Annotated in this window: 32 protein-coding genes; 12 read left to right on the forward strand and 20 right to left on the reverse strand. The window is 56.1% G+C overall.

Annotated features, from left to right (window positions below; all coding sequences use genetic code 11):
• The first annotated feature begins 404 nt into the window (after positions 1-404).
• Positions 405-923: a GNAT family N-acetyltransferase gene (locus NHH03_RS05545; protein ID WP_253154761.1), complete on the forward strand. Its 519-nt coding sequence runs from the start codon at positions 405-407 to the stop codon at positions 921-923.
• Here NHH03_RS05545 and NHH03_RS05550 read toward each other — a convergent pair.
• The 4 genes from NHH03_RS05550 to NHH03_RS05565 all read right to left on the reverse strand — a co-directional run bounded on the left by NHH03_RS05550 (position 904) and on the right by NHH03_RS05565 (position 9,630).
• A complete protein-coding gene (locus NHH03_RS05550; RefSeq protein ID WP_253154762.1) occupies positions 904-3,657 on the reverse strand; it encodes a WD40 repeat domain-containing protein in 2,754 nt (917 codons plus the stop codon). The genes NHH03_RS05545 and NHH03_RS05550 overlap by 20 nt on opposite strands.
• A 101-nt stretch (positions 3,658-3,758) precedes the next feature.
• A complete protein-coding gene (locus tag NHH03_RS05555) occupies positions 3,759-5,831 on the reverse strand; it encodes a hypothetical protein (protein ID WP_253154763.1) in 2,073 nt (690 codons plus the stop codon).
• Entirely contained in the window at positions 5,831-8,317 is a 2,487-nt protein-coding gene (locus NHH03_RS05560; protein WP_253154764.1) for a DUF1549 domain-containing protein, read from the reverse strand. The genes NHH03_RS05555 and NHH03_RS05560 overlap by 1 nt, the downstream gene beginning before the upstream one ends.
• A complete protein-coding gene (locus tag NHH03_RS05565) occupies positions 8,314-9,630 on the reverse strand; it encodes a DUF1501 domain-containing protein (RefSeq protein WP_253154765.1) in 1,317 nt (438 codons plus the stop codon). The genes NHH03_RS05560 and NHH03_RS05565 overlap by 4 nt, the downstream gene beginning before the upstream one ends.
• Before the next feature lie 306 nt (positions 9,631-9,936).
• On the opposite strand from NHH03_RS05565, the gene dapF reads away from it, so the two are divergent.
• The 5 genes from dapF (at position 9,937) to NHH03_RS05590 (ending at position 15,532) form a co-directional block, all read left to right on the forward strand.
• Positions 9,937-10,788, forward strand: coding sequence for a diaminopimelate epimerase (dapF, locus tag NHH03_RS05570; RefSeq protein WP_253154766.1), 852 nt, complete (start codon positions 9,937-9,939; stop codon positions 10,786-10,788).
• Positions 10,789-10,851: 63 nt separating this feature from the next.
• Positions 10,852-12,081: an exodeoxyribonuclease VII large subunit gene (xseA, locus tag NHH03_RS05575; RefSeq protein ID WP_253154767.1), complete on the forward strand. Its 1,230-nt coding sequence runs from the start codon at positions 10,852-10,854 to the stop codon at positions 12,079-12,081.
• A 12-nt stretch (positions 12,082-12,093) separates the two neighbouring features.
• Positions 12,094-12,258: a hypothetical protein gene (locus NHH03_RS05580; protein ID WP_253154768.1), complete on the forward strand. Its 165-nt coding sequence runs from the start codon at positions 12,094-12,096 to the stop codon at positions 12,256-12,258.
• A gap of 343 nt (positions 12,259-12,601) precedes the next feature.
• The gene (locus NHH03_RS05585; RefSeq protein ID WP_253154769.1) at positions 12,602-14,164 is read left to right on the forward strand and encodes an outer membrane protein assembly factor BamB family protein; all 1,563 of its coding nucleotides are present in this window, start codon (positions 12,602-12,604) and stop codon (positions 14,162-14,164) included.
• Between the two features lie 159 nt (positions 14,165-14,323).
• Positions 14,324-15,532 (forward strand): HD-GYP domain-containing protein, encoded by a 1,209-nt coding sequence (locus tag NHH03_RS05590; RefSeq protein ID WP_253154770.1) that lies wholly within the window; start codon positions 14,324-14,326, stop codon positions 15,530-15,532.
• A gap of 9 nt (positions 15,533-15,541) precedes the next feature.
• On the opposite strand, the gene NHH03_RS05595 is transcribed toward NHH03_RS05590, so the two are convergent.
• The 8 genes from NHH03_RS05595 to NHH03_RS05630 all read right to left on the reverse strand — a co-directional run bounded on the left by NHH03_RS05595 (position 15,542) and on the right by NHH03_RS05630 (position 25,318).
• The gene (locus NHH03_RS05595) at positions 15,542-15,988 is read right to left on the reverse strand and encodes an ExbD/TolR family protein (protein WP_261364103.1); all 447 of its coding nucleotides are present in this window, start codon (positions 15,986-15,988) and stop codon (positions 15,542-15,544) included.
• Between the two features lie 11 nt (positions 15,989-15,999).
• A complete protein-coding gene (locus tag NHH03_RS05600; RefSeq protein WP_253154772.1) occupies positions 16,000-16,410 on the reverse strand; it encodes an ExbD/TolR family protein in 411 nt (136 codons plus the stop codon).
• 62 nt (positions 16,411-16,472) lie between these two features.
• Positions 16,473-18,518, reverse strand: a complete 2,046-nt coding sequence (gene tkt, locus NHH03_RS05605) for a transketolase (protein WP_253154773.1) — start codon at positions 18,516-18,518, stop codon at positions 16,473-16,475.
• A 201-nt stretch (positions 18,519-18,719) separates the two neighbouring features.
• Positions 18,720-20,594: a phosphatidylethanolamine N-methyltransferase family protein gene (locus tag NHH03_RS05610; RefSeq protein ID WP_253154774.1), complete on the reverse strand. Its 1,875-nt coding sequence runs from the start codon at positions 20,592-20,594 to the stop codon at positions 18,720-18,722.
• 38 nt (positions 20,595-20,632) lie between these two features.
• Positions 20,633-21,397, reverse strand: a complete 765-nt coding sequence (locus tag NHH03_RS05615) for a class I SAM-dependent methyltransferase (protein ID WP_253154775.1) — start codon at positions 21,395-21,397, stop codon at positions 20,633-20,635.
• Positions 21,394-22,596, reverse strand: a complete 1,203-nt coding sequence (locus NHH03_RS05620; RefSeq protein WP_253154776.1) for a DUF3419 family protein — start codon at positions 22,594-22,596, stop codon at positions 21,394-21,396. The genes NHH03_RS05615 and NHH03_RS05620 overlap by 4 nt, the downstream gene beginning before the upstream one ends.
• 47 nt (positions 22,597-22,643) lie before the next feature.
• Positions 22,644-23,510, reverse strand: coding sequence for a UDP-2,3-diacylglucosamine diphosphatase (locus NHH03_RS05625; RefSeq protein WP_253154777.1), 867 nt, complete (start codon positions 23,508-23,510; stop codon positions 22,644-22,646).
• A 167-nt stretch (positions 23,511-23,677) separates the two neighbouring features.
• Entirely contained in the window at positions 23,678-25,318 is a 1,641-nt protein-coding gene (locus NHH03_RS05630) for a serine/threonine-protein kinase (RefSeq protein WP_253154778.1), read from the reverse strand.
• A 198-nt stretch (positions 25,319-25,516) separates the two neighbouring features.
• On the opposite strand from NHH03_RS05630, the gene NHH03_RS05635 reads away from it, so the two are divergent.
• On the forward strand, positions 25,517-26,620 hold the full coding sequence (locus NHH03_RS05635; RefSeq protein ID WP_253154779.1) for a cytochrome c family protein: 1,104 nt from the start codon (positions 25,517-25,519) through the stop codon (positions 26,618-26,620).
• Positions 26,621-26,891: 271 nt separating this feature from the next.
• Here NHH03_RS05635 and NHH03_RS05640 read toward each other — a convergent pair whose 3' ends face one another.
• From NHH03_RS05640 to NHH03_RS05670, 7 genes are all read right to left on the reverse strand, one after another.
• Entirely contained in the window at positions 26,892-28,157 is a 1,266-nt protein-coding gene (locus NHH03_RS05640) for a glycosyltransferase family 4 protein (protein WP_253154780.1), read from the reverse strand.
• A 49-nt stretch (positions 28,158-28,206) separates the two neighbouring features.
• Positions 28,207-29,121 (reverse strand): HAD family hydrolase, encoded by a 915-nt coding sequence (locus NHH03_RS05645; protein WP_253154781.1) that lies wholly within the window; start codon positions 29,119-29,121, stop codon positions 28,207-28,209.
• Positions 29,118-30,719: a hypothetical protein gene (locus tag NHH03_RS05650; RefSeq protein ID WP_253154782.1), complete on the reverse strand. Its 1,602-nt coding sequence runs from the start codon at positions 30,717-30,719 to the stop codon at positions 29,118-29,120. Before NHH03_RS05650 ends, NHH03_RS05645 begins: the two co-directional genes overlap by 4 nt.
• A gap of 22 nt (positions 30,720-30,741) precedes the next feature.
• Positions 30,742-31,551, reverse strand: coding sequence for a segregation and condensation protein A (locus NHH03_RS05655; protein ID WP_253154783.1), 810 nt, complete (start codon positions 31,549-31,551; stop codon positions 30,742-30,744).
• A 119-nt stretch (positions 31,552-31,670) separates the two neighbouring features.
• Entirely contained in the window at positions 31,671-32,804 is a 1,134-nt protein-coding gene (gene mqnC, locus NHH03_RS05660; protein ID WP_253154784.1) for a cyclic dehypoxanthinyl futalosine synthase, read from the reverse strand.
• 9 nt (positions 32,805-32,813) lie between these two features.
• Positions 32,814-33,587, reverse strand: a complete 774-nt coding sequence (locus NHH03_RS05665; RefSeq protein WP_253154785.1) for a menaquinone biosynthetic enzyme MqnA/MqnD family protein — start codon at positions 33,585-33,587, stop codon at positions 32,814-32,816.
• A gap of 85 nt (positions 33,588-33,672) precedes the next feature.
• Positions 33,673-34,557, reverse strand: a complete 885-nt coding sequence (locus NHH03_RS05670; RefSeq protein WP_253154786.1) for an RluA family pseudouridine synthase — start codon at positions 34,555-34,557, stop codon at positions 33,673-33,675.
• Between the two features lie 237 nt (positions 34,558-34,794).
• Between NHH03_RS05670 and NHH03_RS05675 the strand changes: the two genes are divergently transcribed.
• The 5 genes from NHH03_RS05675 to NHH03_RS05695 all read left to right on the forward strand — a co-directional run bounded on the left by NHH03_RS05675 (position 34,795) and on the right by NHH03_RS05695 (position 41,484).
• Complete coding sequence (locus NHH03_RS05675) at positions 34,795-36,213, forward strand: DUF6513 domain-containing protein (RefSeq protein WP_253154787.1); 1,419 nt, start codon at positions 34,795-34,797, stop codon at positions 36,211-36,213.
• A gap of 355 nt (positions 36,214-36,568) precedes the next feature.
• Positions 36,569-38,422 (forward strand): sulfatase family protein, encoded by a 1,854-nt coding sequence (locus NHH03_RS05680; protein WP_253154788.1) that lies wholly within the window; start codon positions 36,569-36,571, stop codon positions 38,420-38,422.
• 35 nt (positions 38,423-38,457) lie between these two features.
• The gene (locus tag NHH03_RS05685) at positions 38,458-39,870 is read left to right on the forward strand and encodes a sulfatase-like hydrolase/transferase (RefSeq protein ID WP_253154789.1); all 1,413 of its coding nucleotides are present in this window, start codon (positions 38,458-38,460) and stop codon (positions 39,868-39,870) included.
• Positions 39,871-40,089: 219 nt separating this feature from the next.
• Positions 40,090-40,779 (forward strand): PEP-CTERM sorting domain-containing protein, encoded by a 690-nt coding sequence (locus NHH03_RS05690; protein ID WP_253154790.1) that lies wholly within the window; start codon positions 40,090-40,092, stop codon positions 40,777-40,779.
• Positions 40,780-40,860: 81 nt separating this feature from the next.
• Positions 40,861-41,484 carry a 3-keto-disaccharide hydrolase gene (locus NHH03_RS05695; RefSeq protein ID WP_253154791.1) on the forward strand — a complete coding sequence of 208 codons (624 nt, stop codon included), beginning with the start codon at positions 40,861-40,863 and terminating at the stop codon, positions 41,482-41,484.
• Here NHH03_RS05695 and NHH03_RS05700 read toward each other — a convergent pair.
• Positions 41,462-42,343, reverse strand: a complete 882-nt coding sequence (locus NHH03_RS05700; RefSeq protein ID WP_253154792.1) for an ABC transporter ATP-binding protein — start codon at positions 42,341-42,343, stop codon at positions 41,462-41,464. The genes NHH03_RS05695 and NHH03_RS05700 overlap by 23 nt on opposite strands.
• Between the last annotated feature and the right edge of the window lie 191 nt (positions 42,344-42,534).

The raw sequence follows: 42,534 nt of genomic DNA on the forward strand, positions 1-42,534 counted from the left end.
GGTGGCACGCGAAGCTGCACGACCTCCCCGCGGGAGAGTGAGTGATGAGCATTCGCCCGGATGATTCTTGACCTGGATATCGATCGACGCAAATTCATCGTTGCTAAACTGTTACGAGAATCTGTGAGTCCGGTTCCCCGGACGTTGCAATGCGAGTAACAAAGTAACCGTGAGCTCGCGCTCAACGGCTGATAAATTATCCGTGCCAATGCAGCAATTTGCCGATTGACTCAAGTTCGCATCGCGGGTTGGCGAGGGATGAAGAGTGTTAACGGGATCCCTCGCTGACGCATCGGGTTACCAAAAAATAATCACATTCGCGAAGGTGCCACTGCAAAACACACGGCACTGGCTCTCTCTCGATTTGCTGGACAACCTGAATTCGAAGGAGGTATTGAGTTCAAGTGACTGACTTTCAATTGCGGCTTGCGACTGCGGCCGACGCCCAAGCCATCTGTGACATCTACAATCACTATGTGGACACATCGACCTGCACCTTTCAAATCCGTCGCGACACGCTCCCGGAGCGACTGCGGTGGTTGGCCGAGCATGACGCCGATTTTCCAGCAACGGTTTGCTGTGTCGATGCAACGGTAGTCGGTTGGGCTTCGATTAGCCGCTGGAATACCCGCGGTGGCTGGGCACGCACCGGCGAAGTTTCGGTCTACATTGACGCGAACTGGCATCGTCGGGGAATCGGCCGTGCGCTGTACAACGACCTGATGGAGCGTGCGAAAAAACTGAGATTCCACGTCCTGCTGAGCGGTATCTGCAGCGAACAAGAACCGAGCATCGGGATTCACCGGGCATTTGGATTCACCGAAGTCGCTCGATTCCGAGAGGTCGGTTACAAATTTGATCGCTGGTTGGACGTGATCTACATGCAGTTGACGTTGGACGGGCCTACTTCGAAACCTCGATAGGTTTCAGGTTGTCGGCCTGCCAACGATACAGCGTGCCCTGCTGTCCTGCAGCTAAAATTTGTGTGCCGTTGTCGGCAACATCCATCGTGAACAAATAATCGCCCGCGGCAGAGGCAGCTCGCAATTGCCGTCGGTCATCACTCTTGTGAACTCGAACTTGGCCATCGGAACAGACACTGGCGATCTGTGGCGTATCAGCTAGAAATCGAATCGCGGTGACTTCGTCGGGAAACCCAGTGATCGTTTGTTGCTGTTGCCGCGACTGGAAATCCCAGGTTTTGATGGTTTGATCGGCGCTGCCACTCGCCAGCACCCGGCCGTCATGATTCCAGGCAACCGACAACACGTGATGCGTGTGACCGTCGAGCGACCCGACGACTTGATTCGCGACGAGATCGATCAGACGAATGGTCTTGTCCGCAGATGCAGTTGCCAAGATTTTGTTGTCCGGTGAAAACGCAACTGACAAGACGGTGTCACTGTGCAATGAATCGAACCGTCGCAACGGACTTCCGCTGTCGACCGCCACCACCAAAACCTGCCCACTGCGACTGGGGCTTCCGCTGCCGATGGCCAGCATCGATCCATCGCCTTGAAAATCGAGTGCCGTCACACGGTCGTTGATCAAGTCCGATTGAACGCCGCCGATGGTGCGCTCCAACACCCACTGTGATTGGGCATCAATCATCACCGAATCTGTGTCACGCCCGCCAATCAACAATCGATGCTCACTTAGAAAGAAGCCCTGTACGGTGCTCGTCAATGATTCTTGCGTCTCGAAACGCTCGGTGGGATCACCGGTCGCAGAATCATAAATCCGCAGTCGTCCGTGGGCGTCCAAACAGGCAACTGACGCATCGCTGGGGCTCAGAGCGATGAACCTCACTGCGGCGCCGGCCTGCTGCTGCGCGTCCAATGTCTGCAGACGCTGTTGAATTTCGCTCAAGTGGTTCTGTCGCCGGCGAATGTGATCTTGGTGCGCCGGCAGATCGGATGCGGCTTGATCGCGAGTCGCTGTGGCGGTCAGTAACACCTGCTGGCGCTGCTGCAGTTCTGCCTGCTTGGCCTGAGTTTCCTTTTCCAACGCGGCAAGCGATTCACGCTGTTTCTTGAGCGTCTCGGTTTGCTTGGCAATCTCTTTTTCGGCCTCTTCCGCAGCCGACTCGGCCTTGGCCAATGCCGCGACGGTGGTTTCAATTTGTTCTGCAGCGGCCTGTTGCTTCTTGGTCGATTCAGCAACCTGTTGTTCCGCTTGGTCACGTGACTTGACGACCGCTGCCAACGCAGTGTCCTCAGCTTCAATACGCTTGGTCAATGTCTCGGTTTGTTCGGCCAGGTGGGTCAGCCACGATTGCTCGGCCGCGGCAACACGTTGTTCTTGTTGACGTCGCAATCGGGATGACGAATCGCCGGCAAACGCTTGAATCAGTGCACCGTCAGCAGCGTTCCACAATTTACACTTGCCATCGGCCCCGCCGGTTAAGAAACGGTTCGATGCCTGGTCGACAGCCAATGACACGACCGATGCCCCGTGATCCACCCGCCGAATTTCGTCACCGGACTGACGCGAAAACAGAACTGCCACACCGGATTCCAATCCGACAACCAACTGGTCGTCGCCACAAAAGACGATCGCGTTGGCATCGTCCAATTCAGCAAGCTTTGACTGGTCGGCTTCCACCAGGTTTTGAAACAATCGAACCGCACCGCCTGAGCCCAGGACGGCTAGGGTGCCACCATCGCTCGTTTCAGCAAGTCCGGCAATGGACTGGGTGAGATGCAACTCACCGACCAATGCGTCACCGGTCGTCGTCTCAGCAGCGTTATAAATCCGCACGTTGCCCGCTTGATCGCCGACCAATAGACGACCGGAATGACTCCAGTGAATGGTTGTCGCAGTCCCGCCGCCTGGAATGGTGCTGCGAAGCTGAGCAGCATCCAGATCCCAAATCTGAATGTCGCCCACCGTGTTGACCACAGCAAGTTCCGACCGATCGGGGCTGAGGGCAATCAACGAACCGCGATTGATCGGAAACGGCAACTGCAATTGTTTTGCCGCCTGGCGTTTCCAAATGCGAACCGTGCGGTACCCGCCGGTCGCAATCCGGTCGCCCGACGGAGAAAAGGCGATCGCTTGGACGACATCCAAATCCGTCACTCCGTCTTGCGGCAGATCAGGATCGACCAATGATCCGCTGACAGCATCCGACCGCACATCGACCAACTCGACTCGATTGGCCCGCGCCACCGCGACGGTGCGCTGGTTCGGTGAAACGGCCAAGGCGTAACTGCTGCGAACGGATTCCGGGATCGGCTGCCATTGGAGCGTCGGGTCCGTGGCCGGTTTCCCAATCTGGGCGCCCTGATCGATCCAATTTTTGAGCATCCGCTGCTGGTGTTCGGTCAGTGGCATTGCGCCGACTGAATTCTGTTCCGGTGGCATCAGTGGTTCTTCCGCGCCGCTGATACGCGCGAACAACAGACTCTGATCGGGATGACCGGCGACCACCGCGAGACCACTGTCACCACCTCGCATCAAAGATTCATTTGACTCCAGCGACAAACCGCCCTCGGCTTGATTTTCGCGGTGACAGGCCAAACAGTTGCGTTTCAATAGCGGCATGATGTCTTGCCAATAATCGACGCGTTGTTCCTCTGGCACCGATTGTCCCGTTGCCGACGGAGCTGCGATCCATGTTATCGCCAAGACCAAGAGAGTGAGTGAACGCATCATGAACATCGAAACGGCAGGAGGAACGAAGGTGGGAGCGTAGAAGAGTAGTCGGGATTGCACCGTGGGATCGGTGTCCACCCAGGATCGATGGAACAATCTTTTTAGTTGACGCCCAACGTAATCAACGGGGTGGGGACGTAAGCCGTCAGTTCCTGCTTCATCGAACTCAGTTTGACCTTGGCTTCCCCCTGCCCCCAGAAACTATAGGTTCCGGGTTTTGCATTGGCGGTGACGGTGATCGACCACTCGGCTTCGGTTTGGTCCGCTGCGATGGTCAAATCGGCGGCAGTGCATCCGGGCGGCAAGTGCTGTGGTCGGAGGACAATGCTGCGTCCTTGTCCGCCTTCACGACGCACAATCTTCATTGGAATGGTGACTTGACTATCGACGGCAACCGATACCGCATCCGTTTTAACCGGAGACAGACTTAGCGGCGCGGCTTCCCCTGCTGAGGTGGCGATCGTCAAACGGTCGACCAGTTTGGTCCGCGGGGTCGGGTTCTGATCATCTTTTTCCCAAATCAATGACGCGTACTTGGCATGCCGTGCTGCCGAAGCGTCTTGCCCTTCCACTTGGCCCATCACATCCAAATCAAAGTCATGTTCGGCGACATCCTCTGCGGCCGAAAGCGTCAAATCCGTGTGGTTCTGACCGCTGGCAATCCAACCGCTCTGGCAGGACACACCCTCCGGTAGGCCACCGACGGTGATTTGGATCGGTTGTTGCATCCCGTCACGAACGACAAAGACGCGGATCGTCTCGGTCCCGCCCCGCCGCAAACAGACTCCCGCAGGCATGGCCGATTGAAGGGTCTTTTCAGGATAAACAGGGTAGGCCAGAAGCTGCCAATCTTGTCGCGGCGGCTGGACCGCCAACACATAACGCTGCACCGCGCCGAGCGAACGTCCCGTGTCCAGGTCCGACACACTGATTCGGTACAGCCCATCGGCCGGCGGTTGGTAGTGCAACACAGGATCTTTTGTCCCCAGGTGCAACAAACCGTCACTGATGTCCTGGCTATCATCGGCTGTGGCCACCTGACGCCAGCGACGCTGACCAGAATCATCTTCGACCGCTTGATCAACAACAATTCGCGGATCCGATGGCTGGCCCAGTCGAGCGGAATAGACGCTGATTTCAATCGGCTGGTCTTTCTTCAGCTCGCACAAGTAACCGTCGTGATCATCGGCCGAATCAAACCGCGCCTCGACCATGCCGGGCACTTCTAACGCGACCAACGAATCATCTTCCGCACGAAAGGGAGCCGCTTCGAGATTGGCCGAGATCGCCGATGGCAACCGATCGGCCGACAGTGAAACCCGCGTGGAATCGGTGTTCGGCGCGCTGACCAGCAAACCATACGGATAGGAAGCACCGCCTCGAAACAACGCATCATGAACGGCAATCGTTAGCGTCTCGTTTCGATCCGCCGTGGCGACCAAACTCGCGTCAGTACGATTGCTGCCCATGGCACTCGCCATTGTTTTTCCATGGGCATCCAAGACGCTAATCACGCCAATGATTCGTGAATCAACGGCTTGGCCGATCAATCGCACCTCGATCGATTGCCCAGCGCTGACGGGTAATGCGTAACAGTCGATCATTCGCGCGGTCGTCTGCCCGGCATAGATGACCTGCTGCTCGATCGGTGTTGCGGCTTGAACACTGTGCCCCACGGTATCCGTCTGTCGGACCGCTGCACCGACCACAATCGACCGTGGATTCGAGATTCCGAATTCCCCCAACACACGGGCTTCGTAGCGTCCCGGCGGCGTGTCAGCGGCAACACTCAGCTGAAAGCAAGCCTTTTCCGGCGACTTGGTTGCAGCTGCATCATTCGCAGCAAAATTTTCCGGCGGCGCTTTCAACTGTGCCGTGATCCCGGGTTGCGAAAACAGTAACTCCGCAGCGCCGCCGTCGTTTACAGCCTCGGCAATCGAAACATCGGCCTGTTCACCGGCAGCGAAAAACGATTGCGACAGCGCACGCAACTGAATCACAGGCAACTGCGCCGGTGCGTCCGCCGGATACCCTGCGATCACAATCGCCATTAGCAATCCGAACGTCGCACGAATTCCTGTCGCAAGAATGGGTGGGGCATTGGCCGCGACAGTGCAACGGCAACTCGTATCGGATGATCCGATTCGTTGTGGAGTGGTCAGTCGATTATGCATCAGTGATTGAAAATAAACTCTTTTGCGTTCACCAATGCCCAAATCAAATCTTCCCAGGGCTCTCGCTGCGCCGTTGAGTCTCCCAAGTAATCCAGGGCAGATCGCAATTCAGACTCCGTCGGCAACCGGCTGAACGCCACCTGATACAGCTCGCGGACCTTGGCATCGGCCGGACGCGAGGTATCAGCGGCTAGCTTGGCCGCGCGACCTTGATCCGCTGTCAATTTTTGCTGCATCTGTTCGGAATTCAACAGGTGCAGACTTTGTGCCAGGTTTGCTTCGGTCGAACGCTCACATTCACATGCGGTCATGGATTCGGGGCGTCCGAACACCGACAGAAAGTAGGAATCGAATCCCGTGTCGGGCAATTCGATCGCACGTGTCCCCGTCGGCATTCCGGCAAATTCCGTCGCTGCTCCCGTGACCACATCGATCGCGTCCAACAGGGTTTCGGCGTGTAATCGTTTGGGGTAGTAGCGCGAATGGCTTCGTCGATCGATGACATTTTCTGCGGTGGCGTCCGATGACGCGGCGTAGGTCTGCGAGAGACAAATGACGCGGATCAGCGACTGTAGATCGTATTCCGATTGGACAAATGCTTCGGCCAAGGCATCCATCAATTCGGGATTCGATGGTGGGTTGGTCACCCGCAGGTCATCCTCGGGTTCAACCAACCCACGCCCCATGAAATGTTTCCAGTATCGATTCACCAATGCTTTGGCAAAGAACGGATTATCGGCAGCGGTGATCCATTGGCCCAACGTTTGACGGGGATCGCCAACCGATTCAATCACCGACTCCTGCGCATCCAACCCGGCCGGTTTCAACGACTGTCCAGTGCGGGGATGCTTTGCCGACGGCGCAGCGACACGTGAGATGAAGGTGATCTCGCTGGCCTGAGGCTTCTTGGAGACAGTCGAGAAAAATGCTGAGAGTCGGGCATAGTCCTCTTGGCTCCATTTTTCATAGGGATGATGGTGACAGCGTGCGCATTGAATCCGCTGCCCCAAGAACAGCTGGCTGATGTCTTCGACACGTTGATTTTGGTCACTGACCTGTTCTAACCAAGCCACAGCCGGATTGCTGTAAACCGATCCACTGGCCGTTAAGAGTTCGTTGACAAGTTGGTCATAGGGTTTGTTGGTGCGGAACGACTCGGTCAACCAATGGTGGAACAACATGTTTGCCACCTGCAACGAATCGCCCGATCGTCGGTTACGCAAAATGACGCCCCATTTTTTGGCAAAGAACGTCGCGTAATGATCGCTTTCCAACAACCGATCCAACAACTGCCTACGGCGATCCGCTGCAGTATCCGAGAGGAAGTCGTTGGTTTCTTGCAAGGTTGGAATGCGTCCGGTCAGATCCAGCGTCACACGCCGCAGAAACGTCGCGTCGTCACAGGCCGGTGATGGAGGGATTCCCAGCGAGTCCAATTTTTTGCCGACATAGCGATCGACGATATTGTCGGATTGCGCAACCCGTGTCGGCTGTGTGCCGGTTCGCAGCGGCAGTTCTGCGCGGAACACCGAGACGTGTTCCTGATAGCGTGCCATCACGGCCACATCACCGACCAGCGGAGCGGTGGTGACTAGACCGGTTGGCGAGACATCCGCCATCTGTTTGTCGTTGGATTCAAAGATCGCCGCGCGAGTCACGTCCTCGATCGTCCCGTCGCTATAGGTCGCCAGAACGGACAATTGCTGTGATTCCCCGCCATGCAATCGACGCAGACGTGGAAAGACGCTGATCGATGTCACCGTCGCTCGCTGGTCCGTGTCGTAGGGCATTCCCTGTGCAATCCAACGACGCAACAATCGGTATTCATGGGAGTTTGAATCGGTGCGTGCACCGCCGCCATGAGGCACTGCGCCGGTCGTTTTGGTCAACAACAAACTGCGATCGGGAGCAGCCAAAGAGACTCGCCGCCCGCGAGATTCGGCGACCAAGCGTTTGTAATCCTCGCGTGGCTCGAATCCCAGCAGTGACAATCGAAACCCGTTTTGGCCGGCCATCTTGCCATGGCAACCGCCACCATTGCAGCCCAGCTTTGAAAAAATCGGGACGACTTGGCCGGCAAAACTGACCGCCTGGGTTTGCCCGCTACCGGAAACGGTCAGCGTCGCAGAAGCCGTCGTTCCGTCGTCGGTCGCAGCGTCGATTTGAACCTGGCCGTCGGCCAATGGTGTGACCAGCCCGCTGGAATCGATCGACACGATGCCCGTCGGTGTGGCATGAAACTGGACGCGACGTGTCCAATCCGACTCGGTCCCATCATCGTCGGCACGGGTGACCAACAACTGCAGACGCGCATCGGAACCTTGCAAATGGTGGGCTTGCAATTGATGTCCGTTTTCAATTCGCAGCGCGTCGTCAGCCGAGCTGGCACCGGCAAACATGATGCACTGCGACAAGCACAGCAACAGCGCGATCAATCGTTTGTGACGCGAATTTTGATTCACCACAACCAATTTTAATTCACTCATCCGACCAACTCGGCAATCGGCGATTGGTCGACCAGGAACTGCGGCCGACCGGTCGGATCGGTGATGGTCGTGTTTTGCGTGTCGATTCCTAAACAGTGATACAAGGTTGCGACGACCTCTTGCATTTGAACGGGTCGTTCGGTGGCTTCCTCGCCCAACCGATTGGTCGCTCCGATGACTTGCCCCGTTTTCAATCCGCCGCCGGCCAACCAGGCACAACTGACTTTGGTCCAATGATCACGCCCCGCAGCGGCGTTGATTTTGGGGGTTCTGCCGAACTCGCCCCAAACCGCGATCGCCACATCATCCAACATCCCGCGTTCATCCAGATCCGTCACCAGGGCGCTCAAACACTGATCCAGTTTGCTGCCGTGATCGCGAACCAAATCAAAGTTCTTGGAGTGGCTATCCCAACGACCGTAGCTAAGGCTGACCACCCGCACACCGGCTTCGACCAATCGACGTGCGATCAACAGTTGTTCGTTGCAGGTCGGGGCGCCGTCGTATTGGTACTGGTACGGTTTACCATCGCCGTAGCGTGCCACCAAACGTGGATCCTCTTTGCTCAGATCCAGGGCGTCGACCAGTTTGCTGCTGGTCAATACATCCAACGCCCGTTTGCCAAACGCATCCATTCCCTCCATCGCGCCGCTGATGTCAATGTCACGGCGCATCGTATCGATTTCGGTCAACAGTCTTCGGCGGTCTGCCAAGCGGTCCAGGGTGATTCCTTTCAAGGTCATGTTCTCCATGCCTGGCCCATCGGGTTTGAACGACGAATACGCCGATCCAAGAAATCCGGTCTGCCCGGAATCCGACCAGGGCAGATGGCGCGTCGGTTCCGAAAGACCCACAAACGGCGGAACCGAGGGATCGACCGGTCCAAAAATCCGTGACGCCGACGACCCGATGGACGGTCGTCCCCCCAGACTCTTCAACGAATTGCCTTCCCAACCGGTCAAACATTGCATTCCATCATGGCCGCCTCGACAGCCGACCACGCTGCGAATGATCGCGGCTTTGTCCATCAGACCGGCTAGCTTGGGAAACACCTCGCCAATTTGGATCCCGGGCACGCTCGTGCTGATCGGCCGAAATTCCCCGCGAACCTCACTCGGTGCCGATGTCTTGATGTCCCACATGTCTTGGTGGGGCGGGCCACCGGCCAGGAAAATATTGATCACCGATTTGTGTCGGCGACCGCTGCTGCTGGGTCCTGACTCGGCAGGAAGATTGGGACTGGCCGCCTCGGCACGGTAGAGGTCTGCCAACGACAGACCACCGGCACCGAGAGAGAGGCCACCAATTTTCAAGAAACTTCGTCGGCTATGTCCGTCGCAAAAACGACTTGATGGACCCTTGATCGTCAACATGACCAGGCCGCGGGGTGGGAGGGCGGGAAAGCAGTCGGGGCGGGGGGAGAGGCAGGAGAAAACCCACGTAAGGTGAGTCATCCGCGTACAGTATAGATACCTACAGGTGTACAACGCAACCCTTGACACCCAACAACGCCGCCCTGGCCACCGCTAGCATTAAGCACCCCGGCACTGGCCCCGACTCTCGTTTGTGCCGGGTGAACCCCCGTTGAAATCTGGTGTCCTGGACCTAGAGTGTTCCCCATGAAATTCACCAAAATGCACGGCGCCGGCAACGACTATGTATACGTCGATTGCTTTTCCCAGACCGTTTCGGGCGACATCCCGGAATTAGCGCGACAAATCTCGCACCGACATTTCGGCGTCGGAGGCGATGGGTTGATCTTGATTCGCCCCAGTGAAGTGGCGGACGCGCGGATGCAGATGCTGAACGCCGATGGCAGCGAAAGCGAAATGTGCGGCAACGGAATCCGCTGTGTCGCCAAATACGTGTATGACCACGGAATCGCGAAACGCACCAATCTGAAAATCGAAACCGGTGCTGGCGTGTTGGACCTGTCGCTGCAAATCGGCACCGACGGTTTGGTCGATCAAGTCACCGTCGACATGGGTGCCCCCGAACTCATCGGCTCTCGTATCCCTACCACCATCACCTCCGCCGGCAACGACCAGCGTGTGGTATCGGTGCCGGTGGAATTTGGCGGCCAAAGAGTCGACGTGACCTGTGTGTCGATGGGCAACCCGCACTGCGTCATCTTTGTCGAACAAGCCAGCGACGAACTGGTATTGGGGCTGGGGCCACTCATCGAAACCGATCCCCGCTTCCCCAATCGCGTGAATGTCGAATTTGTCGAAATCCTGTCACCGACCGAGGTCCGCCAACGGACCTGGGAACGAGGGTCTGGCGAGACCTGGGCTTGTGGCACTGGAGCATCGGCGGTCTGTGTCGCGGGCGTTCTCGCAGGCCGCACCGAGCGAAAAATCTTAAACCACCTGCTGGGTGGTGACCTGACTTTGGAGTGGAATCAAGACAGCGAACACGTGCTGATGACCGGTCCGGCGGCCGAGGTGTTTTCCGGTGACTGGCCACAGTAAGCTCGAGGTGCAATCTGGCGAATCGCCAGTCCCCCCATCAACCATCCTGCGACTGGCAATCCGTTGAGCGAATACTTCGATTCAGAATCCGATGGCCTGTCCCAATCCGTCTCGGTCAGCGAGCTCAACCACCAACTCAAAGCGGTTGTCGAAGGAACATTTCCACTGTTGTGGGTAGCGGGCGAAGTCACCGACGTCGCCAAACCCCGCAGCGGGCACATCTACTTCACACTCAAAGACGACCATTCGCAAATCCGCGCCGTCATGTGGCGCACCGTCGCATCACGGTTGCCGTTCGAATTGGAAAACGGCCAATCCATCCTGTGCTATGGCGGATTGGAAATTTATACCGTCCGCGGTTCGTACCAGATCGTGGTCCGCAAGGCCCAGCCCCAGGGCGTCGGGTCGTTGCAATTGGCGTTTGATCAACTGAAGGGTCAATTACACGCGGAAGGCTTGTTCGCCGTCGAGCGAAAGCAACCGCTGCCGACGCACCCGCGTCGGATTGGCGTGATCACCAGCCCCAGCGGTGCAGCGGTACACGATTTCCTGGTCGCGGCGGACGACCGAATGCTGGGCGCAGAAATTTTTGTGATCCCAGCTCAGGTACAAGGAAACGGTGCCGCCGAAACAATCGTCCGTGGCTTGCGGGCCGCGACAATGATCCGGCCGAAACTGGATGTCGTCGTGATCACACGCGGTGGCGGATCGCTGGAAGACCTGTGGTGTTTCAACGAAGAACCCGTGGTCCGTGCGATCGCCAATTGTCCTCTACCGACGGTTTCGGCGATCGGGCACGAAGTCGATGTGACGCTGTCGGACATGGCCGCGGACGTGCGCGCGTTGACACCGACCGATGCGGCCACCAAAGTTTTTCCCGATCGGTCTGGAATCGTCGGCCGAGTCAACGACTTGTCGCGTCGCTTGCACCGTGTGATGCAGTACCAAATCGAGCGGCGACAATCGGCTCTCGACGCAGTGGCCAGCCATTGGGCGTTGACCAAGCCCCTGGAAATGGTGCACCTGCGATCGCGGCTGCTAGACGAACTTGACGCCCGCGGCAAACAGGCCATCGATCGCCGGCTGCAACAATCAAAATCCGCCGTCGCAACCTTGGCCGCCAGCCTGGCTGCCTTGTCACCGCTGGACACGTTGGCGCGCGGCTACAGCGTGACACGTGACGCGGACGGCCAGGCTGTGCTGAAGAGTGCTGATTTAACGGTCGGCCAACGGGTTCACACCCAACTGGCTCACGGCAACTTCACCGCCACCGTCGACAAGATCAGTTCTTAGAACATCGCTGGAATGATCCGCACAATCACGCTGATCGTGCCAAAGCGGGTTCCCAATACCAGCTACTTTGCGAGCGAAACAGCGCAAACCGGCCAGCGGCACCGAAACAAGTCCAATACCGGTTCACCCGCCGAGATGGCGGTGCGGTTTGCAGCAGCGTTTGTATCGCAATGTTGAAACGGCAGTTTAGCGCTGGCATCAAAACTGACGCTTCGGGTTGCCAAAGACCAATGCCCCACGCAAACGCACAACTTCAAAACTCACCTGTTGGTTTGGAAAATCCCCCTGCCACAGGCAAAAACACAACTTCAAAAGGTGGAAAGTGTGACAAAGCACTCGCTTTCGTTGGTCTTACGTTAGTGATCGACTAGAATTCTATTGCGTAGAATTCCGTCGCAGGGGTGGGCCGCAATGCCTGACCCTGGCCCTTTCTGCCAACCTCCTTCGGCTCGTCCGACTTGATATCCCCAGGCCAGCAGTGCACAGCTGCCTGGTGCTTTCCTCTTTTCGAATTGCAACGATGAATCGAATCACTATTCTCCCAGCACTCCTTCTGCTGGCCTTTGGATCGCAATGGACCACAGATTCGAAATGTGATGCGGAAGAGCTGATGTCACCCCTGACTGCATCCAGATTGGGGTTGGAAGAGGTCTGGCGTCGACAAATGCGACTGCCCGGCGGCGCGGCATCAATTGTCGACCAACAAATCATTGTGAACACTGAAAACCCTCGGGAGTATGTCGAGGTGCTGGGGAAAGCCGCCGAAGGGCAGCAGCCACCGGTGCTGTTTCGTATCCCCACCGACCAGGCCGGTCCCAATGGACAACCGATTGGCAAAGAAGAAGCCGAGCGGTTAGCACGCCGAGAAGAACGCCGGCTCAAACGCCGCCATCCCGAGACCACGATCAGCTCGCGAGTGGTGCCGCGAATTCAGATGTTCACAGCCGCCAAAAACGGCACCATCGAATGTCGCGATGCCGAATCCGGCGCCCCGATCTGGATGACTCAAGTCGGAGATCATCGTTTACATTTTGGCAAAATGGGAATCGACGACAAATTTGTCTCAATCACCAACGGCGGCAATCTGATCAAAATCGACGCCACCAATGGCGAGCCGATTAAAACCATTCGCACCACCAGCATGCCGCTGTACGGCGCGGTCAATGCCGGCGATTTTGCGCTGGTGCCGACCATCCGCAATGGTGTCGAAGGCTACCCGCTGGAGGACATCACGATTGACCCGTTTATGGAAATCGTCGCGGGTCTGTGCTTGGAACCGCCAACCAAGTCGCCGAGTTCGTCCAAAGTCGCTTGGGCTACCGATCGAGGATTTGTGTATGTGATGGAGCTCTCGGGACGGCCCTCGGTCCTGTTTCGTTTGAACACCGATGGCTTGGTCAGCGGGCGAATCGCTGCGGCCAGTGGTGACCGATTCTTTTTCGGTAGTGAAGCCGGCCAGGTCTACGGGGTGGAAGCGACTCGCACCGGCGACGTTCTGTGGAGTCGTCCCTACGGCGAACCCTTTTACAACGCGCCGTTCTTGGTCGAGGGGATGGTGATGATGGTTTCGACCTACGGAAACCTGTACGCTTTGGATGAAAAAACAGGATTGAGTCGCTGGGAGAATGCCACCCCCAACGTCGACGAAGTCTTGGGCGGATTCGATGGCAAACTGTATGTCCGATTGCTCAGCCGCAGCTTTGCTGTGATCGATTTGAAAACCGGTAATTTCCTGGAAAACGACCCCTCGTTGTTGCCCATAACGATGTTGGTCAATCGCACGACCGATCGTCTGTACCTGGTCAATTCGCAAGGCACCGTTCAATGCCTGCGGACAATTGGCCATGATCTGCCGACCTTGAGTGAGTCCAAGTCGGCTGAGGAGAAAGAGGCAACGGACGAAACCAAAACAGAGGCCAAACCGGATAAGCCAGCTGCTCCAACGACCGACCCATTTGGCGCCGCGGATCCATTCGGTGCTGGAGGAGGAGACCCCTTTGGCGCTGGTGCTGCGGGTGGCAGCCCGGACGCGATGGATGATCCGTTTGCGACACCGGCCGGTGCGGACCCGTTTGGCGGCTAGTCCTTACCAGACGGAGAGCCCGTATCATCGGAATTCCCCAGATTGGGAATCTGATCGAAATCCGTCCAGAATGCTCACAAATCGGCCAGTCGAAGTTAGCGTTGGGTAGTCCAATTGACTCCCAATGCTTCCGATTCGCCCCAGCGCCGGGGTATCTACATGATCTCCGCTACGCACCTGGCCGCCTTTCGAAATCCCACCCTGGCACCGGTCCACGACATGGATCTGGTCCGCCAAGCGGAGGTGGACCAGTTGGCTGCGGCGTTGGCATCGCGATTCGAAGAGTTGACGCTGATCCATGGCTTGACCCAGCAATTGGCAAACGACTTTACGTTGACCCAGTCATCCAGTGAAGTCGCTCGATCATTGCTCGAACAACTCTCTCCCTGCATCGCATCGTCCACACTGGCCATTCAACTGGCGGCCGGACCGGCAGCAGTCGACCAAGACGAAGAAATCTTTGAATTGGTCGGACAACACGTCTCGGCTCAGTTGCTGAACGCCATCGTCTTATCGGCTCGGCTCCGTTCCCGCCGGCAAACCGGTGATGCCCGCGGGGTGGCGTTGGTGAACGAACTGGTCGTCGGTGAGCTTGCTGTCGATGATCCAACCATCGCCAGCGGCGAGACATTGCGTGTTGCCGTGGTACCGATCCGTCGCGGCGACACCGTACTGGGACAAATGATTGCGATTCGCCACAGCCACGAAGCAGAATTTGGATCGATCGAAGCCGACATGATGTTGTCGACGTCAATGATGCTGGCCGCCCACGTCTTGAACCAACGCCAGTACCACCAGCTGCAGAACATGTTCCAGGGCATGATCCAGTCCCTGGCATCAGCACTTGATGCAAAAGACGCATACACCTGTGGGCACAGCAACCGAGTCGCTGAATTGTCGTATCAACTGGCTTCACGACTGGGCTATGACGACGCCCAACTTGCCAACATTCGGATGGGCGGCATCTTACATGACATCGGCAAAATCGGTGTCGATGATTCGGTGCTGCGGAAGACCAGCCAACTGACCGACCAGGAATTTGAACAAATCAAACGGCACCCCGTGCTGGGCTACGAGATCCTGAAAGGAATTGAACAGTTCAGCGGCATTCTGCCGGCGGTTCGACATCATCACGAACGCTGTGACGGAACAGGTTACCCCGACGGATTGGCCGGTCACGAAATTCCGCGAGATGCCCAAATCATGGCGGTCGCTGATGCCTTTGACGCGATGACCAGTGACCGACCCTACCGATCCGGGATGCCGATCGAGACAGTGAAAGCAATCTTTCGAGACGGACGTGGCACCCAGTGGGCCGCTGACGTCGTCGACGTCCTGCTGAACAGTCCTGAACTGATGCAAGGCTAACGAAGATCGCTACGGTGCTGCCGTCGCATACAACACTCGATCGGCGCCGGCCAAACGAACCGCGTCATAGGCCTCCACCGCGCTGCGCATGCTGACCTGGCCTTCTGGATCAATGATCACCGGCGGTTGCACGCCGAGTCCAATCACTGCTGCAATGCGATTCTGTAACTCACTCGCCGATGCAAGCTGCTCGCCGGCAAATTCGATCACCGACAATCCATCGCGGATTTTCAGTTTGACGATGATCTCATCAAACACTTCGACAGGCGGCGGTTGGTCCACGTTGGCCTGACTGCCACCTGCCGGGATTTCGGCGATGGCACCCGGCAGATCAAATTCCGGCGTCTGGAAGCTGCTGGTCCAGACGAAAAAGATCAACAACAAAAATACCACGTCAATCATTGGCGTCATCTTGACCTCCAACGAACCAGTCCGATCGTGAGCGGGCAAACGCATTCCAAAGGCCTCTATTGCTTGACCGCTAACTTGATGTCCAACAATCCCGCTTTTGCCGACGCTCTCAAAACCGGCTCGATCAATTCATAGGGCACATCGCCGTCACTGCGAATCCGCAACGACGCGGAATCCCCTTCCTCGGCGACGACCGCCGCAAAGAGGGAATCCAGATCCGCTGTCGCCGTCACGCGGCCGCCGACCAATACTTGGTGGTCGCGATCGACCGTTACGGTCAACGAGACGGGAGTCACATCAAGCGGCAAATGCGAAGCGGCGGTGGGCAAGTCGACCGGCAACCGCGACTCTTGTTGTGCCAGATGGCTGGAGACCAGAAAAAAGATAATCAACAGGAACACGACATCGATCATCGGTGTCATGTTGGCACCGGTAAACGGCCGACTCTGCTGATTCGGAATCTGCATCCCCACTCCCCAGTAGGCCAGGTGAAACCTGGCGCTCCATCAAACTTCAATCGCCACTGCGATCAACCGCCGGCTGCTTTGACAACGGCCGCTTCGTTAATGCCGAAGTGCTCGTAGACCTCGTTGTACGGTCCGCTGGCACCGTAGCCGGACATACCGACAAACTTGCCTTGCAAACCAATCCAACGGTCCCATGACATCTGCAGCCCCGCTTCGACAGCGACCCGATTGGTGACCTCCGGCGGCAACACCTGATCCTGATAGGCCTGGCTTTGCTGAGCGAACAGGTCCATACAGGGCATGCTGACGACACGAACTTTTTTGCCCGCGGCGGCCAATGTTTCGCCCGCTTTCACACACAATTCCAATTCGCTGCCGCTACCCATCAGAATGACGTCCGGCGTGCCTTCACAATCGGCCAACACGTAACCGCCTTTGGCACATCCCGATGCCGATGCGTATTTGGTTCGGCACAGAGTCGCCATGTTCTGACGCGACAAGACCATCGCTGCCGGATGATCACCGATTTCCATTGCCGTGCGATAGCACTCGGCAACTTCGTTGGCGTCGCCAGGACGGAACACATTCAATCCCGGGATGGCACGACAGGCCGACAGATGTTCGACCGGTTGGTGGGTCGGTCCGTCTTCGCCGACGCCGATCGAATCGTGCGTCAGGATGTACAGAGTCGGCTGGTGCATGATCGCCGACAATCGCATCGCACCACGCATGTAGTCGGTGAACACAAAGAACGTCGCAGCATAGCCACGCAAACCGGTCAGACAGATGCCGTTGACGATGCCGGCCATCGCATGTTCACGAATCCCAAAGTGCATGTTGCGCCCGGCGTACTGACGCGGCAGGAATTCACCTGCGCCCTCAAATTTCAAGTCACTCTTGTTACTCGGTGACAAGTCGGCGGAACCACCGATCATGAACGGCAGGTTGGCAGCGATCGCGTTGAGCACTTTGCCGCCGCTGTTGCGAGTCGCATCGCCTTTTTCGCTCGCTTCAAATTCCGGGATCTCTTTGTCCCATCCCTCGGGTAGTTTGCGATCAAAGATGGCTTGCAGTTCGGCAGCTTTCTCTGGATTGGCGGCTTGATAAGACGACCAAGTCGCTTGCCACTGCGAATACTCCGCTGCGCCACGGGCACCCAGGTTGTCTTGAAAGTGTTGCAGCACGCCGTCGGGAACGTGGAACTTTTCTTCCGGTGGGAACCCATAAGCCTTCTTGGCCAATTCGACTTCGTCCCAGCCCAACGGTGCCCCGTGGGCGCCGTGTGTGTTCTGCTTGTTGGGAGCTCCCCAGCCGATGATTGTTTTGCAGATGATGATCGTCGGTTTTTCGGTACAGGCTTTGAATTGGTCGATCGCATCGGCCAGATGGGACAACTCGTTCACGTCATAAACATGCACGACGTTCCAACCCAATCCTTCAAACCGCTTGCCGACGTCTTCCGAAAACGCGAGATCCGTTTCGCCTTCGATGGTGATGCTGTTGTCGTCGTACAACCAGCACAAATTGTCTAGTTTCAGGTGACCGGCAACCGAAGCGGCTTCACAGGCGACGCCTTCCATCAAGTCACCGTCACTGCACAAGGCAAAGACGTTGTAGTCAAACAGCTTGTGGTCGGCGGTGTTGTAGTTGGCGGCCAACCACTTTTCGCTCATCGCCATGCCGACACTGTTGCTGACCCCAGCCCCCAGTGGACCCGTCGTGGTTTCGATTCCCGCCGCTTCGGCGTATTCAGGGTGCCCTGCGCAAACGCTGCCGATCTGACGAAAGTTCTTGATGTCTTCCAGCTTGATCGACAATTCGTCCAACACGTTGCCACTTTTATCGGTGGCTTTCACGCCCGCCAAATACAGCGAACTGTACAGCAGCATCGACGCATGCCCACAGGACAGGACAAATCGATCACGGTTGGGCCACAACGGCTGCGCCGGATCGTACTGCATCGTGTGGTTGAACAACTGATAGGCGATCGGGGCAAGCGCCATCGGCGTACCAGGGTGACCACTGTTAGCGGTTTGCACCGCATCCATGCTCAGGGTGCGAATGGTGTCGACGGCTAGGGTCTGGATATCGGTCGATGCAACACTCATTTTGCGTGGTCTGTTTCGTCGTTGTAAGGAAAAATTAGGTAATCCGCCTGCTCCCAAAAGGTACCCAATTGGCGTCGATTTCGGAAGGGTCGGACTGATTCTAGCCTGCCCCAGCCCCGGCAATCGCCCGGCTTCGCCCACCGACAAACCGACGCATCACCCCGGTCACCGAGGCCGAAAACCTTTTGCAAATCGCCCACTTCAGCAACAACGGCGGCGATCTTCAGGCCGTGATTGTCGATTGAAATGCCAGATCTCTTGCCCCAGAACCAGCAGATAGCAAGCCAAATGACCGGCGATCAGCCATCCATAATCCTGACGCATCGCTGGAACAATCGCCATCGCGGCGATCCCGCCCATCGCCCCCAAGATCATCGGGTGCGGAATCACGCCATAGGGAAACCGCTGGACACGACGCGGACTATCGAATCCCAACTCGGACGAAAAATAGGTCCGCGGGAGCCCCAACACGGCGGCGGCATATCCGGCCAATAGAAATCCGGAAACAACTGCCGCCAATGCCAAAAACTGGCCATCAAAGTGCACGGCAAACAGGACAAACAGTTGTGCCATCGCGATCGATTTGAAAAAAATCGCGTCGCGGCGAAATGTTCCAAACGAAATCCGACTGCGTTCCTGAAGCGTTCCGATGTAAATCCCATAGTGAACAAAACTGGTGGCGGCGATCACCAGCGTCACGTTTCCAAGCACCAATCCAACCACCACGACCGACACGACATAGACCAGATTGCTCCACCCCAGATGTCGCACGGCCAATTCAAACACCTTGGTCCAACCCAATACCCAGTTGGCTTTGACCGTTTCCCAGCGACTGGATGGATTGATCGTGCCCAAAAAGAGTGTCCTGGCCCGAATGTCATAGACCGTCGTCAGCCGTTGCAATAATCGTCCATACCAAGGCAACGCCCGCGGGTAGGCAACGAAGTGCAACTTCAAATTCATTCGGGGTTGAATTTGAGGCGGGTCCGCCTGGCGGGTAATAAAGTGCAATTCGCGGTTGAAATCGAATGCTACCACATCGCCGTTTTCCAAGCGGTGACTCTCGGGACACCGATAGTCGATGCCGGACATCGGATAGTGAGTGGTTACCTGGTTGTTGTGATTTAACGCCACCATGCAGCGATACAATCTGGCACCGGGGAAGACTGACCACGGACCGTCGACGTGCCCCCGATAGAAAACCGTGTCCGAGGATGTTTTTTTCGGCGGCCCGGTCACATACAACTCGTTCATCGCGGGTACCGAATCGACGGTGTATCCGGTTCCGTGAAATGATCGGATCATCGATTTTAGCTGAGCGTCTTCGCACAACCGATCAAACGCCCGCCCCGGTTCGTCATCTAAATCGGATTGCCACCAATGATGGCTGTGTGTCACCACGGGTTGCTCCTGAAGCACCCAATCAACGATTCGAGCAAAGTCACGGTGGTGCTGCTGCGAATTTAACTTGGTCACCAACACCGCGTTGCGCGCCACCAAAATTCGCAGCGGCGATTGGTTCGGTCGCCGCGCCAAAACCAATAACACTGGCAACAACAGCACGGTGTGCTCAGCAAACTTGCCCAACCAGTTCGCCTGGCCTTGGTACGAACGCTGGAATGTCGATTCGCCGGTGATCCAGTGCGATATCTCTTGGCCGACGTAGCCGAGGACCAGCGCAGAGAGGGCCCCGGCCATTCCCCATTGCAGGTGCCAAGCCAGTGCTGCCAGCCCGGCGATCAAACACGCATGAACTGTCGCCACACCCACCGGCGCCAATCTGAACACCAACAGCCCCTGCAAACAGACCATGGCCAACATCGCGATCGGGCTGATCACGCCGGCCAGCGCGTACAACCCCAAGATCCCCAGTGGTGTGGTGATCAAGTGCAACGCAATGTTCAACGGGCGACGGTGACAGCGCAAAAACCCTTGGCATATCCGAACCCATGGCGACCCGATCTCTGCTGCGAGACCGCCGGTTCGCTGCACGGTTTGACCCACATCCATCACCCCACGCCGCAAATCATCCTGCAATGACAGTCCCGGCAACGCGGGCGTTTTAAGCTGCATCATCTAGCGGTGACACTCAACGAGGAAACGAACAAAGAAACTTAAACGCCGTCGTTCTTTGTGCCCACAAACAGATAGTAGGGCGCCCGAATCAATGGCATGTACGGCACTTTCCCCAACCGTTCGTCAAATCGTTCGACATCGAATCGACGGTGCAGCATCGGCACATGATCACCGCTCAGAAAGACATTGTCGGCGGCAAACCAGTGCGTCCAAAATGATCGACGCAACCATCCGTGTTGGCGATGCTGGTCCTCACTGAACTTTCGCGAGACATAGAAATCGGTGACCGCAATCGTTCCGCCTGGCTTTAAAATTCGATGGGCCAGTTCGATCGCGGCAAACCAATCGGGAATCATCGTCAGCGAATAGGAGAACGTGACTAGATCGACACTCTCCGCGGCGTGTTCCAACCGCGTGGCATCAGCCAAACAAAACTCGGCATTGTCGATCCCCGCAACACGCAATTGCTTGCGTGCGACATCCAACAGCGATGGCGACAAATCAACCAATCGAATTTCACGTAGGGTTTTGGTTCGAGCACCGGCGCGTAAAACGTTCTCACCGGTGCCTGCACCTAGATCCATCCAAACACCACCCGTTGGAAACACTAATCCATCGATCAATTCGTCGCGCCCGTGCAACAACCTCGATCGAAATCCATCGTAGTCGTCCGCTTGGCCTCGATAAAAACTTTCCAGTCGTTCGGCATGAGTGCTGCCCCGAACCGGATGGGCCAGTAGGTGCCAAACCACACGCAGATCGCTTGCCCAACTCGACTTGGGACGCTCGACGGTCTTGTTCATGCTGCAGCGTCCATCAGATCCGCGATGTAGAAGCTGCCGTAGGTGTGCACCCGATCGGTCACATGCAGTTGCTCGGCCAATTCGGAATCGTAGCGCAACAAGTCGCCGACACGGACCTGCTTGCCGGCCGCCGTGACGGTCAATGGGTCAATGAAGTCCACCTCCAACGCCGCACTGCGCCACAGAATCCGCGTTTGGGGTGCCGAGCGGTTGATAATGCTCTGCCACTCAGCGGTCAACAAATCCGGATGGTTTTCATAGAGCCAATCCATATGATCAAGCAGCACGAATCGTGAAACCGCTCGCTGTTGCTCGGCCAAAAAGCCTTGCACGGTATTGGTGTGCGATGAAACGCGATCGACCAAACCCGATTTCAGTTGTTCGAACCCAACCTGGGACAAATATTCGGGACAGCACTCCGGCGTGTAGTGGCCGGTCAAATACACCCGCCAAAAATAGTTGTCTTTCAGCGGGATTTTCTTAAACACCGTTTCGATACGGTCTTGGATAAATCCGCCGATGCCGCCCGGGTACCCCCGTTCGATTTGCATGCGTTGGCTGCGTGGGACTCCCAACATCGCCATGGTCGTGTCGCGGCGCAATGCCCACCGCATCGGCTTGGAAAACAACTGTTTCGAAACGTTTTTTGCTTCATAAATCTGCGCCTGTTGCTCCGGTGAATCAGCCGACAAAATCTGTTCAACCGCCTCGCGTAAACCCGGCGGACGATTGAGGTAACCATTGATCATCCAGGCAAAAAAACCGGATGTCCCGCGAAAGTAGAAGCTCCTACGACGTGTGGAACCATCGAAAAAATTCTGTCGTTTGTCCCAAATCACTTGATCAGCGCGGGCCAGCGACGGACGCAACGCATCGTGATAGATGGCATTCCATCGCGGATGGAATCCTTTGCCGAACACTTGAAAAAAATCGTCGAAGGCCAGGTTTCGGATCGCGGATTTTTTGAGTTCCAAGAGGGCGTTTTGCAACGGGTTCATGTCAACCGCATACACAGCTTTTGGCGACTGCAACGCATAGTCCAGTGCGTTGCAACCTGCCGACGTGATCACCATCACCGTGTCGTCCGGCCCCAACCGCAATGCCGTGCGATCCAACCGCGGGTCTTCCCAACAGGTGTTGTAGACCAGATTGTGTTGATGCACCGCAGAAAAACACTTCCGTCCGATCCATTCTTTCATGACAGTCGATTCCTAATAAGAGATTTGAATCTGATGCTTTGTGACACTCAGCAAGCCAGTTCTGCTAAATCAGATTCGACGACATCAGCTGACGAATTCGGATCCTTGGTTGCAAAGCAAACGGTTCGCCTTGGCAGCGGCAGCGACTGGGCTTCGCCATAGCGGCTGACCAATTGCAATCCACCGTCATGGTGCTCGATCAATCCGGTGCAGTTTTCGACCCAGTCGCCGGTGTTGCAGTACAAGATCGAATTCGATTGTTTGATCACCGGCGTGTGAATGTGCCCACAGATCACCCCATCGCATTGCCGATTCGAGGCATGTTGCATGATCTTGTTTTCGTAGCGACTGATGAATTTCACGCCGCGTTTGACACGGCCTTTGACGACAGCGCAGGCACCGTAGGGATTGCGGTCCTGTCCCAAAAAGCGTCGCTGAACCCATCGGTTCAAACTGAGACAACTGTCGTAGAATGCCGAACTGCCTTTGGAAATCCACTGCGCTTTCGTTTCAAAGAAATCGAACAGATCACCATGTGTGACTAAGAATCGCCAACCGTGCAACGTTTCAAATACAAACTCATCGGCAACCTTGACCGCCGGAAAACTGGCGGGCAACATCGCTTGAAATGCGGATTGCCGTAAAAAAGAATCATGATTGCCCGGCGTGTACAACAATCGCGTTCCATCGTCGACTAATTTGATCAGGTGATCGACAATACGGTCACACAACTCGTTCCAATGCCATCCGGAATTGATCTTCCAAGCATCAAAGAAGTCGCCGACCAAGTACAAGGTGTCGGGGCGATAACGCTCGATGAAGCGCAGAAACTCCTCGGTCCGAGCATGCTTGCAACCCAGGTGAACATCACTGACTAGCAACGTTCGAATCGCCATCGGCGCTGATAAGCTCATGCCATAGATCCTTTGCCCGAACAAGCCGAGCGAATGAGGACTTCGTTCCAAACGGAATGCTGTCGGTCACATCCAAATGACTTGCGACAGCTCGTTTGGCATGGCTAGGGAGACTAGCAGAGGACTGTTTAAATCCTGTTAACGCAAAGAGCATCTTCGCGTAAGAATCAGCCGTTTTCGGACAATCGTTGCTCGGCGATTTCGATCAAATTGCGAACATCCGAATTGTCACCGTACAGTTCGACCAGACCGGACCAAATCCGTTTGGCTTCTTCGAGTTCGCCTTCCGCAGCCAATTGATCGGCTTGGTCCAGACGGGATTGAATGATGCGTGCCGCTTCCGTTTCACCGCTGGACTGATTCTGCAGCACCTCCATTTGATAGCGGGCCGCGTTGACGGCCGTTTCAAACTCGGGGTCCCCACCTAGCACGGTCACCATACTGTCGTACTTGTCGATGGCGGCGGCAAAGTCACCGTCTTCTGCGAACTCCTGGGCCTGTTTGTGCAACAGTTCGCCTTCGTTCTTGATCGGCAACTTGTTCTTGATCTTGACCGACAACTGGTGCAAAAACTGAATCACGTTGATCCGGTCGATTTGCTGCTCAGCCCATGCGGCATTGGGCCCGTCTGGAAACCGGACCAAGATCTCACGTAGCGGCTGGTTCTCCGCTTCGGCCAATGTCGAACGCGTGTCCTGTTCAATCAACCATTCGGCACGGGCGCGTAAGCTGGCTTCTGATGCCGGCCAAGCCACGTACGCCAACAGCAGCAACAGCGCAAATAAACCACCGATCAGAATCCATGGCTGGTCGTGCCAAACCGTCGCGTCCGGAATCTCGTCGTCTTTCTCACGGGCCTTTAAATCGACCACGCCACGCCCTAACAAAGTCCGCGCTTCGTCTTTGTCACGCTGGTTGGTCACCTGCAAGGGACTGAATCCGCTGCTGACGTGTTCGGCAACGCCGGCCCGCGACAAGGCACGCTTGCGAACTTCGGCCAACGCCAACTTCACCGCCGTCGCCGTCGGTGGTCGGTTTGCCGGTGTTTTCTCCAACAACTGCATGATCAGTTTGTCGAACCAGACCGGGCATTCCAACACGATCGATGCAGGTGACACGGGAACTTCATGCGCGGAATTTTCTCGCACCTGCTGCAACGTATCACCACTGACCGGCAATCGCCCCGTGAGCGCGTGATACAACAACGCGCCCAACCCATACAGGTCCGATGACGGTGTGCATAATTCAGACGGATTCTTTGTCCCAGAACACACCAGTTCCGGCGCCTGCCGTGCGACTTCGTCGATCGACGGCGGTCGCGACGCGCGAAAGGGCGAACCGAATCGGTCTCCACGCACGTCCACCAACACCGGTGCAAATCCAGCCATCACAATCTTGTCCGGCAAAATCGCACCATGCACCACGCCCTGAGAATGTAGATACTGCAAACCATCCACCACCCCCTGCGCGATCTCCAGCACGTTTTCCCAGGAAAGTCTGCCGACGCGTTCAATCTGCGATGACAAGGTCTCGCCTTCGATCAATTCATAGGCCAAATAGGCATCGGTGTCTTCGAACCCGCCACCGTAACACTTGGCGACTCCAGGATGATCCAAGCCTTTCAACTGTTCCCATTCGTCGGCAAACAACCGTCGCGCTTCCGGCGTGCCACCAAAGGGAGCCGAAAAAATCTTGACCGCGATCGACTTTTTGAGCGAGACGTGAACCGCTCTCCAAACGGAACTGGTTGACGGGTGATCGCCCAGTTTGGATTCAATCGCAAGGGGTCCAAGGCGGCTGCGGGGCATGGTGGGCGTGTCGTCAGTCGATGCAAAGGAAATGTGTAGGAGCGATCTGTCCGGTCAATGCCCACAGTATATCCCGTCAGCCACAATCCATGAGGTAGCTTTTCAGCGGACAACGAGGACGAAAATGTGACGGCCACAGACTGTCCGAATATGCCGATGATGACAACCATAGTAGCGCAACAACGATTTCAGACAGCCATGACATGCCATTTCCGATTCATGTTTCGAGCGGTCCTCGCATTGGCCTGCAGCACAGCAGTCGGCCTGGCAGTGATTTTCAGCGCAAACGCGAACAGTGCATCCGCCCAGGCAATCGACAAGGATCGCCCGGACACCACGGCGAACTTGGCGACTGCGGCTGATCCGCGGCGAGTCGTCGGCAACGACGCCTGTAGCAAATGCCATGCGGCGGAAATGAGCGTCTGGGATTCGACCGCCCATGCGACTACCTTCAATCAATTGCACCGCACCCCTGCCGCCAAACAGATCGCATCGAAACTGGGTCTGCGATCGATCAAACACTCCGGCCGCTGCGTCGAATGTCACTACACCCAGCAAGCCAGCCACACGACTGCCCCGTCGACGACACCTGTCGCGGCCGATGCAGCAACCAACGTTATCGCGGGCGTTTCCTGTGAGTCATGCCACGGCGCCGCCAAAGACTGGCTGGACATTCACCAGGACTATGGCGGAGCAAACGTCACGCGTTTGACGGAATCACCGGCACACCGCAGCGATCGCTTGCGCCGAAGCATCGATGCCGGAATGCGTAACCCAGCCAACGTCTATCTGGTGGCCCAAAGTTGTCTGCGTTGTCACACGACCAACGACGAACAATTGGTCAACGTCGGTGGTCATTCGGCCGGATCACTCGACTTTGAATTTGTTGCCTGGAGCCAAGGCGCCATTCGCCATAACTTTGTCCGCAGTGATGGATCAAGCAATGCCGCCAGTTCGGTCGAGCGACTGAGAGTGATGTTTGTCGCCGGAATGATCGCTGAACTCGAAGCCAGCCTGCGGGCAACTGCATCGGCAACCGAGAAGGCGACCTTTGGGCTGACCGCCGCCCAACGAACGTATCGCGCAGCCAAACGTCTGATCAGCGTGACGGACAAAGTCGACGTCGACGAACTTGATGAAATCGTAGCCATCGCCGCAGGGGCGAGACTGAAGCTCAACAACCAGCACGAGCTGATCGATGCAGCCAACCGAATCGCCCGCTTGGGAATCCAGTTCGCCGACGCAAATGATGGATCACAACTCGCGGCGCTGGATACTTACCTGCCACCGGTGACGCATTAGGCGGACGGTGCGTGGGGCATCGGTTTTTGGTAACCCGAAGCGTCAGCGAGGGATCCCGTCAACACCCTAAATCCCTCGCTGACGCTTCGGGTTACCATAAAAGCGCAACTTGTAAACTAACGCTTCGGGTTGCGATAAAACAACCACTTCGAACTCTTCACTCTCCCGCGGGGCGGGCGAGTGAATCCCAAACGCGCCACTTCAAAACGCGTGGGCGGGTGTTTCGGCCGGTTGATGGAACTGACTTTGGCGGATTGAATCCAACCCGACGTTACAGATTGTCCTGTCCGGTGAAATTGGTCACCAGCGCGCGCAATTTGCGGCGGAGCACGCTGTAGCTGAAAAATGATTTTCCGATTTCGTAATTGAAATCCACCATCGCGTCTCGATACTCGCGGTCGGTGATGATCCGTTGGACTTTGGCAATGACATCACGCGTCAGATAGCCTTGCATCGCGATCACTTTGGCGCCTTTGGGTTCAATGTCCGCCACATAGATCGAATAACGATTCACGAGCACCGGTTTGCGAAAGTAGAATGCTTCGAGCAACGCATTTCCGAATCCCTCATACAGACTCGGGTAGGTGATGAAGTCGGCTTGGGAATAAGCGTCGGCAAGCGTGTAGATGTGGCTGCCGTCGGCATTCAATCCACGTTTGTCGCCGACTTGTTGATCACACAACAGCATGTGCACGCCACTGGCTTCCGCCAAATCCTTCAAGGCCAACAGGTACTCGTTGCCCTCGTCACCACTGGCATGTGAAATCACCAATTTGCACTTGTCGTTTTTCAGGGCGGCGACCAGTGCAATCGAGTGTTCGATGCCTTTACGCGGTACCACACGGGTCGGCTGAAGAAACAAGATATCGTCGTCTTCCAGACCAATGTCTTTGCGGAACCCTCTGGCATAGTCGTCGACTTCATCGGGTTCCGTTTCGAAATCCAAAACATTTGGGACGAGGATCGATGAGACGCCGCGGCGGTGCGCCAAGTCCTCTTGGGCGAACGAGTTGATCGTGACGTTTTGAATTTGTGGCAGCGCCGGTGGGAACGCCATCCACAACAAGTCCGTCACAGCGGAAACACTAAATCGATCTCGTTCCCAATAAAAATCATGATGATGCGCGATCGTTGGAAATCCGGTCTCGGCGATAAAATGGGTCAACGCGACGCCCAATGGAATGTTCATCGGGATACAAAGCGCGTTTTGCACGATCAATAAATCCAGATCAAACCGGCGTGTGAACTCGTACAACGTGCCTTTTAGGTAGTCCGCCAGTGCATAGATCCGCCGCGTTACATCGGGCGTGCGGGTACGAGTTCCGAATGCGCGTCGATTAATCCACTCGATATCCGGATGCCCGAAATAGGCATGGGGGACAACCATCGATGTGGCTCGATCGCGATCGCTCTGGCCGGAGTACCAATGGCTGACATGCCGATGGTCCCATAGCACTTGCGCCCATTTGGCGCTCTCCAACGAGACCCCATCGGTGCCAGCAAAGCGAGTTCCGACAAATCCAATTTGTACGCCCATGTCACACTTGTTTTCAAAAGTTGGCGGAGTTGGCAACCGTCACGCAAGCTCAATCAGCAGACAGATCGTCAATGCAATCGAGCAGTTGTTCGAGCCTTGTGAGAATGATGTCTTGATCCAGTCCAGCCACTCGCGGATCATCGTTGCGGTCGCGCAGACTGCGTCGATCCCCTGCGAACCAAGCCGTTCGCAAACCCGCCTGAGTAGCCGCCCAGACATCATTCAGTCGATCGTTCCCGACGTAAATCGCATCACTCGGACTCATTCCAGCACGTCGTAATCCATCACACAATACGTCGAATAAACGGGGCCCCGGTTTGGCTTGACGGTAGCGGTTCGAAAAGACACACAAGTTAGCATCAAACACCGAATCGACGCCAAAACGCCCTGCTAAATCTTCCACCAACGGCAAAGTGAACCCCTGCGCGTTGCTGACAATTCCCAATCGCATCCCCATTCGACTCAGCTTTTGCAGTGTTTCGACGGCTGCCGGCATCGGCCAAGTCGGGTTCGCTCGCGATTCGTACTCCGCAGCCAATCGCACGCAGGTCGCAGTCCAGGCCGATTTCGGATCGCCGGGATCCTCCAATCCACACCCCGCCAGTGTCCGCCGCCACACAGCAACGATGTCGACCTCCGGTTTTGGACACGACGGTGAAACCCGCTGTTGGTTGCTCCGCTGAATCTCTCGACGCAGATCGTCCATCGTAGGGATTCTGCCTGAACCGACAGCGATTCCACACGCATCGATGGCGGCGGCGATCCAATCACCACGATCACTGTCATCGGCCGACCCGACGTCTCCGCTGCCACTGACCAACAGCGTTCCATAAACATCAAAGATGACCGCTTTGATCCCGGGCAACCGCTTGAGCTCGGCCGATACCGCGGTCGTAATCGGCTGTAGCGGCTGACGATTGCGAACCACGGCACCGTTCCAATCGGAACTCTCTTGCGAACTCATCGAGCGATCTCCGTCTCTGTGCGGCAGGGGAAATAGTTCCGTTCGCCGCAGATGATTTCAGCAACCGAGACCTGGTCCGGGGCCGATTCGAAGTCACTCGATTGACCGCTTTGCAAATCCGATTTCTTATGCTTCGGAAGCTGGCGATACAGCGTGATCAATTGTTCCGCCGCCCGAGCCAACGAATACTGTGGCTGAATTCGATCGGCATTGGCATCGATCACACGGGTGGCAAACGGCGCTGCTAGCCAATCGACTAACGTGCGGTTGTGCTCTCTGATCGCATTGGCGAAACCTGAATCGACATGCATTCGCTGCAACACCTCGATCTGACGAGCAGGGATCAATGCGGCAAAGTCGATCCGCCGCGCTGACTGATCCACAGCCGACAGGTCATCACGCCACTGGGGGCGGAACGCTGCTGGGACACCGTGCCAAGCCTGATCAAATGCGTTGCGTGTTTGACGCTTGGATTCGCCAATCCAGTCGGCGTCGGCGGGGATCCACACCGCATCGTAGAACCGATCCAACTGCACGCCGGCGGCCTGGAAATCATTGACGACGTTTGGCAATCGTCGCGCGATGACACCGCGACCAGCCAACCAGGGCTCCAAGTAGGCCATTCCAAATCCTTCGGCCACGCTGGTCGAGATCACAAACTCCGCCGCTGACAAATTATCAAGAAAGGAAATCCCTTCGATTCGGCCGGCATCAAACACTGTCTGCGGTGCCACCACCTGAGCAATCTCACGCCACCGTCGATAGGACTGAGATTCGATGTCGGTTTCCGGTGCCAGTGTGATTCCGGCAAAGGTTCCCACTGGCAACAGTCGGGAGAGCAACAAGAATTCACCAACATTTTTGCGACGAATTCCGCGCACCGGGTAAACACACCAACGCGAATCCGTCGGCAATCCCGCGGCGCGACAAAGTTTGGCGCGAGCGGCAGATTGATCCGCTGGTGAATCATCGGTCAACGTCACACAATTCGGCAACACATGGACCCGACTGCGATCAACCCCCACCGCCGATAACGCCCTAGCATCACCACTGGTCAACGTCGCATAGCGAATCGAATCCAACCGCGGATACAAAAAAGGGGTCAGGACCCTTTGTTCACTCTCAGCGGGGAAAAGGGTCCTGACCCCTTTTATGAGCTGAGTGTAGTTTTGAGGGCGGTAGTCTTCGGCGAAATCGTGGATTTGCAGCAACTGTGAATAGCCATGTTGTGTCGCCAATAAGCGGACAACCAGCGGTACGGCAACGTTTTTACCCAACGAATGATTGTGCCAATGCAGCACGGTCTGGTCGGGAAACAGCTTGCGTTGCTGCAGCGCCACTGCGATCTGGTTGACCAGCTGTTCGGCTCGATCCTGCAGCCCATCGATTGAGGCGCCGGTCACCGCGTCGTAATCCAATCCCTCGATGATCAACTGCTCGCTATGCCGCAGACTTTGCTGCGATAGACCGTCGTTGCGCCCGCCGGACGCCAAAACGACACGACCGCTGATCGATTCGCTCAACGCCGCGAGCTGGTTCTCGACCACCTGCGTGACGCCACCGCGTCGAAAATGGCTATGGAGAATGACGACGTTCAAAACAGATCCCAACGGCTCGTTGCTAACGGGGTTGGCTGGGCAAATTAGTCGCGACCTTTCCATCGTTGCCGTAGTTCTCGACTTCGTTGACATCCAGATTGTCGCTGTAGTGGTCGGTTCGGACGATCATGATGTCACCCGCCGCGTCCTCTTCGACGGCGGCACCGTGGTGACGGGACAATTCGAGCGTTGCCAAGAACCACCCGATCAAAGCCGATTTGTGAATCCCTGCATCAACTAAATCCATCAATGCAACACTGTCCCGATCTGCCAGTCGACGGTGAATCTTTTGCATGTAAACATGAATCGGCGTGTCGTCATAGATCACGGCCGTTTGTGGCGGACCGGACGATTCACGCATGATTCGCCCAAAGGCGCTGACCAAATCCCAAATCTCTAGATCGGCGATCGGTTGGTCGCCGGGATCGATTCTGCGACGCGGCAAATCATCACTCATCCGCTGGTATCGCTGTTGCCAGCGCCCCGCCATTTCATCGAGCACCGATGCCGCATCTCGGATCTCTTTGTACTGCAACAATCGCTCGACCAATTCAGATTGCGGATCATCGATCTGCTCGGCCGCCACTTGGTCTTCTTCCACGGTCTTGGGCAACACGGCCAAACTTTTCAGTTCAACCAGCGTGCTGGCCATTTCCAGAAAATCACCGATATCGGACAGATCCAACTCTTGCAAGATATCCAGGTACTCGCCGTACTGGTCGACAACCTTGGCGAGCGAGACCTCCATCAAACTGACTTCCTGGCGTCGTGACAGGTACAACAACAGGTCAATCGGTCCGTTGTAGACAGCAAGGTCGACGCGAAATGTCATCAAGCGAGTGCCAGCGGGGGTACAAAACGCAATCGCTTTCTCAATGAGTCCGGAAAGCGGAAAGATCAGTCTAACTCAAATCAAATCCCAACGTGACTCTAACGGAAACCGGGTCGGGATCAGACAGCCAGTTGGACCAATTCCTTGGCTGTCGCTTGGTCACCGGCGTCGATCGCCCGCTGCTGCAGTTCATCGCTGACCAGATTGTAAAACACGTCACGCTGTCGCGGCTGGAAACCGAGTTCCTCGATCGCTTCGCGAATCTGACGTAGCGACAGAAAATGGACCGTCCCCGCTTCGGCAACGACGTTTTCTTCGATCATCAGACTGCCCATGTCATTGGCGCCAAACAACATCGCCAACTGCCCCATTTTCAATCCCTGCGTGACCCAGCTGCTTTGGATGTTGGGGACGTTGTCCAGAAACAATCGCGAGACCGCTTGAGTCTTGAGGTACTCGAACGATCCGGCCGCCGGGATATCATCCATGTCTGTATTGTCGGGCTGGAACGTCCAACAGATGAACGCCGTGAAACCAGACGTTTCGTCTTGCAGGTCACGGATTCGTTGCAGGTGCTCGACACGCTCGGCCAGGGTTTCAACGTGCCCGAACATCATCGTGGCGGTGCTAATGCCGCCCATTTGGTGCCAGACCCGCATCACGTTTAACCAGTCGTCCGTCATGACTTTGCCACGTGTCAATACGTCGCGCACGCGATCGACCAAAATCTCGGCCCCGCCACCAGGGATACTTCCCAGACCAGCAGCCTTCAATCGCCCCAAAACATCTTCGATCGACAGATTGTTGACTTTGGTGAAATGATGCAGCTCCGGCGGGCTAAAACCGTGAATGTTGACCGACGGGAATGCAGATTTGATATCCCGCAACAATTGCTCATACCAATCCAATTTGAATCTGGGGTGCAGTCCACCCTGCATCAAGATCTGGTTGCCCCCGAGCGCCACCGTTTCCTCGACCTTGCGTAGAAGCTCTTCGCGGGGCAACACATACCCTTCGTCACTTTTAGGTCCACGATAAAACGCACAAAAGTTGCAAACCGCGGTGCAGACGTTCGTGTAGTTGATATTGCGGTCGACGTTGTACGTCCGATAGGGCTCCGGATGCAGTTTCCGGGACACTTGATCCGCCGCTGCGCCGATCGCAGCCAGATCGTGACTTTCCAACAGCGTCAGTGCATCCGACGCAGTCAAACGCTGGCCGGAAACGGCTTTTTCTAAGATGTCTTTGATCATGTTCAATGATTAGCTGACCCGATCTGGGATCAGTCCAAGTTCCTGGCAACCATCGCGGAATCGATCCAGCCCGCGGACTTCACGGTCGCCCAAATGGAAGTGAAGGTTTTCAGCAAAATAGCGATAGAGGTCTTCGTTTGTCAGCCCGTGACCGGCAGCGTATTGCCGCGCGATCGTCTCCAATGACTCACACCCACGGTCGCGACAGGATTGTAGAATGGGGGCCAAATAGTCAACGTCGATTCCCGGCCGAGCGACCCACATCGCAAATACAAAGGGCGTCTCGGTGTGCAGGCACCAGCGATCGCCCAAATCCCAAATCTCCTGATACACCCCACGTTCGGGATGCATGGCGCGGTCGCCAATGACCAACACCGCGTCGGCATCCACCGACTCTGGCGTTTGTTCCATTGACAACACCGTCGTTTCCGGTTTCAAACGATACATCTGCCAGAGCAACACTCGCACCATCGCGGCGCTCGTCCGACTGCCTTCGTCGAGTGCCAAGCGGCGAATTTGATCGACCGGGACACGGCTGAGTAAACGCACACTCCAGACCGGTCCACGGCAGGCGATCACCGCGTCAGAAATGATTCGATAGCCCGCGCCGCGGAAATATTCGACCGATGGAATCAATGCCAAATCCAGTTCACCCGACTGCAACCCGGCGGCCAACCGACTGGGCAAATTCAAGGTCAACGAATCCCCGGTACCGAGCGAGGACTTCAACCCGTGAATCAACGGTTTGGTGTTCAGATAGGAAACGGCGCCGATGCGCGTCATAACGGGGGGTCGGGTTCGAGTTCGTAAAGTCACTGGGCCGCGAAATCACTCGATTGCGGCACCCACCGAGCGAGGCCCCAGTTTATCAGATTGACGCTCCTGTTCCTGGGGGGCGTGCGTCATCGTCGCACTCGGCCAGGAAATCCGCAAACGCACAGTTCGCTTCGACCAGCAATCGTTTTCCACTGGCGGGGTCATGAAACCCAAGCCGCTGCGCGTGCAACAGGATTCGATCGGTCGCGATGCCACTGCCGGCGATGTCACTGCCGGCGATGTCATGGGCGCCGTACAAAACGTCGCCGATGATCGGATGACCACGATGTGCGGTCTGTAATCTCAATTGATGCATCCGCCCGGTGATCGGGTCCAATCGCAACAGAGTTCGATTGTTTGAATGATCGACCCTCAACGTCGTGACATCGGTGCTGGCATGCCGCGCCCCAGCATCATCGGCATCGCAGATCTCGGCTTGTGGCTTGCCGTCGATTTTTCGTAGGTCATCGTCCCATCGTTGCTGGACGTCACATTGACCTTCGACGATCGCCAGATAGCTCTTGGCGGTCTTGCGAGAGGCGAACTGTGCACTCAACAGTCTTGCCGCACGCTTGGTCAGTGCGACCAACAACACGCCACTGACTGCACGGTCCAAGCGGTGTGGAAAAGCAAGATAACCATCGCCACGATCCAACTGTAGGGTCAGTCGTGTTTCGACACTTTCGATTCCGACAGCCGCCTGTGTAGGCAAACCAGCCGGTTTGTTGATCGCGATCGCTAAATCGCTTTCCCAGATCAACTCAATTTCACTATCAGGCATCGGCACTTTGATCGTGACCAGCGTGTAAAGAACCAACGGCAGCGAGAGTCCCGCAACGGTCACGGTCGCAACCACCGTAGTGCGCATAAAAAAACGAGAGATCCCGGCCACGACGAAGAAACCAAGCAAGCGAACTTGATCAATTTCTCCGTACACGAATCTCTCGCTGGTTGTTGTTGTACGCGTTGTCCGACACCAGTCAAGAGCGAGTCGCATGATCATCGTTAAAAAAATTGCTTGTTGGTCGATCACCGCTCACCGCAAATAGGTCTCGATGCTTACCAGCATCGCGTGATCATTCACCGTGTTGATTAAGCTTGCTCTAATCATCGCTGACAAACCGAAGCAATGAATTGCTTTGTTACAGTCTCCTTTCGTTCCCGCAAGCGCGACATGCATTCGGCTTTAAAACTCACCCGCACCACTCACTTGCACTTCGTCACTGGCAAACTTGCCGAACAGGCCGTGCGTGACATCGTCCGTGAGTTAGCGTCGCGTCATTCGTTTGAGTATTCGATCGGAGTGATGCCGATCACGGTGGCCGCGTTGATGACACCGAAGTGGTTGGCATCAAAAGTGCACCCGCCCGATCAAACCACTCACATCATCGTGCCTGGATATTGTGGCGAAGACTTGGAAACGCTGCGCAATCAGTTATCAGTCGAGGTTGTTTTGGGGCCCAAAGATTGCCGCGATTTACCCACTTTGTTCGGCAACCGGCCGCAACCGGTGTCACTGGACCGCTACGACATCGAAATCATTGCCGAGATCAACCATGCCCCACGTCTGACGATCGATCAATTTGCCGACCAGGCGCGGCAATTGGTTGCCGATGGTGCCGATCGTATCGATATCGGTTGTGACCCGGCCCGCCGCTGTGATCAAATCGCAGACTATGTCCGTGTTTTGACCGAACAAAACATTGCGGTGTCGATCGATACCTTCAATCGTCAGGAAACCGAAACCGCCGTGCAGGCTGGTGCGTCGTTGGTGCTAAGCGTCAATTCAGAAAATCGACATTGGGCCGTTGATTGGGGATGCGAAATCGTTGCGATCCCTGACACACCGACGGATTTGGACAGTTTGGATGAAACCGTCGAGTACCTGTCGCGGCGCAACGTACCAATGCGATTGGATCCGATCTTGGAACCCATCGGCGCAGGACTTGCCGCGAGCCTGGTTCGCTACAGCTTGGTACGTCATCGCTATCCTGAATTGGCAATGATGATGGGTATCGGCAATTTGACGGAACTGACGGATGTTGATTCTGCGGGAATCAATTTGATGCTGCTGGGGATTTGCCAGGAGCTTTCCATCCACAGCGTGTTGACGACTCAGGTCATCGACTGGGCACAATCTTCGGTGCGTGAGTGTGACCACGCCCGACGCTTGGTCTGGGCCGCCGTCGATCGTGGGACACCTCCAAAAAACCTGTCGAATCAACTGGTGATGCTGCGTGATCGTCGACGCCCGGCATTTTCGACCGAAACATTGGATGCGTTGGCGGAATCGATCAAGGACAACAACTACCGACTGTTCGCCCAGCAAGGCGAACTTCACTTGATCTCGCGTCGATTGCATCTGTCCGCGATCGACCCATTCCTGTTGTTTGATCAGTTGCTCGGGCAACCGATCGCCGACAATATTGATCGTTCCCATGCCTTTTACCTGGGCTATGAAATGGCCAAAGCGTCGATCTCGCTCACCCTGGGAAAACAATACGATCAAGACCAACCACTGGATTGGGGCCTGCTGACCGACCACCAACAGTCGCATCGACTGGCCCGCAGCAATCGTCATCGCAATCCATAGTGCCGGCGCTCACGCGCCTTGCGAAGTTGTGCTTCGCGTGGGGCAGTGTTTTTTGGTAACCCGATGCGTCAGCGAGGGATCCCGTCAACACCCAAAATCCCTCGCTCACGCGTTTTGAACGCCAGCCCCAAACAGCCTTTTCAACTCAAATGACTCGGCAAATCTTCAAATGTTCTGCGCCGAAGATTGCGCGGTCACATTAGAAACCCTGCCACCGGAACCGCCGAACCGCTCATCGTCGTTCGCCCCGGTGTACAATCTGTTGGTTGCAGTTGTCCGGCGTCTGACGCAGCGGATCGACCGGACGTGACGCTCCACACCTTGCTCCCTTCCCCAGCATCCGAAAAACATTTCTATGTATCGACATGCCCTCTGGTCGCTTGCGCTGCTCGCGATTCTTGTTCCTGGCGTTGCGGCGGCCGACGAACGCCCCAACATTCTTTGGTTGACCTGCGAGGACAACAACATCAATTGGGTGGGCTGCTACGGAAACCCCCATGCCGACACGCCAAATATCGATGCATTGGCCGCCGAAGGTTTCCAGTACATGCATTGCTACTCCAACGCCCCGGTCTGTGCACCGCAGCGCAGCACATGGATCACCGGCGTACACGCATTGTCGATGGGCACCCATCCGATGCGCAGTCGCTATCCGATCCCCCATCAAACGATCAAGTACTACCCGGACCTGATGAAAGCGGCCGGGTACTTCGTCGGGAACGACAAAAAAACGGACTACAACATTGGCGGACGCGACGACCAAGATGCCTGGGACACCAACAAGACCGACTGGCGACAACTGAAACAAAAACAACCGTTCTTCATGGTGATCAACAACACCAAATCACACGAGTCCAAAGCATTTGGTGACGTCAATCACACCACACATCGCCCCGACGATGTCCGATTGGCCAAGTACCATCCGGACATTCCAGACATCCGCAAAAATTATGCGCACTACCACGACCAAATGAAAAAGATGGACGCGGATATCGGCAAAGCACTCGCGGATCTGGAGAAAGCCGGCTTGGCCGAAAACACCATCGTGATCCACAACTCTGATCACGGTGGCGTGATCGCACGTAGCAAACGGTTCTTGTTCAACAGCGGCACGCATTGCCCTCTGATCATTCGCATCCCAGAAAAATTCAAACACTTGCGACCGGGGGACCCAGGGACCAAGGTAAATGATTTGGTTAGCTTCATCGACATGCCCAAGACCTGGTTGGACCTGTGCGGTGCCGAGCAACCGGACTACCTTCAAGGACGTGTCTTTCTGGGTGAAAACAAACAGCCCCGAGATTATCACGTCAGCTATCGCGGGCGAATGGATGAACGCTGTGACAACGTCCGCGCCATTCGAGACGGACGATTCCTGTACATCCGCAATTACATGCCCTACGCACCGTGGGGCCAGCACCTGAACTACCTGTGGCAGATGCGCGCCACACAAGCCTGGGAAGCGTATCACAAGGCCGGTAAAACCGACGCAGTGACCGGTCGCTTCTTTGGCACCAAACCGATGGAAGAACTGTACGACACCTCGGTTGATCCGGACAACGTCAACAACCTGATCGATGACCCTCAGTTCACTTCGGATGTCCAGCGATTGAGCCAAGCATTGGACCAATGGCAACTCGAACAGTTTGATTCGGGCCTGTTGCCCGAAAGTGAAATCGTGCGTCGCAGTGAAGACGCGGGAACGACGATCTACGAAATGGTTCGCGATCCCTCGCTGTATGATCTCGCCACCCTGCAACGTGTGTCCGCGCGCGCACTGCAACAAGATCCGAACAACCTGTCGGCGATCTACGATGATCTGTCAGCCGATGATCCGGGCGTCCGCTACTGGGCAATCGTGGGCTGCTTTCTATTGCAAGACCGCACCGATCTGGACCTCGAACGACTGGCCGCAGCCATGCAAGACTCTTCCGACCATGTCCGCGCGATGGCAGCTTGGATTCAATACCGCGGTGGCAATAAAACCGCTGCGCAAGAGTGCTGGAACCAATTGCTGCGCGATAGTTCCTACGCTTCCCTGAAAGTGTTCAACATCATCGACTGGATCGGCGACGGCATCGAACCCTACACCGACGCGATGAAAGCATGCCAGTTCAGTCATGGCGGCTATGTCGCTCGGATGCAGGAGTACATGAACGTAAAACCGGTCGCTGAAAAACCCAAACGCAAACAGGCCCCAAAGAAGTGATATCATCCCGAACGCTTTCGTCCCTTTCCACCATCATGCCGTGTTGCGTGGTGCTGATCGCGACACTGTTGCACAATGCCCCCTCAAGTTGTCACGCGGACCAGCCCAACATTGTGCTGGTGATGGCCGACGACCAGGGTTGGGGTGACACCGCTTACAACGGGCACCCGCTGCTGAAGACTCCGAACCTGGATGCGATGGCAGCGTCTGGATTGCGATTGGATCGTTTTTATGCCGCCGCACCGGTCTGCTCGCCGACCCGTGGCAGCGTGCTAACGGGACGGCACCCGAACCGATTTGGATGCTTTTCCTGGGGACGCCCACTGCGACCTCAAGAGATCACGATCGCCGAGCGCTTGCAGCAGGCCGGCTACGTCACCGGGCATTTCGGCAAGTGGCACCTTGGATCCGTGCTGGATGGCAGCCCGGTCAATCCCGGCAACAGCGGCTTTGATCACTGGCTGTCCGCATTTAACTTCTATGACAACGATCCGATCCTCAGCCGCGACGGCGTTGCGGTGCAGATGAAAGGCGAAAGTTCGATCGTCGCTGCCGATGCGGCAATCGAATTCATCAGCGAACAGGCTCAGGCCAAACATCCGTTTCTTGCCGTCGTCTGGTTCGGTTCACCGCACTCTCCCCATCAGGCCGCCGATCAGGATCGAGCTCACTACGCCGGACACAAGAAAGCCGATTGGATGGGCGAAATCACAGGGCTCGATCGCGCCATCGGAAAATTGCGAACCGCGCTCAAAGAAAACAACATCAGCCACAATACGTTGCTGTGGTACACGTCCGATAATGGCGGGCTGGAACCAGCCAGTTCCGGTGGGCGTGGCAAAAAAGGTTCGATCTACGAAGGCGGTCTGCGAGTCCCAGCGATCATTCAATGGCCCGATCGTATCAAGTCATCTCGTACGACCAACGTTCCCGCGAACACCGCCGACATCTACCCCACGCTACTGGACATTCTGAACATCCAACCGAATCAACAACCGCAGCTGGATGGCATCAGCCTGTTGCCACTGATCGACGGCCAGACAGAGGTTCCGCCGCGGTCGATGGGATTCTGGTCAATGGGCCAGCGTGGTATTTCGACTCCCAGCGAAACGTGGATGGCGCAGGAACTTGCGGCTCAACAAGCCGGCAAGGACTACCACGATCCAGCTCGCCTCGTACTCGACGCCGCTCAGATCACACAGCACTTTCCGCGAGACTATCACGGCGGCCACTCCGCCTGGTTGCAATGGCCGTGGAAACTGCATCGCATCAGCGGCGGCAAAAAGAACGCTGATCAAGTCACCTGGGAATTGTACAACTTGGAACAAGATCCAGAAGAATCCCATGACCTGGCGGAGGACCAACCGCAGCGGGTCCAAGAAATGCGTCAGGGACTCACCAAGTGGCAAACCTCCGTCATCGATAGCTTGAATGGTCAAGATTACTGAACCAACATGCCCGACCGGTCAACCACCGTTTTGTGCCTTGCAAAGCGAAAAGACGCTTTAATACCACTTAAAGTTGGCTACCAAACACTACTCGAAGTATTCTAGCAGCCAGCCGTTTTTCGATCGAGTTGCCAACTGATTGAGCAGCGAGCGATTGCCATGGCAATGTTGACTGTTGCATTGTCAATTGTGACGTCATTCACCGTGAGGAATCTATCGATGCGAAAATCTGCTGTATTCGCCAGTATTGCGCTGATGCTGGCCTCCTGCACCGTCTCCAAAGCCGCATTGGTCACGACGGTTTTGACACTCGATGCGGCCTCACCATCGGTTAATACGCTCGATCTCACGTTGTTTAATATCAATCCGGTTGTGCAGCTTGGGACCACGCAAACCGTATTGAGCGGATCGATTATCGCCGAGATCGAAATCAATCGGGACTCAGGCGAAATCACCTCCGTCAACTTGAACGGCGGCACAATTCTGGGCAGCACCTGGTCGATGCTGGTTCCAGCGTTAGGTACGACGCTGACGGGAACGGGAACAGCCGGCACCGCTGACACCGACCCCGATACAACATCGGTCGACATTAACGGAAATTTCAATGCGGCGCCACATCGGATCACGTTGACTGGAGGGGAAGTGAACCCGGGTGGTACTCAATTGGCCGGTACAGACATTGATGGAAGCGGACTCGGATTGATCACTTCGACGCTCAACGGCGATCAGTGGGATATCGCATTCCAAATGGCGATCGATGATTCGGAACTTCTCGCCGGTTCCAATCTTGTCATCCAGGGAAACTTGGTGGCGCGTGGGAGTGTGACGGCAATCCCGGAACCGACCAGCACGTTGGCGTTGACCACATTCGCCGGCTGCCTTGTCTTTCGTCGCAGACGCCGCAAATAGACGGTTGAGAATTGATTATCATGTCCGGCAGCGTGCTGTTACTGGGATCAATCTCTTACACCCTCGCCGTCACCTGCCCCCATGAAATTAAAATCAATCGTTTGCGTTGCCGTTCTATGCTTTACCAATCTGGGCTGGACGTTGCCTCCTGTGCAAGCCGAACCAGGAAATCAACTGCTGTTTGATGGCAAGAATCTGGACGGATGGCAGGTAAAGCCCGCTGAATTGAGCGGGGATTGGAAGGCGGAAGACGGCCTGCTAGTCGCCGAGAATCCCGACAAGAAGGGTTCCTATCTCTGGACCAAAAAAGAGTACCAAGATTATGAACTGGAACTCGACTACCAGACTTCGTCAGACTACTACGACACCGGTGTGATGCTGCGTGGTGACGGCCACCAAGTGCAAATTGGAATCTCCGGAAGTTTGCAGAAAGACATGACCGGCTGTATTTACGCACCCAAAGACAAACGCGGCAGCTATCCCGCCCAGTCCGACAAGATTGCGACCGTACACAAGGTCGGCCAGTGGAATCACTTGCGAATCGTCTTGACCGGCAAACGTGTGCAAACGTTTCTCAACGGCGAGCCGTTTGTGGATTACACCGGAATTGCGATCAACGACAAAGGCCCGATCGGATTGCAGTTGCATGCCGGACATCACATGAAGGTCCAATTTCGCAACATCAAACTGACCGAGATTCAGTAGCCGGCTGGCTCGATAAGGCTGGAATGATGTTCGCATCGAACCACCCATCGGAGCGCTGCGCGACGTTGACCGCGACCTGAAAGAGGTTCGAAATTCGCTCGCTAGTCAAACCTTCTACCGTGTCGCCGTCAAACACCACCTTGCCGTGATCCAACAGCACCACGTTGTTAACGGCGGGTGGGATTTCGTCGACATGGTGCGTGACCAAAACCAACGTCAGTGAATGTCGGCGGGTGATCGAATCCAGTATCCCCAAAAAATCGGCCTTCGCCGCCATGTCCAGTCCGTTGGTCGGTTCGTCGAGCACAAAGATGTCCGGGTCGTGAACGATCGCGCGAGCGATCAACGTGCGCCGACGCTCGCCGGTCGACAACGTCCCAAGTCGCCGATGTTTGAAATCGGACATGCCCACGGTTTCAATCGCTTGGTCGATTTTGGGGGCGATCGTGTCATCAATCGCAGGTCCAAATTCTTTTAGCTGTGTAGCAGTGAACCCGCTCGCGACGGCTTCCACCACCGTCATCCGTCCCGTTCGCCCGTCACTGAATTCATGATCCAACATGGCGGTGACCATTCCCATTCGACGACGCAGCAGACCGACCTGCCAATCTGAACGCCCCAAAATGGAAACGGTCCCCTGGTGCCCGTCACTTTCCACTGACGGATAGAAGTGCCGCATCAGAACCTTCAACAATGAACTTTTCCCAGATCCATTGGGTCCCAAAATGGCGGTGTGACGGAAACGCGGGATCGTCAATGAGACGCGGTCTAAGATTCGTGTCTGTTCACGGACCACCGACACATTGTCGAGTTCAATCAGCGGGGTATCGGAAACAGAATCGTCGTTGCAAACTGGCATTTAAACTGGAACTTGGAAACGGTGGGCTAGCTTTAATCGGGTGTGCCTGAGTATTGGAATCGGCCCCAAAGCTATATTCTAGGACAGATCCCCAACAGGCTACCGAAACCTCGAGCGTGCGTTTTGAAGTTGCAATATTGTCTCAGCCCGACGCTTCAGGTGTGGGTTTTCGGTAACCCGAAGCGTGAGTT

The sequence above is a fragment of the Stieleria tagensis genome (assembly GCF_024129865.1).
In the GTDB taxonomy this organism is placed as follows: Bacteria; Planctomycetota; Planctomycetia; order Pirellulales; family Pirellulaceae; genus Stieleria; species Stieleria tagensis.

Bases quoted from the DNA above. Each gene is read 5' to 3' on its own strand.
- NHH03_RS05550 (WP_253154762.1), bottom strand. From the start codon at position 3,657: ATGATGCGTTCACTCACTCTCTTGGTCTTGGCGATAACATGGATCGCA.
- NHH03_RS05555 (WP_253154763.1), bottom strand. From the start codon at position 5,831: ATGCATAATCGACTGACCACTCCACAACGAATCGGATCATCCGATACG.
- NHH03_RS05560 (WP_253154764.1), bottom strand. From the start codon at position 8,317: ATGAGTGAATTAAAATTGGTTGTGGTGAATCAAAATTCGCGTCACAAA.
- dapF (WP_253154766.1), top strand. From the start codon at position 9,937: ATGAAATTCACCAAAATGCACGGCGCCGGCAACGACTATGTATACGTC.
- NHH03_RS05580 (WP_253154768.1), top strand. From the start codon at position 12,094: ATGATCCGCACAATCACGCTGATCGTGCCAAAGCGGGTTCCCAATACC.
- NHH03_RS05585 (WP_253154769.1), top strand. From the start codon at position 12,602: ATGAATCGAATCACTATTCTCCCAGCACTCCTTCTGCTGGCCTTTGGA.
- NHH03_RS05590 (WP_253154770.1), top strand. From the start codon at position 14,324: ATGATCTCCGCTACGCACCTGGCCGCCTTTCGAAATCCCACCCTGGCA.
- NHH03_RS05595 (WP_261364103.1), bottom strand. From the start codon at position 15,988: ATGCGTTTGCCCGCTCACGATCGGACTGGTTCGTTGGAGGTCAAGATG.
- NHH03_RS05600 (WP_253154772.1), bottom strand. From the start codon at position 16,410: ATGCAGATTCCGAATCAGCAGAGTCGGCCGTTTACCGGTGCCAACATG.
- tkt (WP_253154773.1), bottom strand. From the start codon at position 18,518: ATGAGTGTTGCATCGACCGATATCCAGACCCTAGCCGTCGACACCATT.
- NHH03_RS05610 (WP_253154774.1), bottom strand. From the start codon at position 20,594: ATGATGCAGCTTAAAACGCCCGCGTTGCCGGGACTGTCATTGCAGGAT.
- NHH03_RS05615 (WP_253154775.1), bottom strand. From the start codon at position 21,397: ATGAACAAGACCGTCGAGCGTCCCAAGTCGAGTTGGGCAAGCGATCTG.
- NHH03_RS05620 (WP_253154776.1), bottom strand. From the start codon at position 22,596: ATGAAAGAATGGATCGGACGGAAGTGTTTTTCTGCGGTGCATCAACAC.
- NHH03_RS05625 (WP_253154777.1), bottom strand. From the start codon at position 23,510: ATGAGCTTATCAGCGCCGATGGCGATTCGAACGTTGCTAGTCAGTGAT.
- NHH03_RS05630 (WP_253154778.1), bottom strand. From the start codon at position 25,318: ATGCCCCGCAGCCGCCTTGGACCCCTTGCGATTGAATCCAAACTGGGC.
- NHH03_RS05635 (WP_253154779.1), top strand. From the start codon at position 25,517: ATGACATGCCATTTCCGATTCATGTTTCGAGCGGTCCTCGCATTGGCC.
- NHH03_RS05640 (WP_253154780.1), bottom strand. From the start codon at position 28,157: ATGGGCGTACAAATTGGATTTGTCGGAACTCGCTTTGCTGGCACCGAT.
- NHH03_RS05645 (WP_253154781.1), bottom strand. From the start codon at position 29,121: ATGAGTTCGCAAGAGAGTTCCGATTGGAACGGTGCCGTGGTTCGCAAT.
- NHH03_RS05655 (WP_253154783.1), bottom strand. From the start codon at position 31,551: ATGACATTTCGCGTCGACCTTGCTGTCTACAACGGACCGATTGACCTG.
- mqnC (WP_253154784.1), bottom strand. From the start codon at position 32,804: ATGATCAAAGACATCTTAGAAAAAGCCGTTTCCGGCCAGCGTTTGACT.
- NHH03_RS05665 (WP_253154785.1), bottom strand. From the start codon at position 33,587: ATGACGCGCATCGGCGCCGTTTCCTATCTGAACACCAAACCGTTGATT.
- NHH03_RS05675 (WP_253154787.1), top strand. From the start codon at position 34,795: ATGCATTCGGCTTTAAAACTCACCCGCACCACTCACTTGCACTTCGTC.
- NHH03_RS05680 (WP_253154788.1), top strand. From the start codon at position 36,569: ATGTATCGACATGCCCTCTGGTCGCTTGCGCTGCTCGCGATTCTTGTT.
- NHH03_RS05685 (WP_253154789.1), top strand. From the start codon at position 38,458: ATGCCGTGTTGCGTGGTGCTGATCGCGACACTGTTGCACAATGCCCCC.
- NHH03_RS05690 (WP_253154790.1), top strand. From the start codon at position 40,090: ATGCGAAAATCTGCTGTATTCGCCAGTATTGCGCTGATGCTGGCCTCC.
- NHH03_RS05695 (WP_253154791.1), top strand. From the start codon at position 40,861: ATGAAATTAAAATCAATCGTTTGCGTTGCCGTTCTATGCTTTACCAAT.
- NHH03_RS05700 (WP_253154792.1), bottom strand. From the start codon at position 42,343: ATGCCAGTTTGCAACGACGATTCTGTTTCCGATACCCCGCTGATTGAA.